Origin of the sequence: Pedobacter sp. PF22-3 (genome assembly GCF_026239555.1) — a bacterium.
GTDB lineage: Bacteria > Bacteroidota > Bacteroidia > Sphingobacteriales > Sphingobacteriaceae > Pedobacter.
In genome coordinates this window covers 1-57,671 of sequence record NZ_JAPIVP010000012.1, presented here as the reverse complement: position 1 = coordinate 57,671, position 57,671 = coordinate 1, and the positions used below count along the sequence as shown (strand labels likewise).

Genomic DNA, 57,671 nt, shown 5'->3' with positions numbered 1-57,671 from the left:
TAAGGCAGCACTTAAGAACAATAAAAACGGCGTTCCCGAAAGGTCACTCTGGATGCAGGGCATTTGGGCAGCCGCCTTATGTTTAAGTGGACAATATGGTAATCTTTTAGATATGATTTCCTTTGTTATTGTGCTCTTTTATATGATTACTGTTTTCGGTGTAATTTACTTGAGGATAAAACAACCTCAAATAGAGAGGCCTTACAAAACCTGGTTGTATCCAATCACACCAATTATTTACCTGTTAATTGGCGCAGCATTTTGCATACTGCTTTTAATTTACAAACAACAATATACCTGGCCAGGACTTATCATTGTTTTGCTTGGCGTACCAGTATATTTTTTAATTAATAAAAAAGAGCAGTCGAATTAAGCTAATTTTGATGTGATCATTGAATATCGTGCTAGAATTGTTTTCAAAATAGAAATAGTATCTAAGTGCCTTACAGAATAGATCCTGAAACAAGTTCAGGATGACGGTTCGCGGGATGGATAGATCTCCAATTAAATCTGTAAAGCATTTTATGGCTATAGCTTCTCAAATCTAGCATCTCATATCTTTCTTGTATTAGGAAAATCAAGGTTTAGTGTCAATCGGTTCCCAAAGCCCCGTTATCCGCTTTACTTCTCCCGATGAAAAATCGGGATCGTGCCCGCTGCTACCGGGTTTAGCTAACTCAAACCTGTGCAGGTAAAAATGTGTTCTAAACCCGACATGGCGGATACCGGGCTTGCGTCTAAGGCCTTCAGGCACCCGCATGAACGAACGGGCAGGTATGAGCACTTGGTGGGATTTAGCACTGCTAGGAAATGCAAGTTTTGTTTTTCAAAAAAAATAAGAAACGTGTTTTAAACCTAGTTCATGGCAGATTGTTTTCCCTAACCCCTAACCCCTAACCCCTAACCCCTAACCCCTAACCCCCTAATAGCGTATCATTTTATAGACTAATGCTTACAAAAAGGTAAGTTATGTTAAGGTATTAGTGAAAAATTTTCAACAATTTTATTAACCTGTATTATTAGTTTAAATCCATTTCAAAGCCATCTTAACATTTATTTTGATCTTTTTAGGTTCGGTCTTAGTGGTTGTTAATGAGCATAGTGCCTCATAATTGGCCTGATATTTGGTTTAATAGGCCTAATAGCTTAGCTATACTAATCAAATTTTAACCTTTAAATTTTAAAACTATGGCTTTCAAAGCTAGCTTAAATTTTTCAGGCAAAAAGTACCAGGTACTTCAGCATGCCTATCTATTAAAAATTAATATATTCCGATGATGTCGCTGCTTTAGGTGTACAAAGGAAGCTGTATAGATCTTTAGTCGTTTGGGCTTGAAGAATCGATTACATTTTAGGGCTATAATTTCCACTTATTGCCCAATATTACAACAACAGAAATTAATTAAATGAAAATTATGCGCTTATCCGGTCGTCTTCACATGTTTCTTACGTTAATCGCTGCAACAATTTTGTGTTTTTCGGGATGTAGTGGCAATGGTAAAAAGCCAGATGAAGAAAACGGCCATATGCTGGCAGAGAAAGCCAGTATAAATGATAGTTTTCTTTCTTATACAGATTCTTTAACCAAATTACCTTTAAGCAAACTTAACGATCTGGGTATCGTTGCAATCAACAAGGCATTTGCCCATAAATTACCCATTGGCCTTTATAACAGTAAAGCAATTGGTCATGATAGCATCATCGTTTACCCCTATAAAAATAATGATATTGCTACTGTTAGGGCAGGAATTAGATTATTGGTACCTCAGTCGATTACAGACTCTTTAACTATTGGAGATTTTACCCGGTATTTTGGGGATATCAGAAAAGAAAAACCGATGATCGGCGTTACCGAACAGCCATTACCGGTACAGATTAATATTAACGCCAATACCGCGTTAAAATTAACGTTTAACAATAACCAAAAGTTGGACCTCGCCCATGTAACCATGGTTGAGGTTTTAAAATATAGATAATAGCAATGAATACGCTCGTAAAAATTAAGGAATATGATGCGCACGGCGGACCTTCGAACGTTAAAATGGGAGGTGATGGTCATGCACAAACCTCCACCACTACGGGTAGGTTTGTGATCAAGAGTATCGAAAAACACGTGAGTTATGGCCGGTACGCCACCTGGTCGGGTATTGCATGGGGAACTGAAATGAAAATCAGTGGCGGTATTGTCATGTTGAAATTGGCTGGACAATGGAAAAAGCTAACCGATGTAAACGCAGAATGGGGAAAGTATAAAAACGATCAGAAAGGGGTTACCAGCTACATTCTTAAATACCAGCGTGATCTCTATCCCAATTCTCCAATTCCCACTAAATGGCTATTCAATGATTTTGGGCATGTTTCGGTCAAATATTTTAAAGACCTGAACAATGACCGTAAAATGAATGGTAAAGAATATATTATGGGCGATTTTATCCATACTACACCTCCTGATGAAGCGGCAACCGCTGCGGGTTTGCCTTTCCAACTGACAGAATCACATGGTTGCATCCATGTACGGCCTAATGATATCGATACCATGATCGGCAATAGGTATTTAAAAATAGGCAACACGATAGAAGTGCATCCCTATACCAAAAAGGTTATAGAAGCATCTTTTAAGAGAAATGCAGCAGGTACGCAATTTGAAGTGCATTTCTATCCCGGTCTTTATAAAATTGCAGTTTACAGAACTATGTAGCCAAAAGCGCTACAGCAACAGTAATAGAACACATTATGGAAAATAAACTTATCGTAGAAATTAGTATAGAAGATGCAGCAATTGCTCATTTTGCTTCTTTTAATCTGCTACAGGCTTTTAACCAGCACCATTATTTTGAACTTCATCTTAACCATGATCACTTGGGTGCTCCTGGTTTAATCAGTTTAGATGATAGTCGCGATTTCGTGGGTAAAACCTTAACTGCTTCCTTTGGCTATTCGCCAGAAAACCTGCAACATTTTGCCGGACTGGTTACAAAAGTAGAACTCTCGCAAAGTCACGGTTACCATGGTGTACTTATTGTAAGTGGCTATAGTCCTAGCATATTAATAGACCGCGGACCAGATTTAGGCTCTTATTTAGATAAAGACCTGGATACCATCGTTAAGCTGGCCACTAATGATACACCTGCTAATGACCTGACTATTGTATGCAATGCATCAAGAAAAGCGGCGATCGATTACCTTATACAATACCGCGAAAGCGATTTTGAATTTCTGAACCGTTTATCAGGCGAGTATCATGAGTGGTTTTACTATGACGGAAAGCAGCTTAATTTTGGAAAGCCAGATAAGCAAAAAGAAGTACCGCTATTTTATGGCCGCGATGTGTTTAACCTGCAATATGCCATGGAGGTTTCGCCCATCAAATACAAACGTTTTGCCTATAATCCTAAACAGGACGAAATGCTGCACAGTGAAAGTGCAGGTAAAGCCGACGGTAATCCAGATCTGGCGCATGCCATTAAGGCATCGAATACCATGTATAGCAAAACCTTTAATCAGCCGTCTTTAATCAGGGTTGATAACAGCAACGATATTAAAAGCCATGTAGAAAATGAAGAGAAAGCACACATTAGCGAACTGTTAAAAATTAATGCCAGTGGCGATAATGCTCAGCTTAGTATAGGCAGCATTGCCGAAATTACTATGAGTATCAGGAAAGAGCTTGCTTTTTCAACTGAAAGTCTGGGCAAATTTTTGATTACCAGTATCAACCATCAGATAGATGGAACTGGTAAATACAGCAATACTTTCGAAGGTTTGGTGGCTACCACGGAGCGTATCATGGTTAAGAATTACCAAAAGCCACAATCAGATATGCAACTGGCAGATGTGATCGATAATGATGATCCACAAGGTCAGGGTAGGGTGAAAGTTAAATTTAAATGGGAGTGCCAAACTAACGATCCTACCGAATGGCTGAGGGTAATCAGCCCGAATGCAGGGAGCGGCGATACCGGGAAAAACAGGGGTTTTCATGTTATTCCAGAAAAAGGCGACCAGGTAGTTATCGCTTTCGAAGAAGGAAATGTAGCCAGGCCGGTGGTAATGGGGAGTGTGTACCATGGTAAAAGTGGCGATAGCAGCGGCTTTAAAAACAGTAATACCAAAGGACTTACATCCAGAAAAGGAAGCAGTTTAAGTTTTGATGACCTTAACCATGCATTAAACCTGGGTACCAATGCGGCAAATTTTGTTAAAATCGAAAACGGTCCAGGGTTAATTACTGCGGAATCTGCGGAGACCATTGTCATCAAAACAGGGCAGAGCAGCATTACATTAAAGAAAGATGGAACCATTGATATTATTGGTAAAGTAATCAATATTCAAGGTACCCAAGTCATTAATGCAAATGCAGGTGAAAAACCGGGTACAACTGTGAACATCGGTACTGTTGCAACAACCGGGGTAAATGTAGGTAGCAAAACTTATAATTTGGAATCGCAGGGTGCGATTGTAGTATGCTCGGATGCCACCATTTCCCAAACTTCAGCAGGTGTACAAACAATAACAGGTAGTCAAGTAGATATTAATTAATTATGAGCAGTAGATTTAAGTTTTTTGATGACGGAAGTGAAACCGTGAATTCTGATATCCTAAAAGAAAACCTGGTTAATGATCAACCGGAAGTTATAGAAGGGCCAGTTTTGAAAGGTAATGCAAGATATAGGGTTGAACAAATAACCATAACTAAAATGGATGGTGTGATACAAAGCCATGCAGAGACAAAGAGAGAATTTTCTGTAATTAAATCTGCTGGTAAGTCAAATTTGACAGTTGATGTAAAAATGGAAGAAAATATTGTAAATATTTATCCGGATAGCTTGCAGGAAACGATTAACCTGCTTATTGAACTTGATGTTGTTAAAAGTACAGCCATAGTAGCCGTTAATCAAACCAATGGGGATATTGATAGAATAATTAACCATGATGAAATTATTGAGAAATGGAAAAAATATAGGGCAGAACTAGAAAAGAGATTTGCCGGAGTGCAGAGCCCTGAGGCAAAGTTAAATGTGTTAAAATTTTTAACTGTGGCTGAAAACACCATCATTATAGAAAAAAACCTGATAGATGATTTAAAAACTAAGATGTTTTATGATTTGTTTTTTGATGAATACCTGGTTAGTGACAGATTAAATCTTGAAGAGCATAAAAGGCCTTTTTATTCCCAACTTTTTGAAGGTCAAAGTGCTACTTTAAACTTTACCAAGAGCATCATTGCTGAAAACGAAAATCAGGTTCAATACAATAATACAGGACGATTGCAAAAAGAAGATGCAAAGAAGTTTGAGCAGCTTTATGACCTAAAATATAAGCCGCTAGTAAAATATAAATTCTCCGTTTATGATGCTAGCATTGTAGAAAAAGTTTTATTGGATAAAAAAGATAAATGGATTTTACAGGCCGATTTAAGTATTTCCGAAGAAGTGAAGAATAATGTTGAGTTAAGCGTTGATTATAAACTTAGAAAAATAGAGTAATGGCAGAATCGTACATCCCGCAGGGAACAAATGTTATATGCACATACATGATGTCCAGTAGTCCGCAAACAGCACAATCTACACGGCCATATAGAACCTTATATAAAAGCAAAAATGTTCCCCTATTAACAATTGTAGACAATAAAATATCCGGCAGTCTTAAATGTAAAAGCCCTGCAAAATTTTGGGGTGGTTTAGCTGCATTAGCAGTAGGTATTGCAATAGGTGCAGCTTGCGTGTTATCAGGTGGCCTTTTGGTTGCGGTTATCATTGCTGCGAGCGTTGTAGCTGTGAGTTCAGGTGTAATGATGGGCATAAAAATTGCCCATGACTGTGATTCTACATTGGATGCTAAGTGGAAGCAAGTTCATTCAACTGTATATATACAAAAAGAAAGAGCGTTATTAAATAAGTCATTCCTTTCCTGTCCAAAAGGTGGAGTTTTAAATCTGATAATAGATCCGGTTATTGCTCAAGAAGCCGCGAAACAGATTAGCAGCAATAATCGAAAAGAAGTAGCTATTCAGTTAGGCTCTCAATTGGTAATGGGAATAATCACTGGATTAACTATGAAAGGTATTGGTGTGCTAGGTGCTGTTACAACTGGAGTTTTAACACCATTGGGCTATTGGTCTGGAGAGGACAAGTTAATCGCTAAATCCGTTATGAGTGATGATGTAGCTGATACACCTTTTGTTGGGGGAACGGTTGAAGCAACAGCAAGCACAGTAGCAGGTACTGCTGCCCCGGGTGCATTGATAATGGGAACAGGATATGTAGCTTATGGAGCAGGCGTGTTAGTTAAAAGTCCTGGTACGCAGCTATTGGGAGGCGTAGCAACGGCTATTGGTAAAAATAGGGTAATAGATGATTTCAAACTATCCAATATGAAAAATGGTTTAATGGGGGCAGCCGCAAATCTTGTTATTGGTGAAACCACTGATATGTGGGAAAAATCTTATGAAGATAAAGCGAGTGATGTTGCAAGATCACAAAACCTTTTTGATAGTAAAAATAGTATTTCAGTTATCTCTAATAAGTAATTCATGAATAAACAATTTATAGGATGGGTTATAGGTGTATTTGTCCTATTTCCCTTATTTGTATTTCTGTACAATAAAATCACGGTACGTAAAAATGATGGTGAAAAGTATTATAAGAATTTTTTTGATGCAATAGCTACAGTCAAATTATCGATACCTAAAGACGATCCATATTATCTGTCAAAAGATTATGTAGGATTTGATCACTATCGACAAGGAGCTAGCGCTATTGGTTTTAAAGGTTTAAGTGGTAATATTATTTCTGTTAGATTTAGGGATTCCCTTCTTAAAAAGTATTTTATCGTAAGTGTTTATGATGTTAATGATCAATTATATTTTCCATTAGCATCTGTTATGTACGGAACTCAGATAAATGCATGGGTAAATAAGGATGACCTTAATAACCCATTATACGGTACAAAGGAAAAACCAATCCCAATTTTTAATTTTAAAGGAATAAGTGAGCCAATCCGAATTACTTCCGAGAGTGAAGGATCAGTTAATGGATATGAAAGCTTAGAGCCTACTGATCAACAATACAAACACAATGTACTAACCTATTTAACCTACATCATGCCAAAAGACGAATTTAAAAAACGGTTTGAAAAAAAATGATAAATTAACGGTTTTAGGCTGGCTTGTGGCTGTATTTTATGAAGGTTAAACAATTGGCAATGAGATACTGCTATACCTATCTAAAATGAGATATGAAAAATGTATTTAAATACGGTGTGTTAGGGCATGTGGCAATTGGTTAATTGCTGATGATTTGAAAGATTTACAAAATGCGCTTAATAATGCCGAATCTTCAGCGCGAAATGCTATAACAGTTCTGGAAGATGAAGTTTAAAATACTTGCAATATTATCTATTGTTTTGCCAATAGCTTTGCTTATAATTATTATAAGTAAAAAAGTTTTTTTGGATAAGAAACTTGTTCTTAATACAGGGATTTTAGTTGATTCGAAAAAAATAAGTCGCGGTGCAAGATCTTCAGTAATATATAAACATAAGATTAAAGGATCCGATCATAGTCTTGAGGGGACTTATACAGGTATTGCCGGACTTTTTGTTGCTAATAAAATAAAAGAAATTTACAAAGACCCTCCTTCAAGTACTATTTCAAAAGATATTTACTGGTTAAATCCAGCTTTAAAAAGTGAAAAAGAAAGGAAAGCTTATTTTTATACAGTATTAAATACGTCGGGAAGTAAAGACTCGTCGTATATCTATTTACGCTTGGAATCAGAACCTTTCAATAAAATATCTTATAATATAGAAGTTTTGCAATATGTTCTTCATAAGCAGATAGGCCGGCTAACATTATTTTTTTTAATGATTTTAAACCTTCTGCTTTTTATTGGAGCCTTTGTTAGATATCAAAACAATAAGACCTATATTATTGTCTTTTTTGTAGTTTTTGTTTACTATTTAATTCTAGTTTTTTATTAATCATGGAGAATCCTGCTGCATCAATCAAATTCAGATTACCTGTTTCTTTAGGTAAAGCACTTCTTACAGGTTTTCTAATCTTTGGCGGCTATTTAGTTTCTGTAGTTTTATCATTTGTCTTTCAGGATTCCATATATGGCCTAATCGGTGTAAACCCGGCAAAGATGTCGATCATTACCTTGCTTATCGTATTATTCATTCCTTGGGGATTGTTGGGTTGGTTGTTGATTGTGAAATTTACAAGTTATGGATATCTTAATCTTTACAAAGCGCATTTAACTATATCATCGATAGATAATAACTTGATAAGTTCTTATCAAGCAACAGATATTGCCTTTATTAAAATTCAGGATATGGCTTTTCATATGACCTTTAAAAATGGTTATCGCTTGAATTGTATTAACCTTGGAATGGGAAGTGGATATATGGAAAAGTTGTCCAAATTCAATTTTAAATTAAGGACTTTCATACAGGAAAATAGCATTACTATTGGTGAAGGAAGAATTCTCTAATCATTATTCGATCAAAAATAGTCTGTATATTTATTGGTGCTTATTTCGAGGTCATAATGTGTATCTTAATGTAATGTGAAAAAAAATAAAATGTAAAAAAACTGATATTCAGTATTTTATTCTCATTATTCATGGCATTTCTAGTTTATAAAATGCTATTCAATACTAGTGATCAAGCGAATATTACATTCATCAATAGGGAAATCGAAAAGGATAAAGCCCTTAGTCAATTTGAGAAAGGACTTGAGTTTTACGATCAAAAAAATATGTCGAGGCCAGTAAATATTTCCATGAATCGCTAAATAATGGTTTTCCTGTAGCCCATGCTTTATTGTGCGAATGTAAATTACATCTTAACGATTTAAAATCCGCAGAATATCATCTGGTACAAGCTTTAACTGTAAAAAATGGCGAAAGCGAACTGACGGGCTATTATTCTGGCGTAGAGTTTAGGTGTTGTTTATCATCTGAAGAAAGATAATAAAAATGCAATAGTACATTTGCAAGTGACCAAACAATTTGGAAATAGGGATGCTGCCATTTACCTGTCCAAAATGCGATAAAATTAATTAACATTCTTAAATAGGTAAAACAGAAATTCGTGGAAAGCTGTTTAACCGCTAACCGCTAACCGCTAACCGCTAACCGCTATCGCTCAGGCAATCTCACATCTAATATCTCAAATCTTAAAACTAACTCCCCGTCTCAAACAAAAAGCGTATTTTTGTAAATAATGGGAACACTAGTAGATTCAGGGATAAAGGGTTATAAAAATTACGGAACTTATCTTCGCGAAAAGTACAAAGGACAGCGCGTGTTTAAGGTGATTGTAGATGGTGGTTTTACCTGTCCCAACCGGGATGGGAGTAAAGGGTTTGGCGGCTGTACGTATTGTAACGTAGATTCATTTACACCAGAGCCTTCGCGTCAGAATCCGAATATTAAAGATCAGCTTACCGAAGGGATGTTAAGGGCTAAAACTTCTTATAAAGCGGATAAGTATATCGTTTATTTTCAACCAAATACCAATACCTATGCGCCTGTACATTATTTAAAGATGATGTACGATGAAGCCTTGTCTATTAATACTGAGGATATTGTGGGGTTTGCAGTAGGTACTCGGCCTGATTGTATTGATGCTGAAAAGGTAGCGCTGTTAGAAAGTTATACCGATCGTTTCGATGTAGATTTAGAAATGGGTATGGAATCTATCTATGATGAAACCCTCGATCAGATTAACAGAGGTTGCAGTCATGGCGAATTTGTAGCTGCGGTAGAACTTTTAAAAGACAGTAAACTCGATCTTTGTGTACATACCATTTTTGGTTTCCCCTGGGAAACAAGAGAACAGATGTATGGTTACATTCACGAAATTAACCGTTTTCCGCAGATCAAGTTTGTAAAGTTTCACCACCTCCATGTGGTAGAAGGATCGATAATGGGTGCTAAGTATAAAAAAGAACCCTTCAAATTATTTTCCCTTGAAGAATATACTGATTTACTTTGTGAGTTAATCCCTTTATTGCGTCCGGATATTGTTATTCAACGGCTTTTTGGTATTTCGGATTGGGATTTGTTGATTGCACCTAACTGGGGGCTTAATAAATCGGCAATTCAGACCTATATGGATAAAGAAATTGAAAAAAGAGGGGTTGTTCAGGGTTCTGCGTATCTTTAGTGAAATATTAGATTTTTTATATTTTTTCGTTAAAAACCCGTGATTTTTCATGGGTTTTTGTTTTTTTAATCAATTTTTGATGTGATTATTGCTGAATTTTAGCTAAAATAATGTCAAATAGGGTTAATATTTGATTTTATTTTTCTTAAAAACTCTTATTGAAAACACTCTTATTTTTCATTATTTTTATTTTAAAGGTTGTTTTTTGTTTTGTTTTATAAAAATTATTCATTTTTATTAAAAAAATTCAATAAAATGGTGTTAAAAATACAATATGTCGTATTTTTATGAAAATAAATCAAGCATATTTTTAATTATTTAAATATTACAAACAAATTAACCTAAAAACTATGAGTAAATTCTCCTTTAAACAGTACGCGCCTTTTGCGATATTGATGATTGTCGCAATTTTCGCTCTATTTATTCCACTTCTTCCTAATTTTGATGAAGGAAAGTATAGTGGTCCAGACATTGCATTTATTTTAATCGCAGCTGCGCTTGTGTTTTTAATGACTCCGGGTCTTGCATTCTTTTATGGTGGAATGGTTCATCGTAAAAATGTATTGTCTACCATGATTAAAAGTGTGGTAGCAGCAGGCGTAATTACCGTGTTATGGACAGTAGTGGGTTTTAGTTTGGCATTTGGAGACACTATTGGTGGTTTTATCGGAAACCCATCAACGTTTTTGTTTTTTAAAGGTGTAAATTCTGGAGCGCCTCATCTTCAGGGAGGAGCGGACTTAACTATCCCGCTATCTTTATTTGCTGTGTTTCAATTAATGTTTGCCATCATTACACCAGGTTTAGTAGTTGGTGCTGTTGCAGAGCGTATCCGCTTTACCTCTTATATTTTGTTTATTGTTTTATTCGCCATATTTGTTTATTCACCATTGGCACACTGGACATGGCATCCACAAGGTTTCTTGTTAAAAATGGGTGTATTGGATTTTGCAGGTGGTACAGTAGTACACATTTCTGCAGGTATGGCTGCTTTGGCAGGTGCATTGGTACTGAAACGTAGAAAATCTCACTTAGAGCATAAAGAGGTTCCGCCAGCTAATATTCCTTATGTATTAATTGGTACCGGTTTATTATGGTTTGGTTGGTTTGGTTTTAATGCCGGTTCTGCATTAAGTGCTGGTAGTTTAGCTGTTTCTGCATTTTTAACAACAAATACTGCTGCAGGTGCTGCAGGTTTATCGTGGATGTTCTTTGATGTTGCGAGAGGTAAAAAACCATCTGTATTAGGTTTTTGTATCGGAGCAGTAGTTGGTTTGGTAGCCATTACGCCAGGTGCAGGTTTTGTAAGTATTTCATCAAGCGTATTTATTGGTGCCATTGCTGCAGTTATCTCCAATTTAGTGGTGTCATGGAAACAAAAAACCAGTTTAGATGATACGTTAGACGTTTTTCCTTGCCATGGTGTTGGTGGTATTGTAGGTATGCTTTTGACTGGTGTTTTTGCAACTAAAACCGTTAATGCTGCCGGTGCAGATGGCTTGTTTTATGGTAACCCTACTTTTTTTGTAACCCAATTAAAAGGTGCTTTAATTGTAATTGCATTCAGTTTTATCGTATCGTTTGTAATCTTTAAACTGGTAAATCTGATCAATCCAATCAGGGTTTCTGAAGAAGAAGAAGAACTAGGTCTTGATGCTTCTCAGCATGATGAAAAATACTCTCAAGGTACTTTACTGGTAGAGGAGAGGGCCATCTACATTGAAAGAAACAGTCCATTAACAGAACCAATTTCTTAAAGACTTTAAATATCTAAACTCAAATCAAGCTCAAACATGAAGAAACTTTTAACCGCTATTTTTACAATGGCAAGCACTACGTGTGCCCTTGCTCAAGAGACCACATCATCTCCACTTGAAATTTCAGGATCGGTAGATACCTATTTTAAATATGACTTTGCGAAAAATCCTTTAAATGCCAAAACATCTTTTGTAACCGATCACAACTCTGTTTCCCTTGGGATGATTGATATTGCATTGAAGAAAAAAACAGGTAAAGCCTCATTTGTCGGCGAACTTTCATTTGGCCCAAGAGGACAATCGCAATCTATACCTGATGCCGCGGCTGGTGGTTCATCCTTTAATATCCAAAACTTGTACGTTAACTACGATTTTACTGATGAATTTAGTATGACAGCTGGTTATATGGGTACATTTATCGGATATGAAGTAATCTCACCGGTTGGAAACTTCAACTACTCTACCTCATATCTATTCACCAATGGTCCATTCCAGAATGCTGGTATTAAAGCAACCTATAAGTTCTCTGATAAAGTGAGTTTAATGGCGGGTGTATTTAATGATTGGAACGTTTATAGTGCAACACGCGGTGTATCTGCAGTGGGCGGGCAATTAATGGTTGCTCCGGTAGAGGGTTGGACTGCTTATATCAATGCCTTATCTGGTGCTGGTTTTGGTGGATACGGAACTATTGTGGATTTAACGACTTCATATCAAATTACAGAGAAATTTAAATTGGGTTTAAATGCGGCCAATTACGATATTAAAGATAGTTCTGTACCAGGAAGTTATGCGGGTGCTGCATTATATCCTCAGTATGCTGTGGCTGATGCTGTTACAATAGGTTTAAGGGGTGAATATTTCAAGGTTAAAGCAGCAGGGGCGGTTCCCGAAACGGCTTTCACTGCAGTTACGCTTACTGCAAACATTAAATCGGGCGGTTTAACTTTTATCCCAGAGGTAAGGTTAGACCACAATAGCGACAAACCTTTCTTTAACAAAAGTGGAGCAGCTGCACCAAATGGTGGTCAGTTTTCGCTGGCAGCAGTTTACGCTTTTTAAGGAAATAAAGTTGAAAAATATGAAGCCGTCCTGGTGTAAAATCAGGATGGCTTTTTTTATCTTTAACATTTAGTTTTATCTTTTAGTTCCTATCCATGAAATACATTCTTTTTGGTTTTCTCGCCATTTCTTCAGTTAAATTATCTGCACAGCAGAAACAGTTTTCTAAAGATGACAACGGCAAATTTATCTATTATCAGGTGGTAGATTCGCAATTGGTAAACAAAGATACTTTACTGCAAAGGGCTAAATCTTTTGTTAATGTTGTCTATAAAAAATCGATGGCACAACAAACTGTTACCGATTCTTCTGTTGTGGCGAAAGGAACAATGGTAATCGATAAGACTATTTTGGTTGCCGGTCACCCTAGCGGGGAGGTAAGCTATAATTTTGTTTTCGAGGCGCGCCAGGGAAAATATAGGTTTTGGTTAACTGAAATGTTGTTTATTCCTTATCAAAGGGATCGCTATGGTAATTTTGTGCCTGCCACAACAATTGGTGTACCTTTAGAGCGTACACCTGGTAAACTTGGGGCAGGTGCATGGAAAGACATTTTAAGCAGTGCCTACAATAAAGTCGAAAAATTTGGTGATGAATTTAAAAAATATTTAGCCACCAATAAGTTAGATAAAACCAAAAAGAAAGCCGAAACCATTTCAACTAAAAAATGGTAAGTAAAGCTAAAACTTGCCAAACAATTCCTCAACCTTTTGATAACGGAATTTAAAAATTTCGTTTATTTTGTTGCTCACCACTATTGCATTTGCAATAGCACCAATTGGTCCCCAGCCAATGCTGTAATGTAAAACATCGCGCATAAATACACCCCCATCTATTTTTTCGAAATGATGTTGATGGTGCCAAAACGCAAAAGGACCAAATCGCTGTTCATCGATAAAATATGCCTTATCCTGAACATGCGTAATCTCTGTTACCCAGCTCAATTTAATTCCAAACATCGGTGAAACCTTATAGGTAATAATTAAACCTGGATACATTTTGGTGTTGGCCATATTTGGCGAGGTGACATCAAAAGTCATGTCTTTTGGAGTAATTTCAGCCAGGTTCATTGGCGAAGAAAAAAAGTCCCATGCTGTATCCAGATCGATTGGCAGTTTTTGGGTGAATTCTAATCTGTACGTTTTCAATTTTTTATTTTAAAGCACAACAACAAAGTTGCCGTTTTGTTGGAGTTAACCGCACAGTTCTCCAACAAAGCGTAGAGACTGCTAAATTTGGTAGACTAAATCTGTTATAGATTTTCACCTTTTTCACCGCGAAGACCAAAAAGAAAGCGTGCAGCTTGAATAAATTATAGAAGTATATTGTAAATGCATGTTGTTTATAGTTGAAGAGTTAGCCCTCAGGTTTTGTATGAACTTGGTATCTGCATGCTTATTTTACCCCTGATAGCGCTACTGTTCAAGCCGCCTAAACCCGATCAAAGCGAGATGCCGATATTTCAGTCGGCAGAAGCGGGAGCGGGACTGCAATAACCAAAAAGCTACTGCAATTGCTTTCCAAAAAAATAAACTGTAAATTATTTACATTAAATGTACAGCTTTGACAAATTTCTAGTATTTGAATAAAAAATTTGTCAAAGCGTTTATCCTAATGCACCATTTTATCAGCGCAGGTAGAGCTGGCAAATGCTTCTGGTTTGGCTTTGAAAATAAAGCCCATGCTCAAAATATAACCCATGGCATCATTCAGCGCTTTATTTGATTTAAATGATGGATTGGTATTGATATCGGCATGTACTTCCAAAGCTACATCATAAATATCAAGTAAATCGCAAATGGAATAGGCAGTTTCAATAGATTTCTGTACTTCCATTAACATTCTTTCTTTGATACTCACCTGCTGTGTGCTCTTCTCCTGGTGGATATACATAAAACCACCGTGATGTTCTCTTAAAAGTACAATTACAGTTGCAAAATCGGTTACTGCACCTTTAACCTGCGAATCGGTACCGATGCAAACTTTAAGTTTATAGCCTTTTTCACTTTCTCTGATAATTGCGTTTTCTATTTCTTCGAGGATTGAAGACTGAATAATTTCACCACTAAATTTTTTCCACGTCATACACTGTTTTTTTTAAGGTTAACGAATGGTAATCAGGTTTTTATAAAAATAAGCGCTAAAAATTAAATAAATGTTAAGTCATGATTGTTTATTTGCTAACAAAAACTTAGTTATCAACAAGTTAGTTAAAATAATCTAGAAGAACTTCTAATTAAGTGAAACAAATCATTAATCGGTCCGTTAATATTTATACATTCATTAAAATTTGTTAATCATGAGAGCAGAATTAATTCAAGAGCTCCAGTTATTACAAAATAGCAGAGCGAATAAAATTGTAGATGAACTAACTGACAGAATTTTATCTTCAGTTGATGCCGTTAATGAAAAGGTAATATCTTCTATGTCTAAACGCGGTAAGATGTTAATGTTGCTGGATAAAAGACTCAATTTTTCTACGCTCCGTAAACTGCGGAGAAAATTTTTCAAACCCTAACAAAGGGTGCCGTTTTTGCCCTGAAGAGAAATGATTACCTTTATGGCGGAATGATAGAAAATGCCTTAAAAAAATTAAACATTTCTGCACTTAATGAAATGCAGGAGTCTGCTGTAAAAGCAGCAAAGACGGGTAAAGATGTAATATTAATAGCGCCAACGGGTTCGGGAAAAACGTTGGCCTTTTTATTGCCATTGCTGTCCAATTTAAAGAGCGGGGTGAATGGCGTGCAAGCTTTGGTTTTAGTTCCATCAAGAGAACTTGCCCTGCAAATAGAGCAGGTTTTTAAGCAAATGGGCACTTCGTTTAAAGTAAATTGCTGTTACGGTGGCCATGCGGTAAGGGTAGAAAAAAATAACCTTGCACATCCACCAGCCATTCTGATCGGAACACCTGGTAGAATAGCCTATCATTTGGAGCATCAAAACTTTGACGAATCATTTATCGAAACCTTAGTTTTGGATGAATTTGATAAAGCGCTGGAGTTTGGCTTTGAAAGTGATATGTCGTACATTATTGGAAAACTGCTTTCGTTAAAACAGCGCATACTTACTTCTGCTACCAAAATGGAAGAAATTCCCGCATTTGTAAAGTTAAATGCTCCTATTGAAGTTGATTATTCAAAAAATATCGAAGCTAAGCCAGATTTAAAGCTCAAAAAAATAACAGTACCTGCAGCTGATAAATTAGATTACCTTTTTAGATTACTGAGTAAAATAGGCAGTAAAAATACATTGGTGTTCTGTAACCATAGGGAAACAGTAGATCGGATAAGTGATTTGCTTTTCGAAAATGGTTTAGGTCACGATGTTTTTCATGGTGGAATGGAGCAGTTCGATCGCGAAAAAGCATTACTTAAATTTAGAAATGGAAGCCATCGGATTTTAATTACAACAGATCTGGCTGCCAGGGGGCTTGATATACCGGAAGTGGAGCATATTGTGCATTATCAATTGCCCTATACCAAAGATGCCTATATTCACCGAAATGGCCGTACGGCACGTATGCATGCGAAAGGAACAGCATACGCTATTTTAACCACTGGAGAAAACTACAAATATTTGCCCGACGATATTGAGGAGGAAGTTTTGGAAGAGCGATATGCCTTACCCGAAGCTAGCGATTGGGTAACCTTATACCTGGCACATGGCAAAAAAGATAAAATTAATAAAATTGACATTGTTGGCTTGTTTTTACAAAAGGGAGATTTAACAAAGGATGATTTAGGATTAATAGAAGTTAAAGATACAACCAGTTATATAGCAGTAAAAAGAAACAAGATAACCCAATTGTTAAAAAAACTAAACGGTGAGAAAATTAAAGGAAAGAAACTTAAATTAGAAGTGGCCAGTTAGAAGATGAGTCAGAAGTCCAAAGTCAGCAGTTGGAAGTCTGGATAGCTAGATAAAAAAAATAACATTTTGCAACATTAAACTATTCCACCATTATAATCCTTATAATTAGCAATGAGCAATAACGATATATTAAAGAAACTTAGAGTAGCCTTATCACTTAAAACAGAAGATATTATAACCATTTGTGACCTTGTCGGATTTAAGGTAACCAAGGCAGAGCTTGGCGATATTTTCAGAAATGAAGACCATGAGAATTTTAAACCTTGCGGCGATCAGATTCTGCGTAATTTTTTAAATGGTCTTGTCATTTATAAAAGGGGTCCGAGGGATGAGAAAAAGCAATAATTTATGCTTTTTATTATTTTTTATACTGATCATATTTTCCTTTAACGCTCTCGCACAGTCTCCGTTTAAAATAAGTGGTCATGTAATCGATTCTTTGAAGAAGCCTATTGAAGGCGCAAGCATCCGATTAATCACCGGCGAAGATACCCTCCGCACTAATTCTGATGCGAAAGGAAACTTTGCATTCGTAAAAGTAACCCGCAATAAGTTTTATCTGGCCATTACTGCATTGGGCTACAGGTCTTTTACTTCTATTTACGAAATTGAATCTTCGAAAAAAAATGCTGTTTTAGATCCTGTTATGCTCCAGATCGAAACCATCCGCCTGGAGGATGTGCAGGTTAAAGTAAAAGTAGATCCCATTAAAATCAAAAAAGATACCATCGAATATAATGCAGGAGCTTATACGGTGAGAGAAAACGATAAAGTAGAAGATCTGCTAAGGCAACTGCAAGGGATTGAGATTGACGAAAAAGGTGCTGTTACTGCTATGGGAAAAAAAATGACCAAGCTGCGGGTAAACGGTGAAGATTTTTTTACCAACAATGTAGAGGATTATATTAAGCAGTTACCTGCAGATATTATTGCCAAAATACAGGTTATTGAAGATTATGGCGACGAAGCCAATTTTACAGGCATTAAAACGGGTACACCACAAAAAATGTTAAACCTGGTCATGAAGCCAGGGAAGGATAAAGGCATTTTTGGTGGAGTAAACACAAATACTGCTACCAATAATGCACATAATTTAGCAGGAAAAGGAAACATTTGGAAGAAAACAAAACAGATTGGTTTTGGAGGTCGTTATGGCATAACCAATAATGAGTTTGCCAAATCGAATAATGGTGCCTTAAGCGGTAATATCAGAGATAAGATTTCAAAAGAATTTACGGTTAATGGTAGTTATGATTTTAGTGATGGAACCAATAAATCTATTCAGAGTAACTACCTTGAAACATTTAATCCGCAGGGGACGATTTACGATTTAAGAGAAAGTAGTAATACTTCCAATTCGTTGACGAATAACATCAACCTTGGTTTAAACGGTTCTACAAAGAAAAATTATTTTAATGTTATGCTTGCGGGCGCACTGGCCGATACCCGTAATGATGCTTTTTCTACTTCAAATAAAACAGGAATTATCAGGCAGGACCTAAGTTCTAATTTAGGCTCGAGGAATAGCAATCCCAATCTTAATGGAAGTATCAACTGGTCGCGGCGCCTATCCAATAATAGACGTTCACTATCTATGGGCTTCAGCTTTGGTTCTAGTGGCGGAAATACCAATAGCAGCATTAACGATATGATCCGTTATTATAACGAAACCACCAATATATTACTTAAAGATTCAATTTTGAATCGATTGGTAGATAATAATACCTCAAGTTCTAATTTTGGCGGCAATATTCAGTTTTCTAATTCCCTAAAAAAATCGAAAGATAGTACAGGATATAATTTTATCAATGTATCATATCGCTTTATGGTAAGCAGAAGCCGCAACCTGCAAGCTACTACGGTTAACAGTCCATTTGGGAATAGTTTTGTAGTTGATTCACTCGGGCAGGATTACGTTTCGAATTTTATTAACCAGAACATTAGTATCGGTTATAATGCCAACAAAAACCAGCTTAGTTACAACTTTGGCGTTAATTTTTCTCCTAGTATCATTATTGGTCAATACCGCAATACCGGGCAGAAACTTAAAAACTATCAGTTAAATTTTTCGCCATCGGCCAATTTAAGCTATCAGATGAAAGAAAATGAAAGTTTAAGCTTTGACTATAGCGGCTCCACCAATTCGCCCGATTTTAATAAATTACAACCCATCAGGAACAACAATGACGTACAAAACCTGATTATCGGTAATCCGGATCTTAAAGCAACGGCGAGCCATACGGCCGATTTTAGCTATAATAAATTTGGGATCAAATCGGGTTTGAGTATTATGGCAGGCTTATCTGGTACCTTTGCGATCAATAGTGTGGTCAGCAATACGGTTTTTCTCAGGGATACATTAAATAGTTTAAAACAGCAGACTACATTCGAAAATGTGAACGGTGTTTATAATATTGGTGCAAATTACTCCGCGAATAAAAGAATGCTGGATAATAAGCTTTCTCTATCCATAAATGGAAATATTGCCTACAGTCACAATGTTTTTTATACCGATAATGTACTGAACCGTAGCAGAGGCATTAACATTTCTAATGGTTTTAAATTTAACCTCAACCAGAAAAAATATGCTTTTAATACCAGTGCATCATATAGTTTCAGTTCCAATACTTATTCGGTAATGAACCAGAATATCAAAAATGTGCAGGTGGTGGCCCTGAGTGGAAGTGCAAGCTGGATTCCAACTAAACACTTCAGGTTAAATGCTTCAGCCTCCAAAAGTTTAAATTTTGGATATAGCTTATATGCAGGGAATCCTTTATTGGTAAATATGGGAATGAATACTTCTTTTCTGAAAGGAAACAGGCTGCTTTTCTCTATCCAGGCGAACGATTTGTTTAATCAGGGCGCATTATTCAGTACAAGTATTACCAATAACTCCATTTCTGAGAATAGAACGAGGTTTATTAGTCGCTTTATACAAGCAACATTAAGTTATAACCTGAGCCAGTTTGGCGGCAAAAACAGCAAGTTAAACAGTAACATTAATGCTGAGGAATAAATATTTATACCCAGATTATTTAGTTTAGTGTTTAGTTATTTACCTTATGAATAAAATCCTGCTTTTTATTTTATTGCTTTCTGGTCGTGCTGTATTTGCACAAGATCAGAAAGCAGATTCATTAAACACCAAGGCTGAAAAAGAAAATTTTAGCGATGATTGGGCTGCATTAACAAAGTATCAGAAGGAAAATGAACTTTTACCGCTACCAACCAAAATAGAAAAAAGGGTAGTGTTTCTGGGAAGTTCCATTTTCGAATTCTGGAAACAGAAAGATCCCGAATATTTTAGTCAGAATACTTATGTAGATAGGGGAATAAGCGGACAGATTTCGCCACAGCTGCTGATCCGTTTTCGACAGGATGTGATTAACCTTAAGCCAAAAGTAGTGATTGTTTTGGCGGGAAGTAATGACATTGCAGGCAATACGGGCCATGTAACCATAGATAAGATTATGGATAACATTAAATCTATGGCAGAACTGGCGAGGTTACACCGTATTAAGGTTATACTTTGTAAATATCTGCCAGTTTACGAATATCCATGGAATAAGCGCATTAAAGCAGCAGATAGCATTGTTAATTTGAACGAAAGGATTGAGGCTTACGCCAAAGCGCGGAATTATACCATTTTGGATTACTGGACGCCTTTGGTAGATGAAAGAAAGGGGCAGCGTGCCGAACTGACGGTTGATGGAGTTCACCCTAACCTGGCGGGTTATAAAATAATGGAAGAGGTGACGGATGCGGCAATCAAAAAAGCTTTGAAAAATAGACACTAAATCGGTAAATGCCCTCCGATTCCGCTACCTTCGGCATACCCAATCAGTACGGTCGTCATCCGATAGCTATCGGATCTCGCGCAGGCGGGAATCTTAAAGCGCTTGCATTACGATTCCCATCCGATAGCCATCGGATCAAGTTGGGAATGACGATTCCTCGCAGCCTATAATCCGCTAGAAAATCTGTCATTCATATTTATTTTTAATAGTAAATTAACCCTCAGGGTGACAACTACGTGGAATACTCTGTATTTTCTGTAAAGCTTAGGCTAAAATATCTTAGATTCAAATAGAAACGTCGTCATCTCGACTGAAGCGCAGCGAAACGGAGAGATCTACCTCAATAGATTTAGCTTCGCTCAACAATTCGTGGTCCTAGACTTCCTTGCAATCCATTCAAAAGAACAGTGAGCTGTTTTTATTTTATGAACTTTCAATAATATTTGAAAGTTTAATAAAATTTTGTTTATCTTTACATCGTGAAAGAGAAAATGAGATAGAAAGATTTATAAAATGCCTTAAAATAGGCTTATTTTTTTAATTTTTATTTTCAATTTTTACTGAAAGTTAAATAATTGGTTATGGACTACAATATACTCGGATATGCCATCTTTATAACGGTTATCGTATTCATCATCGTAGTGGTAGGGAAGGTATGTTACCGCAATGGAAATATCTTCGTATTCGAACTCATTCCCGATCACCTTGATCTCTGTCAACAGATTAATAAGTCACTGTTGGTCTCTTATTACCTGGTAAACATTGGATATGCCGCCATGACATTGGTAGGGTGGGAAACGATTATTTCCCTGCAACAATTAATAGAGGTAATGGCTGTAAAAGTAGCCACTATTGTCTGCATCCTCTCCGTTCTTCATTATTTAAATATTTACCTGCTTACCAATACCATACATAAATTAATAAAATAACAATTTAAACTTTTCAATTATGGAAACGACAAAAATTTTAATCGGCTATGCAGTTTATTTACCAGTTGCACTTTTTTTGACTTTTTATGTTTCAAAAACGCTGTTCAAAAACAGTAAGGTATATATGATGGATATTTTTAAGGGAAGGGAAGAGATTGCCAGCGCTACTAACAAACTTTTTGAAACGGGTTTCTACTTATTGAATATTGGTTTCGCGCTGCTTATTATGAAGATTACCATAAGCGCTAACGACTACCGTAATTTAATTGAGGCCTTAAGTTCTAAAATTGGTGGTTTTGCCATTTACCTTGGCATTATGCTGTTTATCAACCTGTATTTTTTCTTTAGGGGAAAACGCAAAGCAAAAGAAAACCAAAGACCAAACCCTTTTCAGCCTGCATAAATTTATGAGAGATCTTCATTCACAACTAGATTGGGAACCACGTAGTGCTCATGAATGCCTTTGAAGAGTAAAAGCTCATGAATAATCGTAATGCAATAGGCTTTAAGATTAGCTTCGCCGAGCACTTCGTGGTTCCCGCCTGCGCGGGAATGACGATAACTTTAGAAAGTAATTCAAAATAACGTATCTCAAACAAAAAAGTCCCGATTTATCGGGACTTTTTATTAATCTAATTTTTTATATCTGATGCGTTTTGGAGTAACATCACCCAGGCGTTTTTTGCGATTTTCTTCATAATCTGAATAATTACCCTCAAAGAAATAAACTTCAGAGTTACCTTCAAAAGCAAGGATGTGTGTACAGATCCTATCCAGGAACCACCTGTCGTGACTGATCACTACGGCACAACCACCAAAATTTTCTAAGGCCTCTTCCAGTGCACGTAAAGTATTTACGTCGATATCGTTGGTTGGCTCATCCAGTAGCAATACATTAGCCCCTTTTTTCAAGGTAATGGCCAGGTGTACACGGTTACGTTCACCACCCGATAGAATGCCAACTTTTTTCTGCTGATCGCCACCATTAAAGTTGAACTTAGAAACATAAGCACGGCCGTTAACCGCTTTGGTTCCTAGTTGTATATTGTCTAAACCATCGGTAATATTTTCATATACGGTTTTATCGGCATCTAAATCATTGTGCATCTGATCTACATAACCCAGCTCAACCGTTTCGCCTACACGGAAAGTACCCGCATCTGCTTCTTCCTGTCCGGTAATTAAACGGAATAAGGTGGTTTTACCTGCTCCGTTGGGGCCAATAATTCCCACAATACCTGCCGGAGGAAGGGAAAAATTTAAATTATCAAATAATACTTTATCACCGTAAGTTTTGGTAACGTTTGTGGCTTCGATTACCACATTACCTAAACGCGGACCTGCAGGTATAAAGAGTTCTAATTTATCTTCTCTTTCTCTGCCGTCTTCTGAAGCTAATTTATCATAATTGGCTAAACGAGCTTTAGATTTCGCATGACGTGCTTTCGGCGCCATACGTACCCATTCTAACTCACGTTCTAATGTTTTCTGGCGTTTGCTTTCTGTTTTTTCCTCCTGCGATAAACGTTTTGCTTTCTGGTCTAACCAGCTGCTGTAGTTCCCTTTCCAAGGAATACCTTCACCACGGTCTAACTCTAAAATCCATCCGGCTACATTATCTAAGAAATACCTATCGTGGGTAACGGCAATAACAGTCCCTTCGTAATTTTGTAAGAATTGTTCTAACCAATCAATGCTTTCGGCATCCAAGTGGTTGGTAGGCTCATCCAATAACAATACATCAGGATGTTGAAGCAATAAGCGGCACATGGCCACCCGGCGGCGCTCACCACCTGATAGTACACCTATTTTAGTTTCAGGATCAGGACAACGTAAGGCATCCATCGCTCTTTCTAATTTTGAATCAATTTCCCAGGCACCCAAAGAATCAATTTTATCCTGAAGTTCACCCTGTCTGGCCATTAACTTATCCATTTTGTCTGGATCAGAATAGTTTTCTTCCAAACCAAAGGCTTCATTCACCTCCTCGTACTCTTTTAAAATGGCTGTAACTTCGGCAACCCCTTCTTCAACTACCTCGCGAACGGTTTTTTCTGGATCTAAGATCGGCTCCTGTGCTAAATAACCCACTGAGTAACCAGGCGAGAAAACGACTTCACCCTGATAAGATTTATCCAGGCCGGCAATAATTTTTAAAAGAGATGACTTACCAGAGCCATTTAAACCAATAACCCCGATTTTGGCTCCATAAAAGAAAGAAAGGTAAATATTTTTTAAAACCTGTTTTTGTGGCGGGTAAATTTTATTTACACCTGCCATTGAAAATATTATTTTCTCGTCAGACATGTTAATTTCTTATGTTAAATATTTAAATGCACTTTGCTTTGAAATGGTATTTTTTATTGCTAAAAATCTGCTTTTTTAATTACCCAAGTCTCTAAGGTGGCAGTGCTAAGACCGGTTACAAAGATAGAAACAACGAGCCCATTACAAAATGGTTTATGAAGTATATCATAACTTTTGATGCTGGTGTGCCGACATACTTTGTACAATATTTTAAATTAAGAATTATTGCCTCTTAAAGGTAAGTAGATAACTGACTAAAACTGTTCCAAATGGCTATTGCCTAGTTCCCTTCCTTTATTCTTTTTATCAGGATTTTGGTTAGTATCCTGCTAGATTTCGATGCCTTTAAAGCCGGAAAATATTTAAACCACAACAAAGGTATAATTCACTAATTTTCGAATTCGAAGGGGAGGTATTTTATTTTTGATGATCTATTTATGAGAATATAAAATTATCGTTATGCTGACGTTTAAAAATGCGAAAACCGTCTAATTTAGGTGTTTGGTAGGCTTTCTTATCAATTTGGCCCCTAAGAATTACCATATTGCCCCTCACTCGTATAGTGATTTTAGTGGTTAATTTGTTACAACCAAATATAATATTGACATATGAAGAAAACCGGACTATCAAGAACATTCAACTAAACTTCTGCTTATAGTTATCGCTATAAAAGATGATTATTGCCTAATTTATCATCAAGCTTTTTTTTAACTAGAAAGGGCTTTCAGCTGAGTTTTGCAAAGTAAGAATATCTGCCATCGTAAGGTTTTTACCATATGGTGATTGGTACGCTCATGAATAAACTAATAAACAAACAATTTCAAACTAAAATCAAACAATGAGAAAAATCTACAAAAAGAAGGCCCAGATTTCGGGCTGTTTATTTTTCCGTGGAAGCGTATTCCGATTGCTTGGGGGCATAATGATGCTCATGGGCTTTTGTTTTACTGCTTCTGCACAAAATGAAGTGACCGTTAAAGGGGTAGTGAAGGATACCGTAGGCGGTTTGCCTGGGGTAAACGTGAAAGTTACTGGATCAAGCCGTGGTATATCCACAGATGATCAAGGACGCTATACCATTAAGGTTGCAAAATCGGGTAAATTGCTTTTTAGCTTAGTAGGTTACAAAGCAGTATCCAAAAATGTGGCTGACTATGAGCGCGGAAGTGATGGTACATATGTTATTAATGTGGTATTAAAATCTGATGCCAATACACTTAATGATGTTGCTGTAGTTGGTTTTGGAACACAGAAAAAAACCAGTGTGATCAGTTCCATTACCTCTATAAATCCTAAAGAATTGAAAGGGCCAACCAGTAATTTAACCACCATGATGGCGGGTAGGGTTGCAGGTATGATCGCTTATCAAAGAAGCGGGGAGCCGGGGGCAGATAATGCTTCTTTCTTTATCCGTGGATTAGGTAGTTTCGGTTCAGGAAAGCAGGATCCGTTAATTTTGATCGATGGTGTAGAATCCACTCAAAATGATATGGCCCGTTTACAACCTGATGATATCTCATCGTTCAACGTTTTAAAGGATGCAACTGCTTCAGCGGTTTATGGGGCGAGGGGTGCAAACGGTGTTCTTTTGATTATCACTAAATCTGGACAGGCCGGTGAAACCAAATATTTTTTCCGTGCTGAAACTTCAGTATCCGGTAATACCAGGAATTTCAAATTTGCAGATAATATTACTTATATGAAGCAAGCCAACGAGGCTGCCTTAACACGTAACAGGCTTGGCATATTACCATACCTGCAATCTAAAATTGATGCTACGGCAGCTGGTGAAAATCCGCTTATTTATCCGAACAATAACTGGATTAAAGAGCTGATTAAAGACTATACCATCAACCAACGCTATAACCTGAATGTACAGGGTGGCGGCAGTAAGGCCAGCTATTATATTTCAGGAACTTATAACATTGATAATGGTGTTTTAAAGGTGGATAATCTGAATAATTTTAATAATAACATTAAACTAAAAAATTATTCGGTCCGATCAACAGTTAATATCAATTTAACTAATACAACTGAGGCCATTATCAGGGTTTATGGTCAATTTGATGATTATACCGGGCCAGTTGGTGGTTATGACGAGAACGGAAATAAGATTAATGGTGGACAAAAAATATTTAATCAGGCGCTTTGGTCAAATCCGGTAATGTTTCCGGCCGTTTATCCAGCGAGTTACCAGCCTTTCGCCAAACACCCCTTATTTGGTAATGCCATTTCTCCTAGCGGATCTTTATACATCAATCCATATGCAGAGATGGTGAAAGGATATCAGGAGAATAACTCTTCAACACTGCAAACCCAGATTGAATTGAAACAGGATCTTAAAGAGTTAATACCGGGGTTAAGTGCGCGATTAATGTCGTATGTAATTAGATATTCTTATTTCGATATTGCACGCAGTTACAACCCATTTTACTATTCTTCAGTTCCAGATCCAAATGGCGGCATTACGTTAAATTTACTTAACAGTGGAGCGCCGCCAACTTACGGGCTAACAGGTTCTGAGTATCTTAACTATGCTGAAGGAAGTAAAAATTTAAATTCTATTTTTTATACAGAGGTAGCTGCAAATTATAATCACACGTTTAAAGAAAAGCATGCGGTTGGCGCGATGTTGATTACCACCATGCGCAATTATCTATCTGCCAATGCCGGTAACTTGCAATTATCCTTACCAGCAAGAAACCAGGGCGTATCTGGTAGGGCCACATATGGTTATGATAACCGTTACTTAGCTGAATTTAACTTTGGTTATAATGGATCGGAGCGTTTTGCAGCTAATAACCGGTTTGGATTTTTTCCATCTTTTGGTTTAGGTTATTTGATCTCTAATGAAAAGTTTTTCAAACCATTAAGTAAAGTATTAAGCAATGTTAAATTTAGAGCTACCTATGGTATCACTGGTAATGATGGTATTGGTAGACCTGAAGATCGTTTCTTTTATCTTTCACAGGTTAATATGAATGATCTTGGTTATGGTTCTTCATTCGGAGAAAATAACTTCTACAATAGAAATGGAATTTCAATATCACGTTACGCAAACCCATTAATTACCTGGGAGAAATCAAAACAACTCAACCTTGGTTTGGATTTGACACTGTTTAATGATTTAAGCCTAAATTTCGACGTATATAAGCAAAACAGATCAAATATCTTGACTGATAGGATATATGTTCCGAGTACCATGGGACTCCAGGCGCCAATAAAGGCAAATACAAATGAAATGGAAAGCAGAGGTGTAGACTTTGCAGCCAATTATAATAAATCTTTTGGTAATAGTATGTATCTGCAATTAAGGGGAAACTTTACCTATGCAACCAATAAGATTTTGATTAATGATGAGCCAGCTTATAATGCAAATGAAGCTTACAGATCTCGTGTTGGATTACCAAGCACACAAGCGCTGGGGTTTATTGCAGAACGCTTATTTGTTGATAATGACGAAGCCAGAAACTCACCAGTTCAATTTGGTGGTAAGCCGGGTGATACCTATGGAGGTGGAGATATTAAATATAGAGATGTAAACGGTGATGGTATTATATCAGAAGCAGATGCTGTACCAATCGGATTGCCGCAAGCGCCGGAAATTATATATGGTTTTGGAGGGACATTCGGATTCAAGGGCTTTGACATCTCTGCTTTTTTCCAAGGCTCTGCAAGATCTTCATTCTTTATCAATCCTCAAAATATATCTCCATTTGTCTTTAATAATGGCTCACAAAATGGACTACTTGATGTAATTGCAAATAGCCACTGGAGTGAAGAAAACCGTGATATATATGCATTTTGGCCACGTTTAAGTGAGCGTTTTATCGCTAATAATACGGATAAAGATTTTGATGGTCGCAAATATAAATCAACCTGGTGGATGCGTAATGGCTCATTTTTAAGGCTAAAAAATGTGGAGCTTGGATATAACCTGCCTAATAAACTACAAAAAAGGTTAGGCTTAAGGGCCACCAGGTTTTATGTTAATGCAAGCAATTTGATGGCATTCAGTTCATTTAAATTATGGGATGTGGAAATGGGCGGCAATGGTTTGGGCTACCCTGTTCAAACGGTATACAATTTAGGTGTGAGTGTAAGTTTTTAAAGTCGCTAATGAAATGAAAATGAAAAATATTAATATGATATTTCAGAGTAAAAAGAAACCCGGTTCGTTAAAATTTGCTTCGATCTTGGTACTAATACTTGTATGTATGGGTTCGTGTAAAAAGTATTTGGATATTGTGCCAGATAATGTACCTACCATAGATAATGCATTTACTTTAAGAAATGAGGCCGAAAAGTATTTATTTACCTGTTATGCTTTTTTGCCTAAAGATGGTGATCCACTTTCAAATCCAGGTTATATGGCCGGAGATGAAATTTGGTCGAATATAGAAGAACGAGAGTTTATTTCTTATGGTTGGCGTAAAGCTAGAGGTGGTCAGAACTCGGATAGCCCGCTAATGGATATGTGGAATGGATCAAATCAGGGCGGTGCTGGTCTATATAGAGGGATCAGAAACTGTAATATTTTCCTCGAAAATGTTGAGGATCTTACTAAAGTTTCAGACCTTAAATTGGATGAAAGACAACGCTGGATTGCAGAAGTAAAATTTTTAAAGGCTTATTATAATTATTTGCTTTTACGGATGTACGGGCCGATACCTATTGTAGACAAAAATTTAAATCTTGATGCCACACAGGAAGAAGTTAGGATTAAACGTGTGCCATTTGATCAATGTGTAGATTACGTGAGTAATTTATTGAATGAAGCAATACCGAATTTACCCGTTATTATAACAGATCGTACAAATGAATTGGGGCGTATTACAAGACCTATAGCCCTTGCTATTAAAGCTAAGTTATTGCTTACCGCTGCAAGTCCGTTATTTAATGGTAACAGTGATTATGCAGGATTTAGAGATAAAGATGGGGTTGCATTATTCAATACAACATATGATGCCAATAAATGGGTAAAGGCAGCTGATGCAGCAAAAGATGCAATTACAGCAGCTGAAAGTGCTGGATTTAAATTATATAAATTCCCAGGATCGCAATTTAAGTTATCAGATACCACTACTTTACAACTTACCATCAGAGGTGCTTTAACAGAAAGAGTTGCGCAAAATTCTGAACATGTTTGGGCAAACTCCAATAGTTTGGCTGTTTTCTTACAACAGGTTGCGATGCCACGTTTAATGAAAGGTACAGATCCAATTCCTGTTGGGGTAGCCAGGCAACAATTGGCACCACCAATAAAAATTGCCGAGATGTTTTACACCAGAAACGGTGTGCCAATTAATGAAGATAAAACACTGGATTTTTCTAACCGGTATTCACTTAGAAAGGCAGTTAAAGCAGAGCGGTTTTATATCAAAGAAGGATATACCACAGCCAGATTAAATTTTGATAGGGAGCCGCGGTTTTACGCTGATTTAGCATTTGATGGTGCTACCTGGTATAAATACGATAGCCCTTCAACTTCTGATGAAAATACATTTACTGTTGAAGCTAAATCTACACAATTGGCCGGCGCAAACAACTTTGGCTGGTATAATGAAACAGGTTATTTTGTTAAAAAGGTAGTAGATTGGAACATGACGCAGAGTGGAAGCGGTGCGACGTACCGTACTTACGCATGGCCTGAAATCCGTTTAGCTGATTTATATCTGATGTATGCAGAGGCGAAGAACGAAAGCCTTTCAAGTCCTTCTTCTGAAGTATACGAATACATCAACAGAATAAGAACTAGAGCAGGTTTACAAAGCATAGAAACTTCATGGGCAAGTTATTCTACCAATCCTACAAAGTACACTACTAAGGATGGTATGAGAAGTATTATTCAACAAGAACGTTTGATTGAAATGGCGTTTGAAGGTAGCCGTTTTTGGGATATTTTAAGGTGGAAGCGTGCAGCGGAAATGTTTAATCAGCCAATTACGGCATGGAGTGTTAATCAACCCGATGAGCAGTCTTACTATCGCGTAAGAACCGTTGTAAATCAAAATTTTGTAGCTCCACGTGATTATTTATGGCCGATAAAATCGTATGATTTAACGGTAAATCCGAAGCTTGTTCAAAATCCAGGGTGGTAATATTGTTATTAATTAATCAGAAAATATGAAAACGATTAGTAAATTATTTTTAATGCTATTGTTAGGCATAACAGTATCCGTTATCGGATGTAAGCAAGATGAACTTGAGCCATTTGAAAAAAATGAGACGCCTCCGGGGCAGGTTTCCAATATTACGGTAACCAACGGTCCGGCAAATGCACAAATAACCTATACTTTACCTAACGATAAAGATCTGTTATATATCAAGGCGGTGTATAGTTTAAAAAGTGGCGTTCAGGCCGAAGTTAAGTCATCATACTATAACAACAGCTTATTGGTTGAGGGGTTTGGTGATACTGCTATTCATGAGATTAAGGTTTTCTCTGTAAACAGGAGCGAAGTAGAGTCGGCACCAGTTATTGTTAAAATCAAACCATTGGAAAATCCTATTTGGGCCGTGTATAGAAATTTAAAGGTTACCCCTGATTTTGCGGGTGTGAACTTTACTACGACAAATCCTGCAAAGGCAGATTTATCAATTGAAGTGATGCAGTTTAAGGATGGAAAATACCAACAGATTGGCAAAAACATCTATACAGCAGCAGCAGATATTAATCAATCTATCCGCGGTTTTGATACGCTTGAAAACAAATTCGCCATCACTATCCGTGATAGATGGTTGAATTATAGTGATACACTGTATACCAAAATAAAGCCTTTATATGAAACAGCGTTGTCAAAATCTCTTTATAAACCTTTAAGTCTTCCTACTGATGTAAAACAGGCCTATTCATCAACGGCACTTGAAAACATGTGGGATAATAACTTTATCGACTGGCCGAGGTGTTCGTTAACAGATGTAACCAAAGTTACGTCTCAATGGGTAACATTTGATATTGGTAAGCCTGCTATTATGAGCCGTATAGTGGTATGGAATTATCCAGAATATCTGAATGCAGGAAGGATGTATTATTACGGCGGTAACTTAAAAGATTTTGAGATTTGGGGCTCCGATAATCCACCGTCTGATGGTAGTTTCAATAATTGGGTGATGTTAGGCTCATTTAAATCAACCAAACCATCTGGAAGTCCGTATGGTGTGCAAACTTCTGAAGATTATGCATTTGCTAACGCAGGAATTAGCTATACCTTATCTTCTGGTGGCAAGAAAGTTCGTTACCTGCGTATCAAAACGAATAAAAACTGGCAGGGAACAACCTTCATGTCGATTTCTGAAATACAATGTTATGGAGACCCTCGATAGATTTTATACCTATTAAATTATAAATATGAATAATTACAACATAAAATATAACAGGATTAAAGCTTTTTTTGCGCTCCTTCTTGTTGCCGTGTTATACACTGCATGTACTAAACAAAATGATTTTAAGAAGTTTGTAGAAGGAGGTGAGATATCTTACACCGGAAAACTAGATTCTGTTAAGATGTTTTCTGGAGATAGCAGGGTCGTGCTAAAAGGCCTGTTTTTAGCAGATCCAAAAGTGGTTAAGTGTAAAATAACCTGGAACAATGGACAAGATTCAGTTGTGCTGCCGGTAGTTAAAAAAAATGCTGTTGATACATTAGTATATTCGATACAGAATGTAGCTGAAGGTTTACAGAATTTTACCATTTACACGTACGATAAGGTGGGTAATAAATCTGTTCCCGTATATGCTAATGCCAGATCTTATGGTGATCGTTACAAAGCATCTTTAAGTAACAGAGGAATAAGTTTAGCGCAAACAAGTTCTGATGGAGTAACGAAAATAGATTGGCTTGGAATGGATCGGTTAACAGGAGTATTTGCTACGGAAGTACAATATGTAAACAACAGTAATCAAACAGTTACTATAAAGACTCCTATAGATTCTACTAGTACTATCTTGAAAAATTTTAAAACCAGTTCTACGATTAAATATAGAACATTATTTCTCCCTGATACCAGTTGTATAGATACTTTTAAAACAGGCTTCACTGATCGTTATATACCACGCTATGCAGAGCAGGATTTGACTTCGACTTATCTTAAAAATACTGGGCCATTTAATAGAAATACCTGGGATGGTTCAAGATGGGGTACACTAGCTGATTGGATCAGCACTTCTGGTGTGAAAAACATCAGCAGTAATCGTTATGGTGGTTATGAGTATCGTGGAGGTGTTGGGGTATTGTCTTTCGAAGCTGGTTGGGGAATTACCACACCGGTTACTAACGGGTTGATTTATCAGACGATCACACTTCCGGCGGGTACTTATAGCTTCCGTTTGAGTGGAATAGATCAAAACAGTGGCGGCTCAAGATTCATTGCAGTTGCTGCCGGAAACACGCTTCCAAATGTTGCTGATATCACTTCAGCATCAATAGCTTTTGCAAATATATCAGATGGGAAGTTAGATTTCACGCTTGCACAGCAAACTACTGTATCAATAGGTTTTGCCGTTTCAATAGATAACTCTGGTCAATATATTAAGGTTGGCAGTGTTAAACTAATTAAACAAGCTTATCTGTAAAATATAATTAGCAGACTTCATTAGAAGTCTGCTAATTACTTTAATCATTAAGTTAATGTCTCTCTTAACTATGAGGAATATATTTAATTTTTCTTGATACGCTTTATCATTTCGTTACTAAATGATTATTCGCTTTTGCAAATACCGTTTAAGGATAATTTCCAATTTGTTCAATTGACATTAATAATTTAAACTGAGCAGAATAATCAATTACTGTTAAAGCTATCTCAATTATTAATTTTTAATCATACCTATTAATGAAGTCTCAATCAAAAAAATATCTTCTTGCAGCATTTTTTATTGTTGCTATGTTTGGCGGATGTAAGAAAGGTGGAAGCCAGCCTGAAACACCGGGAAAAAAAACCGAAGCTAATGCCCAGGTAGCTACTTTAACCACCACCGTATTCACTTCCATTACAACTACTGATGCAATGGGCGGAGGAACCATCACCGATAAGGGAAGTTCTGCTGTTACCGACCAGGGGATTTGCTGGAGTACCTCCCCTAAACCAACTATCGATAGCAAAAAGGTTGGTGTTGTTAGCATTAATGGTGCAGGTGTTTTTACCAGTCAGCTTACGGGTTTAACTGCCTCAACCAAATATTATGTAAGAGCTTTTGCTATTAATAAAGCAGGTGTTGCTTATGGTAATGAAATCGAATTAACCACTGCCAGTATAGCCAGCGCAACATTTGGTTTTTCACCCATGTACATTATAGGTTCAACGGTCGCAGCAGCAGATATTGAAGTATTAACAGACGGTGGCGATGCCGTGACAGAACGGGGTATTGTATATGCTTCTTCACCTAATCCTACCATCAATAATAGTAAAGTGAAACATAATAATGCCGGACTTGGCAAATTTAGGTTAAGCCTAAAAGACCTTATCCCAAAAACCACTTATTATGCCCGTGCTTATGCCATCAATTCGAAAGGGGCGAGTTATAGTACTGAAATTACTTTCAAAACCATAGCTAAAGGAAACGTTACCTATACAATTAATAAATCAACGAATCCTACCAGTGAGGAGATGGATGTTTATGCACGTTTAAAAATCGCTGCCGATAGTGCATGTTGGTATTTAAATAATTATACATCAGCTACAAAGCAATTGACACTAAATTATGTGCCAGGCGTGGGAACAGCTGATGCAACGAATACGGGTTGGGTACGTTACGGAAGTAATGCTACTTATCAAAAATTACGGACCACACTGCACGAATTCAATCACACTTTAGGTACGGGAACCACCGACTGGTGGACAGGTACGGCAATAGTTAACGGAGTTTATACTGGCAATACCGTAAATACTTTACTTAAAAAGATAACGGGTAAAGACGTACTACTTAATGGGGATAAACAACATTGGTGGCCATATGGCTTAAATCAGGATAGTGAGGTTTCTTCAAGTTGGGATTATGTATACAATTGCTTAATCATAGAAGCCATGCGAAAAGATGGCTTGCCGGAATGGAGTAGTGGTACCTACACGCCATAACCATTACATTTGGATGCAATGGCATAAGCCAATTTCAGTAACAAAATGAAAATCGGCTATATCATAATAGTAACCCCAAAAGTTTAGTCTAACTTTTGGGGTTTTATTTTTAAAGGCAAATTTCTCCTAAAGTTGTCACGTAAACCTAATTTGTATCGCGTTTAAACGAAGATTAAGATGCCTTGTCCTTAACCGTATTATGACAAATCCCTTCCATAGGCTCGAGGCGGCAATTCTATATGGAGCGGATAGTTTCAGGTTTCTTAGGCCCGTAAAGTCTAATTCAGATTTTTGGAGCCTTCCCTTCCGGATGGGGTATATTTATATTTCTTGAAAAATTGTTTCTTTGCGAATTCTTCCGAAAAACTTAACTTAATGGTACCCTTTTTTATAATGTATGTAAAGGTTAAATTCTTATTTTAAAGAAATATAATGCATTTACGTCTGATTGTAAAATGCATGCAATCTTTACTAAGCCATACATTAGAATAACTTCAATTGATATAATAAGGTTATAAAACGATTTATCTTGGTTAAATCGTGATATGCTCATATTTCGAGTTGATTTTTTTCAACCAACTTGTTGATAATAATCAATAGGTTTTTTTATTATTTTAACAACCTTTGATAATGTCTACCCTAAATCAATAATATTAATGCAATGCAAACCTTTTGAAATAAATGCGATCAAAAAAAAATGTGATCCCAAAGAATAAAAAATGTAGCGCATCTGGATTTTTAATATCACAATCAATACGTCTGATTATCAGTAGATTATTGGGTGTTTGTTTTGTGCTTGGCCTTTTGACCTGGAATTGCTATCAAATTGTGCGCAGTGTTTGATGGCTTTACTGATCAATTATTTGGTCGGGGATAATGAAGATAGCCATAGGGTTTATATGCTTTTACTAAAAAAATCCCTGTTATACCCAGTTCCAAAGCTATTAAATTCTTTGGCTAGGTAACCCTCTTTTGTAACAGCTGGATAAGGAATAAATTAACAAACTTAGATATCCAACAGGGAACAAATAGTTTTCTGTAGGAAAAAATTACATTTGAATGGAAGGCTCTAAGATATTGATTATATTAAAGGACGCCAAGCTCAGGGCGAAGATTTCTGATATATTGGTCATGGGTAAATATTTGGTTGAGTTTACTGATAATGGGAAAAAGGCGATGGAATTAATCAGGAACTTACCAATAGATCTGATTATCTGTGGCATGGATTTAAATGGGATCGATGGGTTTGGTTTACTGCGCATGGTAAACAAATTTATCGATACGGTTAGCATATCTGTTGTGATGATTGTAAAGGGGGACGATCAATACGCGATAAGGAGATTGATGGAAATAGGTGCAGATGGATATCTTACTGATGATTTTGACGATGCGGAACTACTGAATCAAGTGGAGGCCCGGTTAAGGAAAAGACGACTTCGGTATGAGTTTTTTCTGCAGCAACAGTTTCAGCAGAAAAGCCATACAGGAATAGATAATGGGCTTTTTTGGTTGGATGCCATGCGCGAAACATTAGTGCCGAGGATCTTTAAAAAGAAACAGATAATCTTCTATAGGGGAGAACCTTGTATAGGGATTTATTATGTGCTGTCCGGAAAAATAAAAACTTTTATTGCAGATTCTTCCGGGCATGTATTGATTACTGAATTATATTACGCTGGCGAATACTTTGGATTTCAGGATTTTATCTCAGGATCGCATTCATCAAATACGGCAATGGTTATTGATGATGCACAGGTGGTGGTTATTCCTTTGGCGATGGTTAATAAATTGGTTCAGGATCATCCTGAAGTGACAAGCTTTTTTGCGAAAAAATTGGCGAGAATGGCGCATGAAAAGGATGATCAGACATTGGAACTCGCCCATGCCCCTGTACGGGCAAGAGTATCCAGGTCGATTTTAAGATTGGCGAAAAAGGAAAGTAATGTATCAGATAATACGCGGCTTACACTGCCAAGAAACGACCTCGCAAAGGTAATTGGAATTGCTTCAGAAACGCTTAGCAGAATCCTTGGTGATTTTACAAAGGAAGGTCTCATAGAAAAGGATGGGAATGATATCATTCTAAAAAAAGTTGAGCGATTAAAAAAAAGTACATAATTGATCTTTTATAAAAGATTTAATACAAGTCCCTTGGTTCGCTCCTGATCTTATGATGTAGCTGCTTTAATAGTACATGCCACGTAATTATATAAGAGGTTTTCTGTTTTTTTTATTGGCATGCAAAAAGAACAATCCTGTTTGGCCTTTATCTCTTCAACATGATGTGCCAATAACAATCTAAATAAATATATCAATTACTTTCAGGATACTGCTCTGATTATGGAGTAGCAAAAGTTAATCCGTAATGATGATGATCAAGGTATGGCCTGTCTGTAGTCAATGGAAATAAAATGGATTAAATCTAATTTCGAATTCCATTCAGATCAACATGAATTTAAACTAAAATATGATGATTCATCAGTATTTATCATTTGTAAATAAAGATAACAAATGTCTGGTAAAGCTATTTGGTATCATCATATAGGTGAATGGTTTTTTTCATGATGTACCTTTTAAAATATGTATAGAATATGTTAAGAATGTTATTTATTTACATACTTTTTTGCCTCCTGTTTTTGTTTGCATTGAATGCTTTTGGAGAGTTATATTATTACCATAGGTTTAAAATTGATATATTGAAACTGGAGGAGTTGACCGATCTGCTGTTTTCTGAAAGAGTCTTAACTTTTGCGCAGCAAGTTGCGCTTATATTTCTGGTTCCGTTTTTCATTTGCTTGATATTTATTTTGTGCTGTTGGATGAAAGATGTATGTTCGAAGCAGTTGTTCCCTTGGTTATTTCTTTTTATCGGTTTTGCACCATACCCTTTGTTCTATCCCTATATATTCGAATACAGATTGGCAGGATTGATCCTAGCCCTTGTGTGCTTAATTCTAGCCTTAATATTTTGGTTAGTGGTGTTCCATATCAGGTCATTTGAACTCAATTATATGGGTATTCATCTATTGCTTACCATATTTGCATGGACAGTTTTTTTTGATGTTACCAGGATTGACGGGCAGGTGAATCTGCGATATTATTCTGAACTGGGAGCGGCTTCGCAAGGAGATGGTATCGAAAATGTTCGATATAAGAAATTCATTTATGTGGGGAGTACAGATTTTTTTAATCTATATTATAATCTGTCTGAGAACCGGGGAGAAGTAGTGCGTAAATGAAGTTGTATCAGCATATTGCAGCCTGTAGAAAAATCTACCATAACTAAGAAGCAAATATCATATCCTTTTCAGCAACTATCCACATAAAGCATAAGAAAGAAGTAAGTCTTTTGGCAGTCGTTCGTACAACCCAGGATAAAATTTTCGGAAACGGGTAATTCTATGGGCCACGTCAGGCAGACGGAAGATTATATTTCTTTCGCTAACATCGCTCATGGCACAGGGAAGAAAGTAGGTGTAGAATATTTCTGCTAATTCTGGATGCGATTTATAGCAGGCTTCGAGTTCTTCATGATCTATTAAAAAAACGATAGCCTCCTCTATAGCCTCCAGATTAAGATGTTCTGGCCGAGGGCTATTCTGGCCTCGACAAATATAAATACTACCTTTTTGTCCCAACCAGATATTGGTCCTTTCACATTCATTATCCTGCAAAAAACCGTTAACCAGACCGCTACATACCACGATAATCTGACCAACTGTACCCGAAATGTTTTTTGGAAAGAGCGTTTCTCCTTTATGCAGGGTAAATGCAGTAGTATGTCTAAAGAGGCACCTTAGCGCCGCACGGCCTTCTCTAGGGTTAATTAATGGTAGGAACATTTTCAAAAAAAACTTAATTTCTATTTTTTCCATTTCCAATTATCTTATACTTACAACAGCTTGCTGATCTTTTTTACTCCATTTTAACAGGATACTAACAAGTTAACGGCTCTAAATTCACAATTAAAAAGTACCATTCTCTTGATTTTGCTCAATACGATACTTGATTCATTTCAATTACGGCGCAACATTAATCCTTTTGATTAAACGCTATCCAACGCAGTTTACATTTCTTCAATAAGCATGTATTATTTTAATATTATTTTTGCTCAGGATGTTTATTCGAAATGATAAAAATATTATATTCGTGCATCAGTAATTGCTCATGATGCAATAACTGTTCAGAATTATCCCACGGTAATTTTGAAGGAACAATCCGGATATGCAACGCTCTCAAGTCACAACTCTTTCTCGTTGCAGCTGTATTGCCTAAAGACCAATCTTTTTGTTAGCCATAAAACGGCTAATGTTAAGTTTGTGCCTGAAAAATGTATTTAACGACCATAAATATAGTTGATATGCAAAAAACAATGACCCCAATGTGTGCATTGGGATGCTTAGCCAAAGCACAATCGAATAGTAAACCAACTTTCTTAGGCTCATATCCTTGCCTTTAACTGTACTTAAATTAATTATTGTAAACATTAATGGTTGGTGATTAATGGCTTAAGCAATTTACACCGATCTGCTGAATAATCTTTAAATAACCAAAAGTGGAGACCAGACACCACCACGCAAACGGGGCATCATCCGAAAAGCCAAAAGAGTAGGAAAATTAAAAATTTTAAAAAAAATGAGTGACATGAGTCTTCAATTGGGCGTACAGTTCCAATTACTTAAAACCAAATTAGTAGCAGTTTACGAAAAAAAAGGAACGGTATCTTCTTTTCTTTTAACCCCGACAAATCCAGATGAGATAGGTAGTGTTACCTTAGGAGAAATGATGGAGGATTTAACTAAGGCTTTTGGTACCGGTGTAGATAAAGAAAAGATAAAAAATGATCTACAAGCGTTAGATTCCAGTAATGATACAAATTCTGGTAAAGGTGCAGATTCCGGTAATGATACAGATTCAAAGTTTGATGTGAATAAGCTCAATTTTAGTTTGAAAACCGCTTATATTTATGTAAACGGTAATGTTAAGGAATATGCATTTTCTATTGAGGTAGATTGTGGAGATGCCATTCCTGATTTAGGGTTCGTGAAAATGGAGAAATTGGTGCTTAAAATCTGGAATACCCAAAAGAATGTGGTATTGCAGCAGCTGAATTTAGATACCATTGAAAATTTAGTTAAGAAACTTGATGCTCCTGAAAAAAAAATAGCCGAAGCATAATAATGTTAGATGATTAGTATCAGCTAAGTTGATCTATATCTTTTAAGTACAGCCGCAAGCGCATAATTTTTTGATTTCAAATGAGTAACCATACCAACTTCGCTTTTTCGGCTACCGGGAAGATTTTTGAGTTAGATGCATCAGTAACCATTATTGTAAGGGACAATGAAAAATTGATTTTAGGAGAGCTTGACACCAGTCGGGCTAAGATCAAAGATTTATTGAACAACAATGAATTGGGCGTTAATGGGCTGTCTGGGCAATTTACGCTGTTTAATAGCTTACCCGGAAGCTTTAAGGCACAGGTGCTTAAATCTGCTGGTATCTGGTCTGTAGTTATTCAGTACGAAAAAAATGTGGCTGGTGTTAAGGCTTCGCTATATGTTAACGCGGTTGTGCTGGCGGATACTAAACAGTTGGCTTTAAGCATAGACACCGATTTTTTTCAGGGTGGAAATGTATTAGAGCGGTTCATTTACGACATAATGACTTTTTTTGCTATAAAAAAAGTAGCATTAATTGTTAGAAATAAATCTTCCCTCGCCATAAACCAATATTTGAAGCGAACCGCGTCAGATCATTTTCCCGAAATGGTCTTGTCAGATCGCTATGGTAATTATCAATTGGTTGCCAACTCATTATTTGATTTGAAAAATAGTGATAGTGCATTTGGATCGGGGCTTTATCAATTAACTGGTCTGGATCATATTGACTTGATCATAGCAGCAGCGCTGAACACTTCAAAATTTGAGGCGAGGCTCATCAGTACAAATATCAAAAAGGATGGTTATGAAATTGAAAAGTTATATTTCGGGATTAAAAATGATAACGGGTTCTACCTAGAGGCTGGAGGGAAGCTTAATTTTCCTTTGAAAGATGATGTATTAACCTTTGTTCTTGCCGGAAACCTATCCATTTCCTCCTTTACCTTGTCTGCTTCTTCAAACTATAAGATACCATTAAACACCAGGATTAGCCTGAGCGATTTAGGCTTGATGATTGGCGTAGGGGCAACAGGAATTACTTTTGGGATGACTGGTAGGGTAACAACCAATAATATTTCCATTTTTGCAGGGTTTATTGTTAGCCAGGCTAATATCGGACTAATTACAGCAGCCATTACCTCTACCAAGGGAAGGACTTCTTTAAAGGACATAATCGTAGATATTGCGGAAGTTGATTTTCCTGGAATAGAATTTCTTGATGTGGTGGCTTTAGCCGATTTTGAAATCAATAATGCTAAAATGCCTCACTGGAACCCAGAAGAGGCCAATAAAGCAGATATCTTAAATAATTTTAATTCGAGCCTGCCTACTGAACTCGCTATACCCGGTGTAGAAAATCTTCAGGTTTCTGCTTTGGGAACCAGCCGGCAGTCCATTTTTACCGATACTTCAACCATGCGGCATTACCGGGTGGACTCATCGGGAGTTATTTCTTTAAACTGCCAGCTGTTTATATGCACTCAGCCTACCAGAATTGGGAACTATCAGATGAATGTTGGTTTTTTTCTGTGTGGCACTATCGAAATCTTTAATGTAAAGGCTAGAGGACTCTTTCTTATAGAGCCTGGTAATGCTATTCTGGCATTGATTGAAATTTCAAAAATTGAGATCAAGGGAATATTTGAATTGACAAGGTCACGAAAAACAATGCCTATGGAACCTATAGAAGGTGGACTGGCTGGTGCCCTGATAAAAGCAGATGCCAAAGGCCCCGTACTGTATTTAAATATCAACCGGGCATCAAAAAAACTCGAATTTTATTTAAGTGCTTATGTGAATATCTTAAATATCTTTCAGTTAGATGCCTTGATTCTTCTTAAAGACAGAAAGGTGTACATTGATCTTGAACTGCAATACGTTGGCTTTAAAATCTTATTCCATTTAGATGGAAACTACGCAGATTTTTCGAGCAGTGGATTTAGTTCACGTTTGGTATTCGATACCAGTGGATTTATCAAACTTTTGGAAGAAGCCCAGAATGCCGTGCGTGATGCGGCCAGGAGCGTGCAAAACTCTATAGAAAATGCAAACCGGAAATTAACCGAGGCGCAGCAGCAGATTTTAAATCTGAGTAACACGATTAATGAATATAATAATTACATCCGGGGTTATCTTGATAGAAGAGAAGATGCTTCCTGGTGGCGCGTTGATGAAAAAATTTATTATTCAGCTCAGATTTTATATTATGAAACCTTAAAGGTGGGTGTGAATGTGGCTATTGGCGTAGCCTATGGTGCTTTGGAAATAGCAAAGGCAGCACTAACCCTTGGAGGAAAGGTCGCATCAGGAGCCTTAGAGGCGGTAGCTAATATTTTAAGTGCCATTACGAAGTTACTTTGGATCAAATCTTTCGTATTGAGTATGGAATTTAGCGCTAATGCCAAGAAAATAGAAGCCGAGCTTGAGTTGACCGTTTTTGGAAATGATATCATGTTAAAAGGTTCGTTGGATGTAGATAAAGCGATGAACGATATTGGTGCTTTGATCACTGGTTTTGTGAAGGATAAACTATCTGCTAAAACGCAGGAAGTGACCTCAAATATCGGTAACGGTATTTTTAGAACTTTAAGTTCAGAAACAGATTATAATTTATTAACGCCTAAATTGCAAAGCATTGCGCAAAATAAAAAGGACTATTATGACTTACTGGAATTTCATGACATGATAGAAGATTTCCTGATCGAATCGAATAAGAGATACGTGAATGAATATGAAAAACAACCCGAAGATTGGCAACAAAATATTTGCGAAATAGAAGAAGTAAAACTCAAAAATGAAGTGATACAGCGCCAATGTGTAGAAGCCTTTGATGATGAGTTTGTAAGTTCATTGGATGAAGTAATTACATTGGTACGCGATAACCAGGTTAGGGCCAATATTTCGAATGAAATGAACCAGCAGATGACCGATCTCTTAGGCCTTGTTAGGGATATAAACGATCAGAAAACAGTTGCAAGAAGTTTAAGGAGCGAAAGACGTTCTTTGTTTTCAAGAGTAGAGAACGTTATTGAAGATAATAACGAAGTTAAAAGATCATTTAATGCCAACAGCGATTTTGATATGGATCAAGCCAATGAGAATTATGCAGATGGATTATCAGAATTGTTAAAGAAAACATTCCCGGATAATACGAATGAATATGGTGAGGAATTTAAAGATGCTGTGGCCGCAGCCATTTATCAATTTAGAAATCCTCCACAAGTTAATCCAAGAAGATAATGGGCTTCATTAGAAAAAGTCGCCATTTACTGTTAATACTAGCTGGATTAATATTTTATGCTAATATCAGCTATGCTCAAAACCTGGAGCCTAAGCGCAGTTTTGTGCTGCTGATTTATATGAATGGATCAGACCTGGAAAGCAAACATCAGTTAGCAAGTGAAGACATTAACGAAATTATCCATTCCTATAATAACGTTGATGATAACTTTGCAACGGTGATTTTGCAGGGAGGGACTAAAAAATGGCAATTCTCTGAGCCGATTTCCAGCGATAGCCTGACCTATAGTAAGGTTACTAAAAATGGGTTTGAAAAAGTAAAAGTTACAGCCAACAAAAGTATAGGAGACCCATCAACCCTGGTTGATTTTATTGCTTATAGCAAAAAGAACTTCCCTGCAGAAAGATATGGGTTGATTTTTTGGAATCACGGAAGAGGCAGTGTACATGGTTTTGGATATGATGAGTTATTTCCTGAAGATATTTCCCTGTCGTTACGTGAAATGGGAGAGGCTTTTGCTGATTTAAAACATAGCCAAAATGATTTGAACCTGGATTTTATAGGTTTTGACGCCTGTTTAATGGCAACCATTGAAACGGCTACGGTACTGGCACCCTATGCTGAATACATGGTGGCCTCACAAGAACTTGAACCTGGCAACGGCTGGAATTATAAATATATCATCAACTCCTTATCTACCAATCCAAATCTAAGCACAACCCAACTTCTGGAGGGAATTGCAAAATCGTATATCGATACTTATTCATCTCAACCTTATCTTCAGGCAACATTATCTGTAATAGCGCTTAATAAAGTTGACGCTTTAAATATAAGTATAGGAAAATTGATCAGTAATATTTCTGCAAATCTAAATTCAACGTATCCGCCTAAAGAAGCTTTTAGACAGAAATCAAATTACCGGGCCAAGTCCAAATCATTCGGATTGCCTTCTTTTTCATTTGCGGCTGAAGATATGATTGATATTTTTAGCTTTTTTAAGATCGCCGCTAAAAGTACCGATACATTGTTTAGCGATTTCGAGAAAAAAATGCGGGATGCAGTTTTATTCAATGTTTATTCAAAAAATTTAGATAAAGATGCCATTTCAGGGCTTTCGGTATATTTCCCTTATTACAATAGAAAAACAGCCAGCCAGTTAAATGATTATTTGCTAACGCCTTTCAATACAGAATTTGAAAAATTTATTGAAAATTATGTAGCTGAATTAATAGGTGGAGGTGCTGATAGTGTTTTTGTTAGTGATTCGGGAAGAAAGCTAAACGCAGCCATGTTGGTTAACACCAATAAGATTTACTTAAACATCAGAAAGTCAATAGGGGATAGTTCGCTAGTGTCGTATGGATTGGATGCCTACGATACCAATGTGGATTACCGTGGAAATATTACCTTGTATGGGGGTAATAAAAAATGGGATGCCAGGTGGATCAGTATTAACGATATCAATGTTTGCGTATTCATGGGCCTTTCCAATCAATCGGGTGTATCTTACAATGTACCTGTGCTTTGGAATGGAAAACAAGCTGAACTTATGATCAAGTATTTTAATGTTGACGGGGAGAATCTGGCTAAAGTGATCGGATTTAGGGAGATTTCTGCTGATGGGATTACGGATAAGATTAAGGACCTTCAAGCACATGATGAAATTACTTTTCTGGGCCAAAATGCCTTGGATGAATCAATGAGTATTGAATTGGGTAAAATTACCATCACTGATCCTTCAGCTTTAGACATCAAGCTATTAACCATGCCAAAAGGGAATTATCAGGTAAGATTTTGTATGGTGGATTTTTATGGAAATAAACACTATACCAAATTTGAAGATTATATAATCAATTAAATGGCCTGTTGATATGGTTAAATAAATTAATAATTAACGACCGGTCTGACCTAAAATTTTTTTAGTTCAGCATTTACTTTTAGTATTAGATATAAATATATGGAATTAACGACTCAACAACGCAACGAAAGCATTTCTGCTGCAACTAATGCCTTACTTTTTGAAGACGACTATCTGCACATCAAAAATGCTATTGACCAGCTCCATTTGCTTTTTGCTGGCGTAACCGGGGTAAATGCAGGTAACATTACAGATCAAGATATTCATCTGCCAAGCGGTAAAGCAGTTTCGACCATTAAAGCTGCACATTGTCTTAAAGAATTGGAGCGCACACGTAGATTTATAAGAGGCATTTATCATGCGATTAATCATTTATTAGATACAATACCCGGGCATACCATAAATATATTGTATGCTGGTTGTGGTCCTTACGCCACACTGCTTACGCCTTTAACATCTCAATTTACCGCAGCGCAAATCAATTTCATTTTATTGGATATCAATCCCGATTCGTTGGAAGCAGCAAAAATTCTTTATGAAAAATTAGGCCTTTCAGACTATTTGGCCGATTGTGTTTGCACGGATGCCACTACTTATAAATTTCCTGATAGTGTTAGTATTGATATGGTAATTTCAGAAACCATGCTAAATGCTTTAAAGAAAGAACCGCAGGTGGCAATCATGAACAATTTAATTCCACAAATGCGTCCAGAGGCTATTTTTATTCCGGAAGAGATAACTGTCGAAGCGGTATTAACACGATGGGAAGAAGAATACAACAGTTTTACAATGCCTGATTATCAGGCAAAAAGGATAAGAGTAGGGTTGGTATATTGTGCAAGCCGTGAATTCAAGCTTCCACAGCCAGTGGTTTTACAAGTGCCTGCTTCGGAAACCCATAAAAGACTTGATTTATTTACGCAAATAACAGTATTTGGTAAAGAGGTACTAAATACTTACACTTGCAGCCTTACAATGCCACTAGCGGTTTGTGAATTACAAAATCAAAAGGCGGGTATCACAATCAAATTTGAGTATGTAATGTCTGATAACCCTGGCTTTACCTATACGATTTAAAGATGGCATTAAGTACCGGCAGATATGCCTTCTACCGGTGCTTTTAAATTATTAATCCAGGTTAATTATGATCACTTTCCGGTGATGGACTTGTGTTATTCGATGCCTCTTCCGGGCTTTGGTATGCTAATGTACTGTTCGTAGAAGGCGCATTTGGTGGCTGTTGTACAGGATTAGTTACCGCCGGATTTACCTGTGAAACTGGAGGCGTATCCTGTTGTTGTCCGGACCAAATATCAGATGATAGATTATTTGCTGCAGCAGAATCAATCGAAGGAGCATTTTCCTGGGTTTTTAAAACTAAATAGGCAGCACTGCTTATGCCAGTAAGCCATAAAAGTGTCTGGCTCAGTTCGGGTAGGGCACATCCTGTTTTGATGCTGTATACTTTATTCAGAAAAATAATAACAGCAACGCCAGTCCATATAACTTTTTGAAAACGATGTACGCTGATGCCGTTATCATCAGAAAGAATATCTACAAAAAAGCCTTCAGAAGGACTGTTTTGATGGCGAAAACGTCCATCTTGTATTTCCCTTTTATCAATTATGGTACCACCAGCGGTTACACCGGCACTTATTCCCATTAACACTAATACTGTTTCATTTAGTCCTGTGTCATTACAATTACCCATGCAAAGCTGCAAATAAATATAGCTGCAGGAGATCACCACAGTCCATACACCTAATTGTACCCGCGATAGACTAAAGGGATTGTTGCTCTTAAAAATCAGCAGCTTTTTTTGCTGTTTTAATCTCGCAGCATTGGCATTAAACAAATTCAGGTCATTTACATCATCACGAAGCAGGTTGGTAAATAAGGCCAAAGCAAAAAACGCCGCGATAATACCTATAATTATGACAAGTGCTAAAGTTTTATGAAGATCATAAGTCTGGGCATTTCCTTTGCACCCTGTTACCAGCGCTGTAGCAAACACAGTTAGCGTCATTATTAAACTACGTTTTTTCATAACTGATAAGTTTATGGTAATGACGGATTGAATGGCGTTAAACGACTGAGCCAGGAGCTCTGAAACTGTGCCTGAGAAGGATTCTGTGCAATAATATTTAGATAACGCTGTTTTCGAAGTGCAATAACCTGATTGTACAGTGCTTCCAGTGGAATACTGTTAGCCGCGGCAATAGTTTGTGGGCCAACTATGCCATCTACTACGAGTTTACCAGGCATAATATTATTTACTGCCTGCTGCAAAAAACGGGAGGCTATACCTGTACCCATATTTACAGCGGTGTCAAATAGCTGGTTGGCTAACTGTTGGCTGTTTAAGTTGTCCAGACTAATCACATCCCAGAAATTCTGCTTATAAAATGATTGTACTTCGGCCTGTACTGCACTATTGGCAGCAAGTGTGGCATTTATATTGTTAGGATGTGTTAAAACGGCCTGATCTACCACTGGCCAACCACCCCAGTTAGGCCAGAAATTTCTTGCGATACCAGCGTAGGTTTCACCACCGCTATCATTTGGGTTATTGGCATAACCACCTTCGTTACCCATTGTAATTTTAAATGCAGAATTAAAAATTGCCATATTTAGATATAATTAAGTTTTTAACTTTTACTATCTACATGTCAATGCATTTCATATATAACCGACTGATGACAGTGGTTAAACCAAGATTGATGAGAGCATTAACGACCTGTTTTCAAACTAATATATTGCAAATTTGATAATATCGTTGTTCTTGAACAGGTTATCTCAAATATAGCTTTTTACTTTTTATTAATTAGCAATCTGATACATAAAATTATGTGAAAATGTAATAATATAATTTTGCACAGCTGATTAAATTTAGCAGCATGTTATTATGATCTACATCCAGTTCTTCTGAGCAGTAAAATCAGCAGGCTGATAATTGATATATTGCACAAACCGCGGTTTTGACGAGGTATTTGGACTACTGCCATGTGGTAAAGCCTGATGCCAGATAATAAAATCTCCGGCCTCAGCAGCAATAGGTAAGCTACCCAGCGCATGCAGGTCCTCCGTTCTTGGATTGGTGCCCTCGGTAAGAGAGGGAAGCCATGCTGAAATACGATGATGAAATCCCGGAACTAATGTAAAAGCACCCTGATTTTGCGCTGTATCAGCAAGGTATAGTATGCCCTGCAGGTTAAATGGAATAGGTAAATCCAGGCTGCAATCCCAATGTAAATCTGGACCAGGAAATTTCCATTTTTCTGTTTCAGGAGGGTTAAAACCTACGCGGTCTGTAGTGACCCAGATATCGGTACGCTGCCATAGCTGTTCATAAGCCATTCTGATGCGTTCTGATTGCCTGTTTTTTTGTAATAAAGGGTGCTGAAATAATTGAACCATAATTCCTTGCCTCGAGGTATTGGGGCTATACCAAGTGTTAGCATCATGTAGGTTTATTTTTAGAAAATCACAAATCACATCAATAGTGGCCTGACAATCTTCTTTAGGAATCACATTTTTAAGAAGCAGATAGCCATTTTCTGTCCAAAATGCAAGCTCTTCCGCACTGAGTACTGATGGGATGGGTTGGCTAAGCCCTGGTGCCTCATTAAATAAGCTGTTAAATCTACTGATCTGTTCGCTTGTAGGGCTGCCTGAAGTATGCACGATCCATTTTTCAAATTCTTCAAATGCCGGGGCATATTGAAAAACGTAAGTAAGCGTTTGTTCAAGGCCTAGTCCTAGTACACTCAATAAGGTTTTGTCCAGCTCCCATTCTTTTTTCCAAAATTCTTCATCTATCTGGTTCGTTCTTTTGAGCATAACTTTGCTCCAGAAACGCTTTACATGCATCAGGCCTGATGCGCTGGTTTCTGTTGATGATGGTAAAGTAAAATCTGATATCATGTTTATTCATTTGTTTGGTTGATATGCATGTTCTGTTTACAGGTCCAGTTGATCATTTTTGGAAAAGCCAGCTGATCTTCCTGACCTGAAGGATAGGTCATTCCGTTCCATTGTAATAAGGGAACCCCGAAAAAATGACCCTGTTTAAAGTTGTCTACAAGACTTTGACCTGCGCCTTTATACCCTTTATCATGAAACACGATATGGGGATCGATCCCTAAATGAACAGATGCGGCATATGACCAGGCAATGGCCATCATTTCACCGCCGTTATTAAGGTCATTGTTCGGCAGCGAATCGCTCATACCCATGCGTATTTCGGGAGGCATACAGGCCAGGTGCCCGGCTTCATGTAAGATATCGCCTGGATATAATAGTTTTTCAGGATCTACAATCAATATACCACTGCTAAGCTTAAGACCTGGCAAAAATGTTTCTTCGGTTATGGATTCCAGTTGGTATTGTAAACCGATTTCGGAAATAAAATCGAGCAGTTTGGCCGTTAACTGATTTGTTTGCAGCTCCTTTTCCATTTCATCGGCCAGGCGATCTGAACTCGTTGTATTGGCCATTCTCAAACTTTTAATTACTTGTTGTGCAGTTTCTGGATCTTTTTTTAGGAATACCGTTTTTTTTACTCCGGTAGTGATCTGTTTGGTAAGCCATTCATTTACTTTACAATCAATAACCAGATGTATTCTATCGGTTGGGCCATTGTTGGTTACACGATGTTCTATATTGGCATTAATGTACCAACAGTCGCCTTCATCCATCACCACGCGGTCTTCAGCTACATAAAATTCAACTTCCGGATTGGTGAATATGGGAATATGCAAGCGTGCCTCACCCTGTTCAAAGGCAAGTTCCATATCTCTGTGTGCTTTAATAACAGATCCTGCATGGAGGTTGAGTAAGCGGACGGAAAGTTTTTCACATTTAAGGTTTTCCAAAAATCTGCTGGTTTCAGGAAGATTGTTCAGTAAAGCTGTATTTTCAAAATGCTTGTGGCTTAAAAGATCGGCGAAAGGATTGTCGCTATTTCCGCCGGGAGTACGCAAAGGCAAAACATGCCAGTTACCGGTATAATCGGCAGTGCTGTAATGTGGCATCCATTGATTACCAGTTAATAAATCGTTCAATTCATGCTGCAACAGATGAACGTTAATGTTGAGGTTTAATTTAGAGAAGCATATCATGATGTTTGCAAATTATGAAATTATTTAATACCAATACATCTATTGCACCTGATAAAAAAAGCGATAATGCTTCAGCAGGTGTTTCTACGATAGGCATGCCTTTACGATTCAGGGATGTGTTTAATAAAACGCCAATACCAGTTTTAGCTTCAAAATCGCCAATGAGTTGATAGAAATCAGGATTAAAGGCGCTGGTTACAGTTTGTACCCGGCAGGTACCATCTTGGTGAACAATACCAGCAAGCTGATTTTTCCATTCGGGTTTTATCTCATCAATCAATATCATGTAAGGGCTTTCCCATCCATGGATAAAGTATTTTTGTACATCATCAATTCTTACAGATGGGGCAAAGGGCCTGAAATCTTCCCTGAATTTAATCTCGCTATTAATGTGGTTTTTGATGTCCTTGATACGAGGGTCTGCTAAAATGCTCCGATGACCCAATGCTCTTGGTCCGAATTCTGCTCCACCCTGAAACCACCCTACTACTTTACCACGGGCAAGTTCGGCAGCCGTAAGCGCTACAAAATTTGATGTTTGGTTGATTGAGAATCCGTTGTTGTCCTTAATTCCAGCATCTAATATGGCTTTTTCCACATCATCATTGGAGTAATTACGACCAAAAAAAACATGGTCGGGAATGCTTGCTTTCTGCTGGCCCAAAATGTGATGCCAACCATAATAAGCACAGCCAATGGCGATTCCGTTATCTCCCGCTGCGGGTTGGGTATATAAATTTTTTACAATGCCCGAACGCAGCAATTTGAAATTGGCCACAGCATTTAAGGCTACTCCACCGGCATAAGCAAAGTTGGCATGCGGATGTAGTTTAGACCGCTCTTGAAAGAGGTAAATAATAGCCTTTTCAGTTTCATCCTGTACCCAGCGTGCCATGTCGGCATAATGCTTAAAATCATGCTTAAAAGTATCATAACCTGATGAGGGTTTGTTGAAATACAGATCCACATTTTCGTAAAATACTTCGATGATGCCATTCTCTAATTTAAACAGGGGTGGTTTTCCATTCAAAACGCCATAGGGAGCCAAACCCATAAGTTTCCCAACATCATTCATATTACCAAAGCAATACTGACTGGCTGCATGATAAAGTCCGCCTATGGAATGATAATTGGTTGGCAACCTTAAAGAAGAAGTATCCTGATATAACTTAACCTCCGAAAAATCTTTAAATAGCGGAGTCAGGTCTTTTCCGTCGAAATAATAAAAACTATCTTTTTCGCAATACATGCCATTGCTAAATAGATAAGGTGGGATCATTGTACCTTCAAAATCCAGACAATGGCTGTTAGGACTGCCGGCACCGTCCACCACCATTACATTGCACTCTTGAAAAGGAGACATGCCCACCGCACTCCAGGCGTGGGCCAGGTGGTGAGACAGGGTAATTACGGGAATTTGAATATGCTGGTCGAAATACCGGCGACCAGAATATTGGCTGGGTGAGATGTCGTTTTCGAAATTCGAAGCCTGTACAATTAATGTTAAATCGTCGACCCCAATCCCAGCATAATCAAGGCAGTATTGTACAGTATCAAAATCGTTACCTCCATCATGTTTGATTCTGCTAAGCCTTTCTTTTTCAATAGCAACTATGATTTTACCGTTTTTTAATAAAACTGTCGATCCATCATGTGATAAACCAGTTCCCAGAATGTAGGTATCCATTAGTGTTTGTATATGTATTCGGGAGAAATCCCGCTATAAACATATAAAGAATTTTGAATTGATTAAATAGTTGCTGCTATGTGTTTGTTAAAGCATATCACCTAAGCTTTCAATTTGTTGATTATTGTCAAAATATTTTATTTGCCTGACTTTTAGATATTAAAAGTTATTGATATATTTACAGTCATCTAAATCAGCCCTCTCGATGAACGCTTCAAATGTAAACACAGATATAAAAAATACTTGTATTTTAAATAGTACATATCTGTATATCCCTGGTTTGCTTAATGATAGTGAGGTTAAGGATATTCATTTTCTTTTCAAATCCGGATCATTTGACGATGGTAAGTTAACGGCTCATAGTGCTGCAAAAGAAGTAAAAAGCAACTTGCAGCTTAACCATCAAACCAAAGAGCATGTTGCGATTCAGCAAAACATTTTAACTGCGCTCAACCGCAATCCTTTATTCAGAAACGCTGTTCTGCCACAAAGTATCCATCCCTTTATCATCAGTAATTATACGCCTGGTATGCATTATGGCTGGCATGTGGATAGTCCGGTTATGGGTAATATGATCCGCACCGATGTGGCGCTAACTATTTTTTTAAATGATCCCGAAGAATACGATGGGGGCGAACTGGAACTTCAGACTGCAAATGGAAATGTATTGTATAAGCTGAATAAGGGAGATGCCATCTGTTATCCGTGTACTCAGGTTCATCGGGTAAGGGAAGTTACACGTGGTGAACGGAACGTTGCGGTAAGCTGGGTGCAGTCGCTTGTTAAAGAAACCGTACATCGAAAAATGTTATTTGAAATTTTCCAGATCATTGAAAATCTTTGTAATAAAGAACTGATGGAGGAAGAATATCTTTTATTGCAGCAACATTATAGTAACCTGTTGCGGATGTGGGCAAATTAATTAGAATTAATGGAAACTAAAAAATTAACGGTTGGCGTTTTGCTTTCCAACTCAAGTATCCTACCTATGGCTAAACACTTTAGTACGGGGTTAAAAAATGGACTAAAAGAATTAAGCCAGGAGGTTGAATTGGAAATTGTGCCTGAATTTATCGGGCAAGGGTCAAGGGAACTGGCTGAAGCCGCAATTACCAAACTGGTTGGTTTTGACGATGCCGATGTAATTACCGGTATAGTTTCCAATAAAGTAGGTATCGATCTTTCAGATAAGATTGCAAATATTAAACGACCATTCATTATCAATAACATAGGAGAGCATTTGCCAGATCCTGAAAAGTTTAATGATTACATGTTCCTCAACTCCATTCATACCTGGCAGCAATTGTGGTCTATTGGCCAATGGGGGGTTAAGAAATTTGGAAAAAAAGGAATGTATGTATCTGGTTTGTACGACTGTGGATATTCATTTCAAAGTATGTTGAGTGCTGGTATGGAATCGGCAGCGAGTGGGGTAACCATGCCATTTGCTGTAGCGCCAACACCAAACCCTAAAGAAACTGGAGATATAGCCGCCGTATTTGAACATATACTACATTACAAACCGGATTTTATTCTGGCTACTTTTTGCGGAAAAGAAGCTGCAATGTTTTTAACGCAATATGTGGAGCGAGGCTTACATAAAACTACTCCACTACTTGGTTTGCCGTTTCTGTTGGAAGCATTTAACACATCTGAACCAATTGAAGTTTACACTACATTATCATTGAACCGTGAATTTAAACCAGAACAGCTTGATGAGGTGAGTGATGCCATGGCAAATCCTTTTACTCAGTTTGGGTTTGAAACGGGTTTACTGATCGCCCAGGCGGTTAAAGATCAGGGTGGAAAATCTTTACAAAAAGCCATTGCCGAAGCAGCAATTGAAACAGCGCGTGGCCGTGTTGAAATTACACCAGAATCAAATGCTTCACAAAGTAGAGTTTACCTGGTTAAAAATACCTTTAATGGGATTAAAGGTGATCTATCCAGGCAGCTGATCGGTGAACTGGAAACTATTGATATTCATCATGAAGATGTACAACGCATTAACAGCCAAACTTCTTCATTTTGGATGAACCCTTATCTCGGCATATAATGAAGAAAATAGCAGTTATTTGCAATTCAGATTCGCTTGCATTTCCAACGGTCCAGGCATTGGCCTCAAAAGGACTTTTAGGTGGTGTGGCAATTTTGGAGCGAAGTAGCAAAGCACTGCTGAAGCCCTTGCAGGCCATGGGTTTATCCGGAAATCAGATATTGCAACTGAACTTTGGATCTTGGGAGCAGGAATTAAAACATTGGTTGACAGGGTTGGATGCAGATGCCGTATGGGTATTTGGTTTTCCATGGATGATTCCTGATTACCTGCTACAAAGTGTACACAAAGGCTACCTGAATTTTCATTTTGGTGAATTACCTAAATACCGTGGTGCCGATCCAATATTCTGGCAACTCAGAAATAATGAACCTTATGCAAGCCTGACGGTACATCAAATGACGGCAAATATAGATGGCGGCCCCATTGTATGGACAAAGCAACTACCTATTATAAAAGGTGAAAATTATGGGCTGCTTTGCCAGCGTTTGGGTTTTTTGGCTGTAGAAGCGGTAAATGAGCTGCTGGATAACACGCAATACTTACCTATTGTGAATGAAAATAGTTTAGCGAATACGGCTTGGGAAAAAAAACCTAGCAATAAGGAATTAGCAATCAATTGGCGGGAGCAATCTGCCGATGAAATAGAATGTTTGATTAATGCAGCCAATTCAAAATATGACGGTGCAACAGCCTGGATTAAAAATACAGAAGTGCGCATATTAGAAGGATCGCCAGCAGAAATTCAGTTACCGGAAGGGGCGAAGCCAGAGCCCGGCACTATAGTTTATGCTGATGCACTTTATGGATTGATTGTAGCATGCCTTGAAAATCGTTTTTTAAAGATTAATATTTTACACATGCGGGAAGGCTATTTTTCAGGAAGTAAACTTTTTCAGATGGGTATAAAAGCAGGAGAAAAATTTATAAACCTTAATTAAAAACAAATGGAAGGAACAATTGCTGAAGTCCGGATTTTTGCCGGCAACTTTGCACCCAAAGGCTGGGCATTTTGCCAGGGGCAGCTCTTAAACGTTACTACTAACCAGGCAGTTTTTGCAATTGTTGGCACTTTATATGGTGGGAACGGGCAAACAACATTCGGATTGCCTGATCTGCGCAGCAGAACGGTAGTGGGCGTAGGAGCGGGTGCTGGCTTATCCGTATATACGGCAGGACAACAAGTTGGTGTAGAAAAGGTAACGCTTAATCTAACTCAACTACCTGCGCATACGCACGCTGCCACGATTAGTCCTGCAACCGGTAATGGAACAGGTAATGCTACATTTTATGCTAGTCCGAGTGTAGGAGGACAGCCGAACGGCCTAAATGCTTTTATAAGCGAGGATGGATCAAACACGGTTAAAACTTATACCCAAAGTGGTACATTAAGTGCTCTGAATAGCCAGTCTGTGGAGGTAACGAATGTTAATATTCCTAATCCAGGTGTTGCGATACAAGCGGCAGGGGCAAACGCCGCACATAATAATATTATGCCAAGCATCGCACTAAACTATGTTATCTGTTTACAAGGATATTTTCCTTCAAGAAATTAAGTACTAAACCTAAATTAAATCATTATGGAAGGAACTATAGGAGAAATTCGGGCCTTTGGAGGCTCTTTCGCACCAATGAACTGGCGTTTTTGTCAGGGTCAGTCAATGCAAATAAACGAGTATACACCGCTTTTTGCGATAACCGGAACTACTTACGGTGGCGATGGTGTAACTACTTTTAATTTACCAAACATTGCCAGTCGCATTGTTGTAGGCGCAGGTCAGGGAACTGGTCTTAGCGCGTATAATTTGGGTCAGGTTAGCGGTGAGGAATCTCATTCACTCACGCTATCAGAACTACCCACACATAGCCATCAGGCCACGCCTGCCTTTAATACAACTGCAGGTTCTGTTGATATCTCATTAAATGCGGTTGCTGCACCAGGTCTTGAGATTAGTCCGGTAGGAAACTATTTAGCACAGGATTCATCTGGTACCGACAATATTTACGCCAGTGCGGCAAGTTCTGCCAACCTGGTTAGCTTAAATAGTAACGCTGTAAAGGTGAGCAACCTTTCACCGCCTTTAACAAAAGTTAGTATAGGCGTAGCAGGCGGCAGTACGCCGCACAATAATATACAGCCGGTACTTGCAGTAAACTATATTATTTGTATTGAGGGAATTTTTCCTTCAAGAAACTAAAGATTGATTCATACTAAATTTATTCACAATGGAAGGAACTGTAGGAGAAATAAGAATGTTCGCCGGAACATTTGCACCACTAGATTGGTCTATTTGTAATGGGCAAGTGGTGCCAATAAGTGCCTATGTTGCACTTTATGCCATATTAGGTACGACATATGGTGGCGACGGAAAAACCACATTTATGTTGCCTAATCTTCAGGGGCGCACTATTGTAGGTGCAGGGCAAGGCGCGGGGCTTACCCAATATAATCCAGGTATTACCGCAGGTGTGGAAGCATTAAGCATTAATTCATCAGAGATGTCAGCGCATAACCATAATTTAGTCTATACGGCAACAGGTACTGCAACTGTCACCATTAAAGCTTCAGCTGATCAATATGATCAACCCGGTCCTGCGGGTAACTTGTTAGGCGCTCCAGATGCATTCGGAGAATCCATATATGGTGTTCCACAGGGGACGGTACAAGAAGTGCCCATGGCTACCGGTACGCTTACTGTAACAAAGGTTACCGGCCCGCAGTTAACCAGCTTGGCTGTAGCAGCTATGGGTGCAGCAGCACCTGCTGTACATGAAAACAGGCAGCCTTCGCTGGCACTTAATTATGTGATTTGTTTGCGTGGAAATTTTCCTTCAAGGGATTAATATTAAGCTTATTTAATACCATTTATAAGTATAACCGGTAGCTTCAATCCCGGTTATACTTTCTTATTATCTACCGCTTTGTATTGAAGATTTAGAAAAGTTATTTATATGAAGAAATTTTACAAAAAAGTATTTCGTTTTTTATTTATTGTCCTGGCACTAATAATTAGTACTTTAAATGCCAGTGCTGCTTTATCTAAAGGTGATCTTGCGGTAATTGGAATGAATGGCGATGCTGATCCTTCGACTACCATACGTAGTTTCGCAGTTGTAGCACTTAATACGATTAATACTGGTGAATTAATCTATTTCACAGATCGTGGGTGGATTAATACCTATAGCTCTACTTCCGGACACTTCGTAGCGTCTAGTACTGCTACCGTTGAAGGAACTTTTCAATGGCAACTTTCTCAAAATATAACAGCAGGTACCATAATTATATTTAAAATTGATTTGGCTTCCAGAACTGTGTCGGGAATAACAGGTAATGGCAACTCACTTCCTGCAGCAGATCTGTTATCAATACTTCCTAACACCTGGACCAATGCAACACTTTCAGCTAATCCCTGGAATCCAGCAACAGGTGATCAAATAATGATTTATCAAGGAAGTGACAGCAGCCCTTCATTTATTTTTGCGTTTAATAATATCAGATTAACTACTACTGCTGGGACTACTTCAAATGGATGGCATATAAATACCACCAATTCTGAGCCCAGTAGTCAGCTTGCAGGTTATAGTGAATTACCATCTGATTTAGGTACAACTTATTCTACTGGCTTTTTAACACCTACATCTAATTCACGGTATCCCAATGAAAAATACAATCCCAGTTTCTCAACTGGGACGAAGGCAACTTTCTTGGCAGATATTACCAATACCAGTAATTGGACAAATAAAACTACTGGCGGTACACCATACGACTTTAGTGCGGGCTTTGGTACTAATAATACAAAACAATTCAACTTTAGTAATTCAACTGCTCCTACAGTTACTGCCGCCAAGATCAGTATCAGCGGCGCAAGTGGTACAGGTGGTGCATACAAGATCGGAGATGTGGTAACAGCTACCTGGGATAATACAACAGGCGGCGATAATAATTCAGGCGTTACCACAGTAACGATAGATTTCAGCCAGTTTGGCGGAGGTACTGCAGTTACAGCAACTAACAGTAGCGATACCTGGACAGCTACTTACACAATTGTAGCCGGCAATATAAATGCTACCAACAGAAATGTATCGGTAACAGCTACCAATTCAGTTGGCCCAACCACTACGGCTGATGATGCTAACGCTACCGTGGATAATATTGCCCCTTCTGTTGTGATCAGCAGTACAGCTGGTTCCTCAGGCGGATCAACCAGCACTTCACCAATTCCGTTTACAGTTACCTTTTCGGAAACGGTAACTGGTTTTCTGGCCGGAGATATTACGCCTGGCAATGCCACTATCAGTGGATTTTCAGGCAATGGAACGACTTATACTTTTAATGCAACGCCAACCGCTAATGGGGCGGTAACGATAAATATTGCAGCTAATGTGGCCCAGGATGCAGCTGGCAATGGCAATGCGGCTGCCAGTCAGTTTTCGATTACTTATACACAGGCTGTCGCCGCGCCAACGGTAACGGCTTTGAGCCCAACCAGCGGTCCGACCGGTGGAGGCACTAGCGTGACCATTACCGGCACCAACTTCACTGGGGCGACCGCAGTAACCTTTGGTGTTACGGCT

The 57,671-nt window shown here is 37.7% G+C and carries 47 protein-coding genes (1 of these 47 running past the window's edge); 38 read left to right on the top strand and 9 right to left on the bottom strand.

Going from position 1 to position 57,671, the window contains the following annotated elements; genetic code table 11:
* The 13 genes from OQX63_RS15770 to OQX63_RS15710 form a co-directional block, all read left to right on the top strand.
* Window positions 1–373, top strand: partial view of an APC family permease gene (locus OQX63_RS15770; RefSeq protein ID WP_265851786.1) — the final stretch only. The gene continues 1,070 nt to the left of window position 1, outside the view; the window shows 373 of its 1,443 coding nt (coding positions 1,071–1,443); the start codon falls outside the window, past its left edge; it ends in the stop codon at window positions 371–373.
* Between the two features lie 1,066 nt (window positions 374–1,439).
* Window positions 1,440–1,976, top strand: a complete 537-nt coding sequence (locus OQX63_RS15765) for a hypothetical protein (protein WP_265851785.1) — start codon at window positions 1,440–1,442, stop codon at window positions 1,974–1,976.
* Window positions 1,977–1,981: 5 nt separating this feature from the next.
* Window positions 1,982–2,698, top strand: a complete 717-nt coding sequence (locus OQX63_RS15760; RefSeq protein WP_265851784.1) for a hypothetical protein — start codon at window positions 1,982–1,984, stop codon at window positions 2,696–2,698.
* Between the two features lie 35 nt (window positions 2,699–2,733).
* The gene (locus tag OQX63_RS15755; protein WP_265851783.1) at window positions 2,734–4,539 is read left to right on the top strand and encodes a type VI secretion system Vgr family protein; all 1,806 of its coding nucleotides are present in this window, start codon (window positions 2,734–2,736) and stop codon (window positions 4,537–4,539) included.
* Window positions 4,540–4,649: 110 nt separating this feature from the next.
* Window positions 4,650–5,486 (top strand): hypothetical protein, encoded by an 837-nt coding sequence (locus OQX63_RS15750; RefSeq protein WP_265851782.1) that lies wholly within the window; start codon window positions 4,650–4,652, stop codon window positions 5,484–5,486.
* Complete coding sequence (locus OQX63_RS15745; RefSeq protein ID WP_265851781.1) at window positions 5,486–6,529, top strand: PAAR-like protein; 1,044 nt, start codon at window positions 5,486–5,488, stop codon at window positions 6,527–6,529. The genes OQX63_RS15750 and OQX63_RS15745 overlap by 1 nt, the downstream gene beginning before the upstream one ends.
* A gap of 3 nt (window positions 6,530–6,532) precedes the next feature.
* Window positions 6,533–7,144 carry a hypothetical protein gene (locus OQX63_RS15740; RefSeq protein ID WP_265851780.1) on the top strand — a complete coding sequence of 204 codons (612 nt, stop codon included), beginning with the start codon at window positions 6,533–6,535 and terminating at the stop codon, window positions 7,142–7,144.
* A gap of 224 nt (window positions 7,145–7,368) precedes the next feature.
* Entirely contained in the window at window positions 7,369–7,980 is a 612-nt protein-coding gene (locus OQX63_RS15735) for a hypothetical protein (protein WP_265851779.1), read from the top strand.
* Between the two features lie 2 nt (window positions 7,981–7,982).
* Window positions 7,983–8,492, top strand: coding sequence for a hypothetical protein (locus OQX63_RS15730; RefSeq protein ID WP_265851778.1), 510 nt, complete (start codon window positions 7,983–7,985; stop codon window positions 8,490–8,492).
* A 733-nt stretch (window positions 8,493–9,225) separates the two neighbouring features.
* The gene (locus OQX63_RS15725) at window positions 9,226–10,170 is read left to right on the top strand and encodes a TIGR01212 family radical SAM protein (RefSeq protein ID WP_265851777.1); all 945 of its coding nucleotides are present in this window, start codon (window positions 9,226–9,228) and stop codon (window positions 10,168–10,170) included.
* Window positions 10,171–10,520: 350 nt separating this feature from the next.
* The gene (locus tag OQX63_RS15720) at window positions 10,521–11,927 is read left to right on the top strand and encodes an ammonium transporter (RefSeq protein ID WP_265851776.1); all 1,407 of its coding nucleotides are present in this window, start codon (window positions 10,521–10,523) and stop codon (window positions 11,925–11,927) included.
* Between the two features lie 36 nt (window positions 11,928–11,963).
* Window positions 11,964–12,989, top strand: a complete 1,026-nt coding sequence (locus OQX63_RS15715) for a porin (protein WP_265851775.1) — start codon at window positions 11,964–11,966, stop codon at window positions 12,987–12,989.
* A 95-nt stretch (window positions 12,990–13,084) separates the two neighbouring features.
* A complete protein-coding gene (locus OQX63_RS15710; protein WP_265851774.1) occupies window positions 13,085–13,663 on the top strand; it encodes a hypothetical protein in 579 nt (192 codons plus the stop codon).
* Between the two features lie 6 nt (window positions 13,664–13,669).
* Here OQX63_RS15710 and OQX63_RS15705 read toward each other — a convergent pair whose 3' ends face one another.
* Together OQX63_RS15705 and OQX63_RS15700 are read right to left on the bottom strand one after the other, a co-directional pair.
* Window positions 13,670–14,137: an SRPBCC family protein gene (locus tag OQX63_RS15705; protein ID WP_265851773.1), complete on the bottom strand. Its 468-nt coding sequence runs from the start codon at window positions 14,135–14,137 to the stop codon at window positions 13,670–13,672.
* Between the two features lie 463 nt (window positions 14,138–14,600).
* A complete protein-coding gene (locus tag OQX63_RS15700) occupies window positions 14,601–15,074 on the bottom strand; it encodes a ribonuclease H-like YkuK family protein (protein ID WP_205056488.1) in 474 nt (157 codons plus the stop codon).
* 214 nt (window positions 15,075–15,288) lie between these two features.
* On the opposite strand from OQX63_RS15700, the gene OQX63_RS15695 reads away from it, so the two are divergent.
* The 7 genes from OQX63_RS15695 (at window position 15,289) to OQX63_RS15665 (ending at window position 21,994) form a co-directional block, all read left to right on the top strand.
* Window positions 15,289–15,507: a hypothetical protein gene (locus tag OQX63_RS15695; protein ID WP_265851772.1), complete on the top strand. Its 219-nt coding sequence runs from the start codon at window positions 15,289–15,291 to the stop codon at window positions 15,505–15,507.
* Window positions 15,508–15,557: 50 nt separating this feature from the next.
* Entirely contained in the window at window positions 15,558–16,862 is a 1,305-nt protein-coding gene (locus OQX63_RS15690; protein ID WP_265851771.1) for a DEAD/DEAH box helicase, read from the top strand.
* A gap of 111 nt (window positions 16,863–16,973) precedes the next feature.
* Complete coding sequence (locus tag OQX63_RS15685) at window positions 16,974–17,207, top strand: DUF1456 family protein (protein WP_029274124.1); 234 nt, start codon at window positions 16,974–16,976, stop codon at window positions 17,205–17,207.
* On the top strand, window positions 17,158–19,881 hold the full coding sequence (locus OQX63_RS15680) for a TonB-dependent receptor (protein ID WP_322974441.1): 2,724 nt from the start codon (window positions 17,158–17,160) through the stop codon (window positions 19,879–19,881). Before OQX63_RS15685 ends, OQX63_RS15680 begins: the two co-directional genes overlap by 50 nt.
* Window positions 19,882–19,927: 46 nt before the next feature.
* Window positions 19,928–20,662, top strand: coding sequence for a GDSL-type esterase/lipase family protein (locus tag OQX63_RS15675; RefSeq protein WP_265851769.1), 735 nt, complete (start codon window positions 19,928–19,930; stop codon window positions 20,660–20,662).
* A 581-nt stretch (window positions 20,663–21,243) separates the two neighbouring features.
* Window positions 21,244–21,591 (top strand): hypothetical protein, encoded by a 348-nt coding sequence (locus tag OQX63_RS15670; RefSeq protein ID WP_265851768.1) that lies wholly within the window; start codon window positions 21,244–21,246, stop codon window positions 21,589–21,591.
* Between the two features lie 19 nt (window positions 21,592–21,610).
* A complete protein-coding gene (locus OQX63_RS15665) occupies window positions 21,611–21,994 on the top strand; it encodes a hypothetical protein (RefSeq protein WP_265851767.1) in 384 nt (127 codons plus the stop codon).
* 224 nt (window positions 21,995–22,218) lie between these two features.
* Here the strand turns inward: OQX63_RS15665 and ettA are convergent, their stop codons facing one another.
* Window positions 22,219–23,898, bottom strand: a complete 1,680-nt coding sequence (gene ettA / locus OQX63_RS15660; RefSeq protein ID WP_265851766.1) for an energy-dependent translational throttle protein EttA — start codon at window positions 23,896–23,898, stop codon at window positions 22,219–22,221.
* Window positions 23,899–24,736: 838 nt separating this feature from the next.
* On the opposite strand from ettA, the gene OQX63_RS15655 reads away from it, so the two are divergent.
* From OQX63_RS15655 to OQX63_RS15625, 7 genes are all read left to right on the top strand, one after another.
* Entirely contained in the window at window positions 24,737–28,009 is a 3,273-nt protein-coding gene (locus tag OQX63_RS15655; RefSeq protein WP_265851765.1) for a SusC/RagA family TonB-linked outer membrane protein, read from the top strand.
* Between the two features lie 19 nt (window positions 28,010–28,028).
* On the top strand, window positions 28,029–29,999 hold the full coding sequence (locus OQX63_RS15650; RefSeq protein ID WP_265851764.1) for a RagB/SusD family nutrient uptake outer membrane protein: 1,971 nt from the start codon (window positions 28,029–28,031) through the stop codon (window positions 29,997–29,999).
* Between the two features lie 25 nt (window positions 30,000–30,024).
* Entirely contained in the window at window positions 30,025–31,224 is a 1,200-nt protein-coding gene (locus OQX63_RS15645) for a DUF5000 domain-containing lipoprotein (protein WP_265851763.1), read from the top strand.
* Between the two features lie 25 nt (window positions 31,225–31,249).
* Complete coding sequence (locus OQX63_RS15640; RefSeq protein WP_265851762.1) at window positions 31,250–32,473, top strand: DUF4998 domain-containing protein; 1,224 nt, start codon at window positions 31,250–31,252, stop codon at window positions 32,471–32,473.
* Between the two features lie 257 nt (window positions 32,474–32,730).
* A complete protein-coding gene (locus tag OQX63_RS15635) occupies window positions 32,731–33,972 on the top strand; it encodes a hypothetical protein (RefSeq protein WP_265851761.1) in 1,242 nt (413 codons plus the stop codon).
* Between the two features lie 1,059 nt (window positions 33,973–35,031).
* Complete coding sequence (locus tag OQX63_RS15630) at window positions 35,032–36,090, top strand: cyclic nucleotide-binding domain-containing protein (RefSeq protein ID WP_265851760.1); 1,059 nt, start codon at window positions 35,032–35,034, stop codon at window positions 36,088–36,090.
* Between the two features lie 893 nt (window positions 36,091–36,983).
* Complete coding sequence (locus OQX63_RS15625; RefSeq protein ID WP_265851759.1) at window positions 36,984–37,211, top strand: hypothetical protein; 228 nt, start codon at window positions 36,984–36,986, stop codon at window positions 37,209–37,211.
* 75 nt (window positions 37,212–37,286) lie between these two features.
* On the opposite strand, the gene OQX63_RS15620 is transcribed toward OQX63_RS15625, so the two are convergent.
* Window positions 37,287–37,847, bottom strand: coding sequence for a hypothetical protein (locus OQX63_RS15620; RefSeq protein WP_265851758.1), 561 nt, complete (start codon window positions 37,845–37,847; stop codon window positions 37,287–37,289).
* A 760-nt stretch (window positions 37,848–38,607) separates the two neighbouring features.
* Here OQX63_RS15620 and OQX63_RS15615 point away from each other — a divergent pair.
* From OQX63_RS15615 to OQX63_RS15600, 4 genes are all read left to right on the top strand, one after another.
* Window positions 38,608–39,150: a hypothetical protein gene (locus OQX63_RS15615; RefSeq protein WP_265851757.1), complete on the top strand. Its 543-nt coding sequence runs from the start codon at window positions 38,608–38,610 to the stop codon at window positions 39,148–39,150.
* 80 nt (window positions 39,151–39,230) lie between these two features.
* Entirely contained in the window at window positions 39,231–42,374 is a 3,144-nt protein-coding gene (locus OQX63_RS15610; RefSeq protein ID WP_265851756.1) for a hypothetical protein, read from the top strand.
* Window positions 42,374–44,233 (top strand): clostripain-related cysteine peptidase, encoded by a 1,860-nt coding sequence (locus OQX63_RS15605; protein WP_265851755.1) that lies wholly within the window; start codon window positions 42,374–42,376, stop codon window positions 44,231–44,233. The genes OQX63_RS15610 and OQX63_RS15605 overlap by 1 nt, the downstream gene beginning before the upstream one ends.
* Window positions 44,234–44,332: 99 nt before the next feature.
* Window positions 44,333–45,310, top strand: coding sequence for a methyltransferase domain-containing protein (locus tag OQX63_RS15600; RefSeq protein WP_265851754.1), 978 nt, complete (start codon window positions 44,333–44,335; stop codon window positions 45,308–45,310).
* A 61-nt stretch (window positions 45,311–45,371) separates the two neighbouring features.
* On the opposite strand, the gene OQX63_RS15595 is transcribed toward OQX63_RS15600, so the two are convergent.
* The 5 genes from OQX63_RS15595 to OQX63_RS15575 all read right to left on the bottom strand — a co-directional run bounded on the left by OQX63_RS15595 (window position 45,372) and on the right by OQX63_RS15575 (window position 51,040).
* On the bottom strand, window positions 45,372–46,280 hold the full coding sequence (locus OQX63_RS15595; RefSeq protein WP_265851753.1) for a hypothetical protein: 909 nt from the start codon (window positions 46,278–46,280) through the stop codon (window positions 45,372–45,374).
* 11 nt (window positions 46,281–46,291) lie between these two features.
* A complete protein-coding gene (locus OQX63_RS15590) occupies window positions 46,292–46,861 on the bottom strand; it encodes a glycoside hydrolase family 108 protein (RefSeq protein WP_265851752.1) in 570 nt (189 codons plus the stop codon).
* 282 nt (window positions 46,862–47,143) lie between these two features.
* On the bottom strand, window positions 47,144–48,157 hold the full coding sequence (locus OQX63_RS15585; protein WP_265851751.1) for a phytanoyl-CoA dioxygenase family protein: 1,014 nt from the start codon (window positions 48,155–48,157) through the stop codon (window positions 47,144–47,146).
* Window positions 48,158–48,159: 2 nt separating this feature from the next.
* On the bottom strand, window positions 48,160–49,353 hold the full coding sequence (locus OQX63_RS15580; protein ID WP_265851750.1) for an aspartyl/asparaginyl beta-hydroxylase domain-containing protein: 1,194 nt from the start codon (window positions 49,351–49,353) through the stop codon (window positions 48,160–48,162).
* Entirely contained in the window at window positions 49,337–51,040 is a 1,704-nt protein-coding gene (locus OQX63_RS15575) for a carbamoyltransferase (RefSeq protein ID WP_265851749.1), read from the bottom strand. Before OQX63_RS15575 ends, OQX63_RS15580 begins: the two co-directional genes overlap by 17 nt.
* Window positions 51,041–51,245: 205 nt before the next feature.
* On the opposite strand from OQX63_RS15575, the gene OQX63_RS15570 reads away from it, so the two are divergent.
* From OQX63_RS15570 to OQX63_RS15540, 7 genes are all read left to right on the top strand, one after another.
* Window positions 51,246–51,962 carry a Fe2+-dependent dioxygenase gene (locus tag OQX63_RS15570; protein ID WP_265851748.1) on the top strand — a complete coding sequence of 239 codons (717 nt, stop codon included), beginning with the start codon at window positions 51,246–51,248 and terminating at the stop codon, window positions 51,960–51,962.
* A gap of 9 nt (window positions 51,963–51,971) precedes the next feature.
* Window positions 51,972–53,096: an ABC transporter substrate-binding protein gene (locus tag OQX63_RS15565; protein WP_265851747.1), complete on the top strand. Its 1,125-nt coding sequence runs from the start codon at window positions 51,972–51,974 to the stop codon at window positions 53,094–53,096.
* Complete coding sequence (locus OQX63_RS15560) at window positions 53,096–54,037, top strand: formyltransferase family protein (protein ID WP_265851746.1); 942 nt, start codon at window positions 53,096–53,098, stop codon at window positions 54,035–54,037. The genes OQX63_RS15565 and OQX63_RS15560 overlap by 1 nt, the downstream gene beginning before the upstream one ends.
* A gap of 6 nt (window positions 54,038–54,043) precedes the next feature.
* Window positions 54,044–54,652: a phage tail protein gene (locus OQX63_RS15555; protein WP_265851745.1), complete on the top strand. Its 609-nt coding sequence runs from the start codon at window positions 54,044–54,046 to the stop codon at window positions 54,650–54,652.
* Window positions 54,653–54,676: 24 nt separating this feature from the next.
* Window positions 54,677–55,294, top strand: coding sequence for a phage tail protein (locus OQX63_RS15550; protein ID WP_265851744.1), 618 nt, complete (start codon window positions 54,677–54,679; stop codon window positions 55,292–55,294).
* Between the two features lie 28 nt (window positions 55,295–55,322).
* Window positions 55,323–55,940, top strand: a complete 618-nt coding sequence (locus OQX63_RS15545; protein ID WP_265851743.1) for a phage tail protein — start codon at window positions 55,323–55,325, stop codon at window positions 55,938–55,940.
* Between the two features lie 108 nt (window positions 55,941–56,048).
* On the top strand, window positions 56,049–57,671 hold a 1,623-nt coding region (locus tag OQX63_RS15540; RefSeq protein WP_265851742.1), incomplete at its 3' end, for an Ig-like domain-containing protein.

Bases quoted from the DNA above. Each gene is read 5' to 3' on its own strand.
- OQX63_RS15665 (WP_265851767.1), top strand. From the start codon at position 21,611: ATGGAAACGACAAAAATTTTAATCGGCTATGCAGTTTATTTACCAGTT.
- OQX63_RS15580 (WP_265851750.1), bottom strand. From the start codon at position 49,353: ATGATATGCTTCTCTAAATTAAACCTCAACATTAACGTTCATCTGTTG.
- OQX63_RS15650 (WP_265851764.1), top strand. From the start codon at position 28,029: ATGAAAAATATTAATATGATATTTCAGAGTAAAAAGAAACCCGGTTCG.
- OQX63_RS15610 (WP_265851756.1), top strand. From the start codon at position 39,231: ATGAGTAACCATACCAACTTCGCTTTTTCGGCTACCGGGAAGATTTTT.
- OQX63_RS15615 (WP_265851757.1), top strand. From the start codon at position 38,608: ATGAGTGACATGAGTCTTCAATTGGGCGTACAGTTCCAATTACTTAAA.
- OQX63_RS15640 (WP_265851762.1), top strand. From the start codon at position 31,250: ATGAATAATTACAACATAAAATATAACAGGATTAAAGCTTTTTTTGCG.
- OQX63_RS15740 (WP_265851780.1), top strand. From the start codon at position 6,533: ATGAATAAACAATTTATAGGATGGGTTATAGGTGTATTTGTCCTATTT.
- OQX63_RS15690 (WP_265851771.1), top strand. From the start codon at position 15,558: ATGATAGAAAATGCCTTAAAAAAATTAAACATTTCTGCACTTAATGAA.
- OQX63_RS15625 (WP_265851759.1), top strand. From the start codon at position 36,984: ATGGGTATTCATCTATTGCTTACCATATTTGCATGGACAGTTTTTTTT.
- OQX63_RS15555 (WP_265851745.1), top strand. From the start codon at position 54,044: ATGGAAGGAACAATTGCTGAAGTCCGGATTTTTGCCGGCAACTTTGCA.
- OQX63_RS15675 (WP_265851769.1), top strand. From the start codon at position 19,928: ATGAATAAAATCCTGCTTTTTATTTTATTGCTTTCTGGTCGTGCTGTA.
- OQX63_RS15545 (WP_265851743.1), top strand. From the start codon at position 55,323: ATGGAAGGAACTGTAGGAGAAATAAGAATGTTCGCCGGAACATTTGCA.
- OQX63_RS15595 (WP_265851753.1), bottom strand. From the start codon at position 46,280: ATGAAAAAACGTAGTTTAATAATGACGCTAACTGTGTTTGCTACAGCG.
- ettA (WP_265851766.1), bottom strand. From the start codon at position 23,898: ATGTCTGACGAGAAAATAATATTTTCAATGGCAGGTGTAAATAAAATT.
- OQX63_RS15710 (WP_265851774.1), top strand. From the start codon at position 13,085: ATGAAATACATTCTTTTTGGTTTTCTCGCCATTTCTTCAGTTAAATTA.
- OQX63_RS15695 (WP_265851772.1), top strand. From the start codon at position 15,289: ATGAGAGCAGAATTAATTCAAGAGCTCCAGTTATTACAAAATAGCAGA.
- OQX63_RS15585 (WP_265851751.1), bottom strand. From the start codon at position 48,157: ATGATATCAGATTTTACTTTACCATCATCAACAGAAACCAGCGCATCA.
- OQX63_RS15600 (WP_265851754.1), top strand. From the start codon at position 44,333: ATGGAATTAACGACTCAACAACGCAACGAAAGCATTTCTGCTGCAACT.
- OQX63_RS15590 (WP_265851752.1), bottom strand. From the start codon at position 46,861: ATGGCAATTTTTAATTCTGCATTTAAAATTACAATGGGTAACGAAGGT.
- OQX63_RS15630 (WP_265851760.1), top strand. From the start codon at position 35,032: ATGGAAGGCTCTAAGATATTGATTATATTAAAGGACGCCAAGCTCAGG.
- OQX63_RS15685 (WP_029274124.1), top strand. From the start codon at position 16,974: ATGAGCAATAACGATATATTAAAGAAACTTAGAGTAGCCTTATCACTT.
- OQX63_RS15715 (WP_265851775.1), top strand. From the start codon at position 11,964: ATGAAGAAACTTTTAACCGCTATTTTTACAATGGCAAGCACTACGTGT.
- OQX63_RS15560 (WP_265851746.1), top strand. From the start codon at position 53,096: ATGAAGAAAATAGCAGTTATTTGCAATTCAGATTCGCTTGCATTTCCA.
- OQX63_RS15605 (WP_265851755.1), top strand. From the start codon at position 42,374: ATGGGCTTCATTAGAAAAAGTCGCCATTTACTGTTAATACTAGCTGGA.
- OQX63_RS15765 (WP_265851785.1), top strand. From the start codon at position 1,440: ATGTTTCTTACGTTAATCGCTGCAACAATTTTGTGTTTTTCGGGATGT.
- OQX63_RS15725 (WP_265851777.1), top strand. From the start codon at position 9,226: ATGGGAACACTAGTAGATTCAGGGATAAAGGGTTATAAAAATTACGGA.
- OQX63_RS15720 (WP_265851776.1), top strand. From the start codon at position 10,521: ATGAGTAAATTCTCCTTTAAACAGTACGCGCCTTTTGCGATATTGATG.
- OQX63_RS15570 (WP_265851748.1), top strand. From the start codon at position 51,246: ATGAACGCTTCAAATGTAAACACAGATATAAAAAATACTTGTATTTTA.
- OQX63_RS15620 (WP_265851758.1), bottom strand. From the start codon at position 37,847: ATGGAAAAAATAGAAATTAAGTTTTTTTTGAAAATGTTCCTACCATTA.
- OQX63_RS15655 (WP_265851765.1), top strand. From the start codon at position 24,737: ATGAGAAAAATCTACAAAAAGAAGGCCCAGATTTCGGGCTGTTTATTT.
- OQX63_RS15635 (WP_265851761.1), top strand. From the start codon at position 32,731: ATGAAGTCTCAATCAAAAAAATATCTTCTTGCAGCATTTTTTATTGTT.
- OQX63_RS15645 (WP_265851763.1), top strand. From the start codon at position 30,025: ATGAAAACGATTAGTAAATTATTTTTAATGCTATTGTTAGGCATAACA.
- OQX63_RS15730 (WP_265851778.1), top strand. From the start codon at position 7,983: ATGGAGAATCCTGCTGCATCAATCAAATTCAGATTACCTGTTTCTTTA.
- OQX63_RS15550 (WP_265851744.1), top strand. From the start codon at position 54,677: ATGGAAGGAACTATAGGAGAAATTCGGGCCTTTGGAGGCTCTTTCGCA.
- OQX63_RS15760 (WP_265851784.1), top strand. From the start codon at position 1,982: ATGAATACGCTCGTAAAAATTAAGGAATATGATGCGCACGGCGGACCT.
- OQX63_RS15575 (WP_265851749.1), bottom strand. From the start codon at position 51,040: ATGGATACCTACATTCTGGGAACTGGTTTATCACATGATGGATCGACA.
- OQX63_RS15565 (WP_265851747.1), top strand. From the start codon at position 51,972: ATGGAAACTAAAAAATTAACGGTTGGCGTTTTGCTTTCCAACTCAAGT.
- OQX63_RS15755 (WP_265851783.1), top strand. From the start codon at position 2,734: ATGGAAAATAAACTTATCGTAGAAATTAGTATAGAAGATGCAGCAATT.
- OQX63_RS15700 (WP_205056488.1), bottom strand. From the start codon at position 15,074: ATGACGTGGAAAAAATTTAGTGGTGAAATTATTCAGTCTTCAATCCTC.
- OQX63_RS15670 (WP_265851768.1), top strand. From the start codon at position 21,244: ATGGACTACAATATACTCGGATATGCCATCTTTATAACGGTTATCGTA.
- OQX63_RS15680 (WP_322974441.1), top strand. From the start codon at position 17,158: ATGGTCTTGTCATTTATAAAAGGGGTCCGAGGGATGAGAAAAAGCAAT.
- OQX63_RS15745 (WP_265851781.1), top strand. From the start codon at position 5,486: ATGGCAGAATCGTACATCCCGCAGGGAACAAATGTTATATGCACATAC.
- OQX63_RS15735 (WP_265851779.1), top strand. From the start codon at position 7,369: ATGAAGTTTAAAATACTTGCAATATTATCTATTGTTTTGCCAATAGCT.